Annotated in this window: 57 protein-coding genes and 1 pseudogene (2 of these 58 cut by a window edge); 33 read left to right on the top strand and 25 right to left on the bottom strand. The window is 61.2% G+C overall.

Annotated elements, in window-relative coordinates:
• Positions 1–938 carry the 3' portion of an ABC transporter ATP-binding protein gene (locus tag AC3YOG_RS16010; protein WP_489935777.1) on the top strand. 76 nt of this gene lie to the left of the window's left edge, so only the last 938 of its 1,014 coding nucleotides appear in the window; its start codon lies off the left edge, out of view; it ends in the stop codon at positions 936–938.
• Between the two features lie 3 nt (positions 939–941).
• On the opposite strand, the gene AC3YOG_RS16015 is transcribed toward AC3YOG_RS16010, so the two are convergent.
• The 5 genes from AC3YOG_RS16015 to AC3YOG_RS16035 all read right to left on the bottom strand — a co-directional run bounded on the left by AC3YOG_RS16015 (position 942) and on the right by AC3YOG_RS16035 (position 6,237).
• Positions 942–2,450, bottom strand: coding sequence for a tripartite tricarboxylate transporter permease (locus AC3YOG_RS16015; protein ID WP_489935778.1), 1,509 nt, complete (start codon positions 2,448–2,450; stop codon positions 942–944).
• Positions 2,451–2,459: 9 nt separating this feature from the next.
• Positions 2,460–2,987 carry a tripartite tricarboxylate transporter TctB family protein gene (locus AC3YOG_RS16020; RefSeq protein ID WP_489935779.1) on the bottom strand — a complete coding sequence of 176 codons (528 nt, stop codon included), beginning with the start codon at positions 2,985–2,987 and terminating at the stop codon, positions 2,460–2,462.
• Between the two features lie 66 nt (positions 2,988–3,053).
• Positions 3,054–4,091 carry a Bug family tripartite tricarboxylate transporter substrate binding protein gene (locus AC3YOG_RS16025; protein WP_489935780.1) on the bottom strand — a complete coding sequence of 346 codons (1,038 nt, stop codon included), beginning with the start codon at positions 4,089–4,091 and terminating at the stop codon, positions 3,054–3,056.
• A 155-nt stretch (positions 4,092–4,246) separates the two neighbouring features.
• On the bottom strand, positions 4,247–5,461 hold the full coding sequence (coaBC, locus tag AC3YOG_RS16030; RefSeq protein WP_489935781.1) for a bifunctional phosphopantothenoylcysteine decarboxylase/phosphopantothenate--cysteine ligase CoaBC: 1,215 nt from the start codon (positions 5,459–5,461) through the stop codon (positions 4,247–4,249).
• Positions 5,458–6,237 carry a carbon-nitrogen hydrolase family protein gene (locus tag AC3YOG_RS16035; protein WP_489935782.1) on the bottom strand — a complete coding sequence of 260 codons (780 nt, stop codon included), beginning with the start codon at positions 6,235–6,237 and terminating at the stop codon, positions 5,458–5,460. The genes coaBC and AC3YOG_RS16035 overlap by 4 nt, the downstream gene beginning before the upstream one ends.
• Positions 6,238–6,690: 453 nt before the next feature.
• Here AC3YOG_RS16035 and AC3YOG_RS16040 point away from each other — a divergent pair, with 453 nt between their 5' ends.
• From AC3YOG_RS16040 to AC3YOG_RS16075, 8 genes are all read left to right on the top strand, one after another.
• Positions 6,691–7,845: a Gfo/Idh/MocA family protein gene (locus AC3YOG_RS16040; protein ID WP_489935783.1), complete on the top strand. Its 1,155-nt coding sequence runs from the start codon at positions 6,691–6,693 to the stop codon at positions 7,843–7,845.
• A gap of 12 nt (positions 7,846–7,857) precedes the next feature.
• Positions 7,858–8,745 carry a carbohydrate ABC transporter permease gene (locus AC3YOG_RS16045; protein ID WP_489935784.1) on the top strand — a complete coding sequence of 296 codons (888 nt, stop codon included), beginning with the start codon at positions 7,858–7,860 and terminating at the stop codon, positions 8,743–8,745.
• A 92-nt stretch (positions 8,746–8,837) separates the two neighbouring features.
• Positions 8,838–9,680, top strand: coding sequence for a carbohydrate ABC transporter permease (locus AC3YOG_RS16050; protein WP_489935929.1), 843 nt, complete (start codon positions 8,838–8,840; stop codon positions 9,678–9,680).
• A gap of 94 nt (positions 9,681–9,774) precedes the next feature.
• Positions 9,775–10,998, top strand: coding sequence for an extracellular solute-binding protein (locus AC3YOG_RS16055; protein ID WP_489935785.1), 1,224 nt, complete (start codon positions 9,775–9,777; stop codon positions 10,996–10,998).
• A gap of 64 nt (positions 10,999–11,062) precedes the next feature.
• The gene (locus tag AC3YOG_RS16060) at positions 11,063–12,139 is read left to right on the top strand and encodes an ABC transporter ATP-binding protein (RefSeq protein WP_489935786.1); all 1,077 of its coding nucleotides are present in this window, start codon (positions 11,063–11,065) and stop codon (positions 12,137–12,139) included.
• Positions 12,140–12,164: 25 nt separating this feature from the next.
• Positions 12,165–13,031: a MurR/RpiR family transcriptional regulator gene (locus tag AC3YOG_RS16065; protein ID WP_489888475.1), complete on the top strand. Its 867-nt coding sequence runs from the start codon at positions 12,165–12,167 to the stop codon at positions 13,029–13,031.
• A gap of 124 nt (positions 13,032–13,155) precedes the next feature.
• Positions 13,156–15,168 (top strand): beta-N-acetylhexosaminidase, encoded by a 2,013-nt coding sequence (locus AC3YOG_RS16070; RefSeq protein WP_489935787.1) that lies wholly within the window; start codon positions 13,156–13,158, stop codon positions 15,166–15,168.
• A 129-nt stretch (positions 15,169–15,297) separates the two neighbouring features.
• Positions 15,298–16,191 carry a LysR family transcriptional regulator gene (locus tag AC3YOG_RS16075; protein WP_489935788.1) on the top strand — a complete coding sequence of 298 codons (894 nt, stop codon included), beginning with the start codon at positions 15,298–15,300 and terminating at the stop codon, positions 16,189–16,191.
• 12 nt (positions 16,192–16,203) lie between these two features.
• Here the strand turns inward: AC3YOG_RS16075 and AC3YOG_RS16080 are convergent, their stop codons facing one another.
• On the bottom strand, positions 16,204–16,746 hold the full coding sequence (locus AC3YOG_RS16080; protein ID WP_489935789.1) for a cupin domain-containing protein: 543 nt from the start codon (positions 16,744–16,746) through the stop codon (positions 16,204–16,206).
• Between the two features lie 159 nt (positions 16,747–16,905).
• Between AC3YOG_RS16080 and AC3YOG_RS16085 the strand changes: the two are divergent.
• A pseudogene (locus AC3YOG_RS16085) lies at positions 16,906–17,301 on the top strand (3-keto-5-aminohexanoate cleavage protein); the annotation flags it as partial.
• A 193-nt stretch (positions 17,302–17,494) separates the two neighbouring features.
• Here the strand turns inward: AC3YOG_RS16085 and AC3YOG_RS16090 are convergent.
• The 7 genes from AC3YOG_RS16090 to AC3YOG_RS16120 all read right to left on the bottom strand — a co-directional run bounded on the left by AC3YOG_RS16090 (position 17,495) and on the right by AC3YOG_RS16120 (position 24,347).
• On the bottom strand, positions 17,495–18,472 hold the full coding sequence (locus AC3YOG_RS16090; RefSeq protein WP_489935790.1) for a Bug family tripartite tricarboxylate transporter substrate binding protein: 978 nt from the start codon (positions 18,470–18,472) through the stop codon (positions 17,495–17,497).
• Between the two features lie 101 nt (positions 18,473–18,573).
• Positions 18,574–19,206: a nuclear transport factor 2 family protein gene (locus tag AC3YOG_RS16095; protein WP_172124617.1), complete on the bottom strand. Its 633-nt coding sequence runs from the start codon at positions 19,204–19,206 to the stop codon at positions 18,574–18,576.
• A 37-nt stretch (positions 19,207–19,243) separates the two neighbouring features.
• Positions 19,244–20,749 carry a tripartite tricarboxylate transporter permease gene (locus tag AC3YOG_RS16100; protein WP_489935791.1) on the bottom strand — a complete coding sequence of 502 codons (1,506 nt, stop codon included), beginning with the start codon at positions 20,747–20,749 and terminating at the stop codon, positions 19,244–19,246.
• Positions 20,750–20,758: 9 nt separating this feature from the next.
• On the bottom strand, positions 20,759–21,229 hold the full coding sequence (locus AC3YOG_RS16105) for a tripartite tricarboxylate transporter TctB family protein (protein ID WP_489935792.1): 471 nt from the start codon (positions 21,227–21,229) through the stop codon (positions 20,759–20,761).
• Between the two features lie 36 nt (positions 21,230–21,265).
• Complete coding sequence (locus AC3YOG_RS16110) at positions 21,266–22,690, bottom strand: aldehyde dehydrogenase family protein (RefSeq protein ID WP_489935793.1); 1,425 nt, start codon at positions 22,688–22,690, stop codon at positions 21,266–21,268.
• Positions 22,691–22,795: 105 nt separating this feature from the next.
• Positions 22,796–23,557, bottom strand: a complete 762-nt coding sequence (locus tag AC3YOG_RS16115; protein ID WP_489935794.1) for an SDR family NAD(P)-dependent oxidoreductase — start codon at positions 23,555–23,557, stop codon at positions 22,796–22,798.
• Between the two features lie 16 nt (positions 23,558–23,573).
• A complete protein-coding gene (locus AC3YOG_RS16120; protein WP_172124627.1) occupies positions 23,574–24,347 on the bottom strand; it encodes an HpcH/HpaI aldolase family protein in 774 nt (257 codons plus the stop codon).
• Between the two features lie 202 nt (positions 24,348–24,549).
• Between AC3YOG_RS16120 and AC3YOG_RS16125 the strand changes: the two genes are divergently transcribed.
• Both AC3YOG_RS16125 and AC3YOG_RS16130 read left to right on the top strand, forming a co-directional pair.
• Positions 24,550–25,443: a beta-keto acid cleavage family enzyme gene (locus AC3YOG_RS16125; protein ID WP_489935795.1), complete on the top strand. Its 894-nt coding sequence runs from the start codon at positions 24,550–24,552 to the stop codon at positions 25,441–25,443.
• A 31-nt stretch (positions 25,444–25,474) separates the two neighbouring features.
• Complete coding sequence (locus AC3YOG_RS16130) at positions 25,475–26,389, top strand: cupin domain-containing protein (RefSeq protein WP_489935796.1); 915 nt, start codon at positions 25,475–25,477, stop codon at positions 26,387–26,389.
• Positions 26,390–26,465: 76 nt separating this feature from the next.
• Here AC3YOG_RS16130 and AC3YOG_RS16135 read toward each other — a convergent pair whose 3' ends face one another.
• Complete coding sequence (locus AC3YOG_RS16135; protein WP_489935797.1) at positions 26,466–27,404, bottom strand: DUF6282 family protein; 939 nt, start codon at positions 27,402–27,404, stop codon at positions 26,466–26,468.
• A gap of 118 nt (positions 27,405–27,522) precedes the next feature.
• Between AC3YOG_RS16135 and AC3YOG_RS16140 the strand changes: the two genes are divergently transcribed.
• Positions 27,523–28,329, top strand: a complete 807-nt coding sequence (locus AC3YOG_RS16140) for a helix-turn-helix domain-containing protein (protein ID WP_489935798.1) — start codon at positions 27,523–27,525, stop codon at positions 28,327–28,329.
• Between the two features lie 263 nt (positions 28,330–28,592).
• On the opposite strand, the gene AC3YOG_RS16145 is transcribed toward AC3YOG_RS16140, so the two are convergent.
• Entirely contained in the window at positions 28,593–29,402 is an 810-nt protein-coding gene (locus tag AC3YOG_RS16145) for an SDR family NAD(P)-dependent oxidoreductase (protein ID WP_489935799.1), read from the bottom strand.
• A 46-nt stretch (positions 29,403–29,448) separates the two neighbouring features.
• Between AC3YOG_RS16145 and AC3YOG_RS16150 the strand changes: the two genes are divergently transcribed.
• On the top strand, positions 29,449–29,826 hold the full coding sequence (locus AC3YOG_RS16150) for a winged helix-turn-helix transcriptional regulator (protein WP_489935800.1): 378 nt from the start codon (positions 29,449–29,451) through the stop codon (positions 29,824–29,826).
• A gap of 323 nt (positions 29,827–30,149) precedes the next feature.
• On the opposite strand, the gene AC3YOG_RS16155 is transcribed toward AC3YOG_RS16150, so the two are convergent.
• From AC3YOG_RS16155 to AC3YOG_RS16165, 3 genes are all read right to left on the bottom strand, one after another.
• Positions 30,150–30,272 (bottom strand): hypothetical protein, encoded by a 123-nt coding sequence (locus AC3YOG_RS16155; RefSeq protein WP_489935801.1) that lies wholly within the window; start codon positions 30,270–30,272, stop codon positions 30,150–30,152.
• Positions 30,273–30,546: 274 nt separating this feature from the next.
• Positions 30,547–30,870, bottom strand: coding sequence for a hypothetical protein (locus AC3YOG_RS16160; RefSeq protein ID WP_489935802.1), 324 nt, complete (start codon positions 30,868–30,870; stop codon positions 30,547–30,549).
• A gap of 287 nt (positions 30,871–31,157) precedes the next feature.
• Positions 31,158–32,048, bottom strand: a complete 891-nt coding sequence (locus AC3YOG_RS16165; RefSeq protein WP_172124641.1) for a LysR family transcriptional regulator — start codon at positions 32,046–32,048, stop codon at positions 31,158–31,160.
• A gap of 98 nt (positions 32,049–32,146) precedes the next feature.
• On the opposite strand from AC3YOG_RS16165, the gene AC3YOG_RS16170 reads away from it, so the two are divergent.
• Positions 32,147–32,515, top strand: a complete 369-nt coding sequence (locus AC3YOG_RS16170) for a hypothetical protein (RefSeq protein ID WP_489935803.1) — start codon at positions 32,147–32,149, stop codon at positions 32,513–32,515.
• A 90-nt stretch (positions 32,516–32,605) separates the two neighbouring features.
• Here AC3YOG_RS16170 and AC3YOG_RS16175 read toward each other — a convergent pair whose 3' ends face one another.
• The gene (locus AC3YOG_RS16175) at positions 32,606–33,193 is read right to left on the bottom strand and encodes a TetR/AcrR family transcriptional regulator (RefSeq protein WP_489935804.1); all 588 of its coding nucleotides are present in this window, start codon (positions 33,191–33,193) and stop codon (positions 32,606–32,608) included.
• A gap of 156 nt (positions 33,194–33,349) precedes the next feature.
• Here AC3YOG_RS16175 and AC3YOG_RS16180 point away from each other — a divergent pair, with 156 nt between their 5' ends.
• The 4 genes from AC3YOG_RS16180 (at position 33,350) to AC3YOG_RS16195 (ending at position 37,088) form a co-directional block, all read left to right on the top strand.
• Positions 33,350–34,111 (top strand): SDR family NAD(P)-dependent oxidoreductase, encoded by a 762-nt coding sequence (locus AC3YOG_RS16180; protein WP_489935805.1) that lies wholly within the window; start codon positions 33,350–33,352, stop codon positions 34,109–34,111.
• Between the two features lie 33 nt (positions 34,112–34,144).
• Positions 34,145–34,795 carry an NADPH-dependent F420 reductase gene (locus AC3YOG_RS16185; RefSeq protein WP_127754283.1) on the top strand — a complete coding sequence of 217 codons (651 nt, stop codon included), beginning with the start codon at positions 34,145–34,147 and terminating at the stop codon, positions 34,793–34,795.
• 28 nt (positions 34,796–34,823) lie between these two features.
• On the top strand, positions 34,824–35,996 hold the full coding sequence (locus AC3YOG_RS16190) for an MFS transporter (RefSeq protein WP_489935806.1): 1,173 nt from the start codon (positions 34,824–34,826) through the stop codon (positions 35,994–35,996).
• A 255-nt stretch (positions 35,997–36,251) separates the two neighbouring features.
• Positions 36,252–37,088, top strand: coding sequence for an SDR family NAD(P)-dependent oxidoreductase (locus AC3YOG_RS16195; protein ID WP_489935807.1), 837 nt, complete (start codon positions 36,252–36,254; stop codon positions 37,086–37,088).
• A gap of 249 nt (positions 37,089–37,337) precedes the next feature.
• Here the strand turns inward: AC3YOG_RS16195 and AC3YOG_RS16200 are convergent, their stop codons facing one another.
• The 3 genes from AC3YOG_RS16200 to AC3YOG_RS16210 form a co-directional block, all read right to left on the bottom strand.
• The gene (locus AC3YOG_RS16200) at positions 37,338–38,135 is read right to left on the bottom strand and encodes a class I SAM-dependent methyltransferase (protein ID WP_489935808.1); all 798 of its coding nucleotides are present in this window, start codon (positions 38,133–38,135) and stop codon (positions 37,338–37,340) included.
• Between the two features lie 67 nt (positions 38,136–38,202).
• Positions 38,203–38,508, bottom strand: coding sequence for a putative quinol monooxygenase (locus tag AC3YOG_RS16205; protein WP_489935809.1), 306 nt, complete (start codon positions 38,506–38,508; stop codon positions 38,203–38,205).
• A gap of 67 nt (positions 38,509–38,575) precedes the next feature.
• Positions 38,576–39,589, bottom strand: a complete 1,014-nt coding sequence (locus AC3YOG_RS16210) for an NADP-dependent oxidoreductase (RefSeq protein ID WP_489935810.1) — start codon at positions 39,587–39,589, stop codon at positions 38,576–38,578.
• 89 nt (positions 39,590–39,678) lie between these two features.
• Between AC3YOG_RS16210 and AC3YOG_RS16215 the strand changes: the two genes are divergently transcribed.
• On the top strand, positions 39,679–40,611 hold the full coding sequence (locus AC3YOG_RS16215; RefSeq protein WP_489935811.1) for a LysR family transcriptional regulator: 933 nt from the start codon (positions 39,679–39,681) through the stop codon (positions 40,609–40,611).
• Between the two features lie 137 nt (positions 40,612–40,748).
• On the opposite strand, the gene AC3YOG_RS16220 is transcribed toward AC3YOG_RS16215, so the two are convergent.
• Positions 40,749–41,147 (bottom strand): ester cyclase, encoded by a 399-nt coding sequence (locus AC3YOG_RS16220; protein WP_489935812.1) that lies wholly within the window; start codon positions 41,145–41,147, stop codon positions 40,749–40,751.
• 67 nt (positions 41,148–41,214) lie between these two features.
• Positions 41,215–42,135 (bottom strand): alpha/beta fold hydrolase, encoded by a 921-nt coding sequence (locus AC3YOG_RS16225; protein ID WP_489935813.1) that lies wholly within the window; start codon positions 42,133–42,135, stop codon positions 41,215–41,217.
• Here AC3YOG_RS16225 and AC3YOG_RS16230 point away from each other — a divergent pair.
• Both AC3YOG_RS16230 and AC3YOG_RS16235 read left to right on the top strand, forming a co-directional pair.
• On the top strand, positions 42,134–42,499 hold the full coding sequence (locus AC3YOG_RS16230; RefSeq protein WP_489935814.1) for an ATP-binding cassette domain-containing protein: 366 nt from the start codon (positions 42,134–42,136) through the stop codon (positions 42,497–42,499). The genes AC3YOG_RS16225 and AC3YOG_RS16230 overlap by 2 nt on opposite strands.
• Positions 42,496–44,493, top strand: a complete 1,998-nt coding sequence (locus tag AC3YOG_RS16235) for an ABC transporter ATP-binding protein (protein ID WP_489935815.1) — start codon at positions 42,496–42,498, stop codon at positions 44,491–44,493. Before AC3YOG_RS16230 ends, AC3YOG_RS16235 begins: the two co-directional genes overlap by 4 nt.
• A 282-nt stretch (positions 44,494–44,775) precedes the next feature.
• Here AC3YOG_RS16235 and AC3YOG_RS16240 read toward each other — a convergent pair whose 3' ends face one another.
• Positions 44,776–45,498 (bottom strand): SDR family NAD(P)-dependent oxidoreductase, encoded by a 723-nt coding sequence (locus tag AC3YOG_RS16240; RefSeq protein ID WP_489935816.1) that lies wholly within the window; start codon positions 45,496–45,498, stop codon positions 44,776–44,778.
• A 109-nt stretch (positions 45,499–45,607) separates the two neighbouring features.
• Here AC3YOG_RS16240 and AC3YOG_RS16245 point away from each other — a divergent pair, with 109 nt between their 5' ends.
• The 11 genes in view from AC3YOG_RS16245 to AC3YOG_RS16295 are tightly spaced (at most 46 nt apart) and all read left to right on the top strand, a layout consistent with a single transcriptional unit that may run on beyond the window.
• Positions 45,608–46,402 (top strand): IclR family transcriptional regulator, encoded by a 795-nt coding sequence (locus AC3YOG_RS16245; protein ID WP_489935817.1) that lies wholly within the window; start codon positions 45,608–45,610, stop codon positions 46,400–46,402.
• Positions 46,403–46,404: 2 nt separating this feature from the next.
• A complete protein-coding gene (locus tag AC3YOG_RS16250) occupies positions 46,405–47,613 on the top strand; it encodes a M20 family metallopeptidase (RefSeq protein ID WP_489935818.1) in 1,209 nt (402 codons plus the stop codon).
• Entirely contained in the window at positions 47,613–48,926 is a 1,314-nt protein-coding gene (locus AC3YOG_RS16255) for an ABC transporter substrate-binding protein (protein ID WP_489935819.1), read from the top strand. The genes AC3YOG_RS16250 and AC3YOG_RS16255 overlap by 1 nt, the downstream gene beginning before the upstream one ends.
• Positions 48,927–48,972: 46 nt before the next feature.
• Positions 48,973–49,725: an ABC transporter ATP-binding protein gene (locus AC3YOG_RS16260; protein WP_489935820.1), complete on the top strand. Its 753-nt coding sequence runs from the start codon at positions 48,973–48,975 to the stop codon at positions 49,723–49,725.
• A 41-nt stretch (positions 49,726–49,766) separates the two neighbouring features.
• A complete protein-coding gene (locus tag AC3YOG_RS16265) occupies positions 49,767–50,438 on the top strand; it encodes an ABC transporter ATP-binding protein (RefSeq protein ID WP_489935821.1) in 672 nt (223 codons plus the stop codon).
• On the top strand, positions 50,438–51,301 hold the full coding sequence (locus AC3YOG_RS16270) for a branched-chain amino acid ABC transporter permease (protein WP_489935822.1): 864 nt from the start codon (positions 50,438–50,440) through the stop codon (positions 51,299–51,301). Before AC3YOG_RS16265 ends, AC3YOG_RS16270 begins: the two co-directional genes overlap by 1 nt.
• Positions 51,298–52,284: a branched-chain amino acid ABC transporter permease gene (locus tag AC3YOG_RS16275; RefSeq protein ID WP_489935823.1), complete on the top strand. Its 987-nt coding sequence runs from the start codon at positions 51,298–51,300 to the stop codon at positions 52,282–52,284. Before AC3YOG_RS16270 ends, AC3YOG_RS16275 begins: the two co-directional genes overlap by 4 nt.
• Positions 52,281–53,126 carry a polysaccharide deacetylase family protein gene (locus AC3YOG_RS16280; protein WP_489935824.1) on the top strand — a complete coding sequence of 282 codons (846 nt, stop codon included), beginning with the start codon at positions 52,281–52,283 and terminating at the stop codon, positions 53,124–53,126. The genes AC3YOG_RS16275 and AC3YOG_RS16280 overlap by 4 nt, the downstream gene beginning before the upstream one ends.
• Positions 53,123–53,884, top strand: coding sequence for an SDR family NAD(P)-dependent oxidoreductase (locus tag AC3YOG_RS16285; protein WP_489935825.1), 762 nt, complete (start codon positions 53,123–53,125; stop codon positions 53,882–53,884). Before AC3YOG_RS16280 ends, AC3YOG_RS16285 begins: the two co-directional genes overlap by 4 nt.
• A complete protein-coding gene (locus tag AC3YOG_RS16290) occupies positions 53,877–54,836 on the top strand; it encodes a serine hydrolase (protein ID WP_489935826.1) in 960 nt (319 codons plus the stop codon). The genes AC3YOG_RS16285 and AC3YOG_RS16290 overlap by 8 nt, the downstream gene beginning before the upstream one ends.
• Before the next feature lie 16 nt (positions 54,837–54,852).
• Positions 54,853–55,460, top strand: partial view of a DUF1028 domain-containing protein gene (locus AC3YOG_RS16295; protein WP_489935827.1) — the 5' portion only. Its footprint extends 184 nt past the window's final position; the window shows 608 of its 792 coding nt (coding positions 1–608); the start codon lies at positions 54,853–54,855; its stop codon lies off the right edge, out of view.

Here is a 55,460-nt window from a genome sequence, read left to right on the forward strand (position 1 = left end):
TCGATCTCGAAGTGGGCGATGGGGAATTCGTGGTTTTTGTCGGCCCCTCTGGCTGCGGCAAGTCCACCCTGTTGCGCATGATCGCGGGGCTCGAGGACGCCAGTTCGGGCAGCATCGAAATCGACGGCAAAGTGGTCAACAACCTGCCGCCCGCCAAGCGCGGGATCGCCATGGTGTTCCAGACCTATGCCCTCTATCCGCACCTGACCGTGCGCAACAACATGGCGCTAGCGATGAAGCAGGCGGGCGAGCCGGCGGCCGACATCGAAGCACGGGTGGCGGAAGCCAGCCGCATGCTGTCGCTCGAGCCCTATCTCGAGCGGCGGCCCGCCGAGCTTTCGGGTGGCCAGCGCCAGCGTGTCGCCATTGGGCGCGCCCTGACGCGCAAGCCCAAGCTCTTTTTATTCGACGAGCCGCTCTCCAATCTCGATGCCGCGCTGCGCGTCAATACGCGGCTCGAGATCGCCCGGCTGCACCGGCAACTCAAGGCCACGATGATCTATGTCACCCATGACCAGGTCGAGGCCATGACCTTGGCCGACCGGATCGTCGTGCTCAACGCCGGCAGGATCGAGCAGGTCGGCTCGCCCATGGAGCTTTACAACAAGCCCGCCAGTACCTTTGTCGCCGGCTTTATCGGTTCGCCGCAGATGAACTTCATTCCGGCTGAAAAGCTGGGTGTTGCCGGCGCTGCCACCATCGGTATCCGGCCCGAGCACCTGACGGTCAGCACCACCGAGGGGCAGCTTGCAACCCGCGTGATGCATGTGGAGCATCTGGGCGCCGACACCAATCTTTATCTCGAAAGCGAAGCGGCGGGACTGATCACCGTCCGCTTGTTTGGCGAACAAGCCTTCATGCCCGACACCACGGTATTTGTTACCCCCAACCCGCTTTACCTGCACCGCTTCGATGTACAAGGCCGGGCCGTAGCCTGACCATCAGGACATTTGCCGTTTCAACACCGCTCGCGCCCGCCTCGACACAGCCGGCACCGACATGATGATCGTGATCACGATCACGAGGCAAAGGACGGCACTGATGGGGCGGGTGAAAAATGGCGAGGGATCGCCATTGGTCAATTGCAGGCCGCGGCGCAAATTGAGGTCGAGCAAGTCACCCAGGATGATGCCGAGCACCAGCGGGGCCATGGGGTATTTCATCTCTCGCAAAACGAACCCGACAATGCCAAAGCACAGCATCACATAGACGTCGAACATGCGTTGCGTGATGGCGAACGAGCCAACCACGCAGAGAACATAGATCACCGCCATCAGCCGTTCCCGCGGCACCATCAGGACCTTGATGAACAGCTTGGTGAGCGATAGCCCGAAGATGAAATTGGCCAAGGTGGCCAATAGCAGCATGGCGACCACCTGGTAAAGGAAGGCCGGGTTCTCCACCATCAGCATCGGGCCGGGTCTGATGTCGTGGATATACATGGCCGCGATCAGCACCGCTGCCGCGGCAGAGCCGGGCAATGCCAGGGTCAGGGTCGGGATCATGGCAGCCGAAACCACGGCATTGTCCCCGGTTTCGGCGGCGATCAGGCCCTCCTGACTGCCTTTACCGAATTGCTCTGGATGCTTGGAGGCGCGCTTGGCGGCGGCATAGGAGGTCCAGGAGCCAACGTCTTCGCCAACGCCTGGGATGATGCCGACAAAGGTGCCGATCAAGCCCGAGCGAATGATCGTGCGCCAATAGCGAAAGACTTCCCCGAGGGTAGGAACGACGCGGTCATTGACCGCGGCAATCTGGGCCACCGCGCGCCGCTTCATCGCTGAAAGAATTTCGGCAAAGCCGAAGGCACCGACCATGGCGGGGATAAGGTCGATGCCGCCACCGAGCGCCTGGATACCGAAGGTAAAGCGCTGATGGGCATGCAGGGTTTCCATTCCGATCATGGCAATGAGCAAGCCCAATATGCCGGCGATATAGCCCTTGAGCGGCGTGTCGCTACCCGACATTTGGCCCGAAATCACCACCCCGAACAGCGCCAGCCAGAAATACTCGTAGGAGCCAAACTTCAGCGCGGCCTCGGACAGGAGCGGGGCGATGATGGCGAGAAAGAAGATGCCGACCAGGGTGCCCAGCGTCGAGGAGGTTGTCGCGAGCCCCATCGCCAGCCCCGCCTTCCCTTGCAGAGCCAATGGGTGACCATCCAGCGCTGCGGCAGCATTGGCGGGCGTGCCCGGAATATTGAGCAGGATGGCGGTGCGGCTGCCGCCATAGATGGCACCCAGATAAACGCACATCAGCGTCAGGATCGCTTGATCGGGTGCCATTTTGTAGGTGAGCGTGACGAGGAGGGCAACGCCCATGGTCGCGGTCAGACCCGGCAGGATGCCAATCACCAGGCCGAGGAGCGTAGCCCACACGACATTGAACAAGGACTGGGGATTGAGGAAGTGACCAATCCCCTGCCCCAGCAGCAGCAATCCATCGAACATGAACAAATCCTAGGGCAAGCGCACCAGAAAAACGCGGGCAAAGACGAGGTAGATTCCGGTGCCGCCCGCAACCGCGATGCCGAGCGCCCAGACCGCACTTTGCAGTGGGGGCATTGGCGCATCGGTCAGAACGACCTCGAACAGCACGATAAAGCTGAAGATGAAGAGCATGGACGCCGCCCAAAACGGCAACCAACCCACGAGGATAAGGGTGTAAAACAGGGCGAGGGCCATCACCGCGAGTACGCGCCGCGCTTCGGGGGTCACCAGTAGTGCCGCAAGTCCCTGCCACGCACCAGGCGCCTTGATGCGCCAGGAGCGCACCGCGAGCAGAGCGCTACACAGTGTCAGCAAGACGCCCAAGACAAAGGGAACCAGTCCCGGGATCGTCGCAGGATTGATCCGGCGCGCTTCGAGCCGCGGCATGGTCCAGGATAGGTAGATCACGGCCAACCCCAATGCGAGCAGCACCAGGGCGGTCAGGAGATCGGCGCGAGAGCGAATTGCTTCGTCCCCGGGGGTGTTCGTAGTGTCCATCGCGGTACTCTTGAGACGGCCTGACGAAGAGGGAGGAGGTGGCGGGCTCCCGCCCGCCACGATGCTCTAGGGCGTGCCAACTTCGGTGCGGGTTGCGCAATCAATGCCGATGGTCGAGGGATCGTTGACAGCCTCCCCCCGGTCCACTGAAGAACAAGCCTCAAGAATAACAACAGGCATGGCCAGTTCACGCGCCTTGGGGCCGTAAGAAGGGGCGAACACGGCGCCGAAGGTTTCCGCATAGGACTTAAGTTCGGGCGAAGTCATCACCTTCTCCTCCCAAATCCGGTCCAGCGTCGCCAGCACTTCGGGTGGCGAATCGGCAGGAAGGAAGATGCCGAAGTAATCGGGTGCCAGTTCCATTTCCGGCAGCCAGTTGGTGATCGGCGGAATGGGCTCAACACCCTCCAGCACCAGCGGCTGGTCGGACAACACGGCCAGAGCCTTGAGGCGACCGCCGCGGATCAACTCGGTCTGCTCCACGGCCAATTGCGTGGTCACCATGGCTTCGCCCGATGCTGTCGCAATGGCGGCGGGGCCACCGCCATCATAGGTGATCATGTTGTATTCAAAATCGGCCGCGTCGCTGAGCGCGGCAACAGCGGTTCCGCCCGAGGAGGTTATGCCGGCAGTGGCAACCGTAATCTCCGGGCCCCGGGTCCTAAGCGCTTCGAGCAGCTGGCCGAAATCGGTGAATTCGCTATCAGCGGGAACGCTGACCACCGGCACATTGGCGACGGAAAGGTAGATATGCCAGTCGTCGATGTCGGTATCTTCGAGCAGTCCCGAAACCGAGTAGGTCGCGTTGTTGGCAATCGCGTTTGCCGTCCAGGTATAGCCATCATGGGGGGCGTTCAGCACCTCCTGGGTACCGATCGCACCAGAAGCGCCCGGCTGATTGACGACCACAACTTCAACGCCCAGGGCCTCAGCCAAGATGGGAGCTGTAACCCGGGTAACCTGATCAGTGGAGCCGCCAGCCCCCCAGGGCACGATCAGATTGATTGGACGATCGGGCTTCCACTCCTGCGCGGCCGTCAAGGACGTGCCCAGCATCAGCGCTGACGCGCCGCTCGCCAAGACAAACAGCATTCGTCTGTTCATCGAATTTCCTCCCAATGTGCACGTGATCCGGATATTTCCGTGATCACCTCGCCAGATTGCTGTTCCTCCGCAGCCTCTGTCAACCACTAAGTAACCGCCTGGTTACAGAGTGAAGGCTTCTAGACCGACGTCTGCCTATCCCGGCAAGCGGACCGTCAAGCGCGACCAAAAAATTGGGCGACACGCTCGATTATGCGATCGGCCAGATCCTGTTTGGTTCCGGCGCCAAGATCGGTGACCCCGTCGGCGGCAACAAGATGAATGTGATTCAGCTCGCCGCCAAACACACCAGCGGCGGATGACACGTCATTGGCTAGGATCCAGTCGGCGCCCTTGGAGCCCAGCTTTGCCTGGGCATTGCTGATAAGGTCATCGGTTTCAGCAGCGAACCCAACAACTAATTGTGGCCTCTGGTGATGGTGGCCGATGGTCGCGAGGATGTCAGGGTTGCGCACGAGCTGAATAGAGAGTTGTTCGTCGTCGCCGCCCTGCTTCTTGAGCTTGCTGGAAGCAATTGTTGCCGCCCGCCAGTCGGCCACCGCGGCGACAAAGATTGCGCCGTCTACCGGCAGAGCGCCGGTGGCGGCCTCCAGCATTTCCGCTGCCGTCTTGACGTTGATAACCGTTACGCCCTTGGGGTCCTGCATGGTGGTCGGGCCGGAGACCAGCGTGACCGCAGCGCCTTCGCGCGCCAGGGCGGCCGCGATGGCATGGCCCTGCTTGCCCGAGGACCGGTTGGAGATAAAGCGCACTGGATCGATCGGTTCTTCGGTTGGGCCCGAGGTCACGAGAAAGGAAAACCCGGCGAGCCTTTGCTGTTTTGGCGCGAGGGCTTGTCGGGCAGCCTCGAGTATTTTCATTGGTTCTGCCATTCGGCCAAGCCCGGCTTCCCCAGACTCCGCCATTTCCCCGCTCTCCGGCCCAACAAACAACACGCCGTCGGCCTTGAGTGTCGCGACATTGCGCCGGGTGGCGGGGTTGTCCCACATCTTTGGGTTCATGGCTGGGGCAACGAGGACCGGACTGTCGCGCGCCAACAAAATTGCCGTTGCAAGGTCGTTGGCGAGGCCAAGCGCCATCCGGGCCATGAAATCGGCGGTGGCGGGCGCGACAACAATGAGATCGGCCTCGCGTGCAATTCGGATATGGCCGACATCGGCTCCGGCGACCGGCTCGAAGAGGTCGGAAGCAACCGGCTGGCCGCTTACCGCCGCAAGGGTAGTCGGGGCGATGAAATTGTGCGCGCCCTCCGTCATCACACAGCGCACCTTGGCGCCCTGTTCTCTCAGTCGGCGCACAAGATCGGGTGCCTTGTAGGCGGCAATGCCGCCCGAAACGATAACCAGGATCTGCTTGTCGCTAATGCTCATGGTTGCTCCTGTCGCAGCCGGGCAATCTCAAAGCCCCGGGACCTTTGGTCGGCTCGCAACAAGCGGCCAGCTTCGAGATCGATGTCGAAAACGCGCACCTGACTGCGGCCAAGCAAGCTCAGGAGGTCTGCGGTGGTTTGGGGGTCGGGATGGGCGAGGCCGGCCACGCCCGAACTTGGGTGCTCGCCCCCACCGACGCGCACCGGATAGGCCCAGTCGCTGACGGCGACATATGCGGCCTGTTCGAAGGCGCGCGCAATCATGGCATGTCTCCAGCGCGCCCGGGCCATGTGGGGAGTGCTTTTTCGGCTAACCGACAGCGCTGGAACAAAGATGATTTCCGGCGGGGTCTCAAGATGGCGGTAAGTCTCGACATGAAAGAAATCGGCACAAACCAGGACGAAACACTGCACCCCACCAATGTTGAAGCTGGCTCCCGCGCGTTCCCCCGCTTGGGAGATGTTCCGCTCCCGGCCGTAGGGATTAGCCTTCTGGTACCGTGCAACGACGGCGCCGCCGGGGTCGACAACAATGCCTTGGTTCACGGGGAGCGCGCTGAGGTTGTCGAACTGGCTGCCACCAACAACATGGCAGCCGAACTCTCGCGCCATCTCGGCAACGGCCGTGTGGTAGTCCGCTGGTGAGTAGCCCTCCCCAACCAGCTCGGGCAAGAGAATGACGTCATCCTGATCACCCTTGAAGGCGCGTCTTTTAATGCTCTTTGCGATCCTGCCGATATCGTCTCCATCGAGCATTCGGACCTTGGGCTGTGTCAACACGACCTTCAACGGCGCGCTCCAATACGGTTCGAAAGGCACATGGCCGGTGCAAGCAAGAAAATCAACCGCTGCCCAGGGATCAACCAAGGTTAACATAAGAGCGGCGACAGACGCGGCTGCGCCATCGGAAGCCCTGTTGGGGATTTTCAGGGTCAGCGTTGAACGCTGCCCTCTCCCGGAGCTTGCACAAGTGCTTCCAGCAGGCAGGCTGTGCCTTGCTGCACCAAGATGGAGCGCTCACATCGCCGGAGCGTGAACCGGATTTTTGCCTGAACATACGGCAACTTGCTGCCGCTTTGAGCAGAATAATCGCTGTGCTGTTTGCTGTTGTGCGAGCCACACAATCAATGTTGACACGCCCTTTGAAAGCCGCCTAGCTTGAAAATACTTTACAAGAAAGTACTCGCCCCACCTGGGGCCGGCACAAGAAGAACGCGGGGTAGCGAATTCATGCGGGTCGGCATAATCGGTCTCGGATTTCGTTTGGGCTATCTAGCGCGGGTGTTTTCCGCAGCCCGGGACGACTTCGAGATTGTGGGCTATGTGGATCCCGCTCCCGCCGGCCTGTCCTATGCGCAGGAACACGGTGTTTCCGTCGGTTATGCCTTCCAAAGCCTTGAGGCGCTGATCGAAGAGGGCCAACTCGATCTGCTGATGGTCGGCTCACCCAATCACCTGCATCTCGAGCACATCCGCATCGGGCTTGAGCGCGGCATGAAGATCTTTGCCGAAAAGCCCGTCGTTACCTCAGTCGATGACACCATGGCGCTGGCCGAACTGCTCGGGCAATACGGCTCGGATCGGGTTATGGTCGGCCTCGTGCTGCGCTATGCGCCGCTATACCAGGATTTGCGCCGGGCGCAGGCGGAAGGCCAGTTGGGCGATATCGCGGCCATCGAGGCTTCCGAGACCATCCCGCCTTATCACGGCGCTTTTTTCATGCGTGATTGGCGCCGTTATGAGCGCTATGCCGGCAGCTTCATGCTCGAAAAATGCTGCCACGACCTTGATCTTTATAATGGGGTAATGGGATGCCGGCCGCTGCATGTGGCGAGCTTCGGCGGTCGCCGCAGCTTCACGCCAGACAATTCACCACAGGGCGCCGGCGCCAACGATCTCGAAGTTTATCATCGCAAGCCCTCGGGCTGGGAAGGCTCCGACAAGGTCTTTGATAGCGATGGCGACATCATCGATTTCCAGACTGCGATCGTGCAGTACGAAACTGGCGCTGCGCTAACCTTCCACACCAATCTCAACGTGCCCGACGATTACCGGCGCTTTGCGGTGATTGGCGCCAGGGGCATGGCCGAAGGCGACTTCGTGCGCAATTACTTCAAGGTCACCGATAGTCGCACCTCCGAGCGGCTCGAAGACAAGACCTACAAGGCAAGCGACCTCTCGGTACATTACGGCGCCGATGAGCAGATGGCCGAGGACATTTTGCGGCACCTAACCGAGGGGGTGCCCCTGCCGGTATCGGTCACCGATGCGCTTGAGGCAGGCTTGCTGGCGCTGGCCATGGACCAAGCGATGAAAACGCGATCGGTGGTCGACATGACCCCGATCTGGCAGCGCTTCGACACTGCACTCGGCCGAAGCCAGTAAGGGGGACCGCCGATGACCAGCACCAGAAGCGCAACAGTTTTCGCTCTCGCCCTGCTGGCTCCGGCCCTGATCTACATCCTGACCATTGTCGCCTATCCGCTGGTCGACACGGTCATTCTCTCCTTCACCAATGCCGCCCTGCGCCCTGGCTATGATTTCGTGGGCTGGGCCAATTACGAGCGCATCTTTGGCGCCGGCAATTTCACCGAAATCATCATCCGCACCATCATTTGGACCTTCTTTTCGGTCTCCATAAAGATGATCATCGGCATGTGCGGGGCCGTGCTGCTCAATGCGGCTGTCCCCGGCCAGACGCTGTTTCGCATCCTCACCATGCCGCCCTGGATCGTGCCCATCGCGATCGGCATCTTCATGTGGGGCTGGATGTATAATGGCCAATTCGGGATGATCTCGGGCCTGCTGCAGAATTTCGGTCTGATCAACGGTCCCGTCGCGTGGCTCGCCTATGGCCACACCGCCTTTTGGGCCACCATCGTCACCGATGTGTGGATCGGCGTGCCCATGGTCACGATCTATTTCCTCGCGGCCATGCAGTCGATCCCCAAGGATCTCTACGAGGCCGCCTGGACCGATGGTGCCGGGCGCTTTTATCGCTGGCGCCGCATCACCCTGCCGCTGATGGTGCCGGCCATCGTCACCATGAGCCTGCTCTCGCTTATCGCCACATTCAATTCCTTCGACATCATCTGGATCCTGACCCAGGGCGGCCCCTCGGGCTCGACCACGACGATGATCATCGACACCTACAAGACCGCAATGGGCAGCCGCAAATATGGCGAGGGCGCTGCGCGGGCCGTGGTGATCTGCATCTTCGTGTCGATATTCTGCCTCGTTTATTTCCGCGCCGTGCGCCGCCTCGGGCAAGGAGAACCCAAGTGACCGATGTGCCCCATTCCCAGGAAGTTGCGGCCGTCGATGAGGCGGCGCTGGTGCGCCCGGGGCGCAAGGCCAGGGCACGCTCCACAAGGGCGATGATCGACCGCTACCAGTGGTACGAAGTGGTCGCGATCTATTCGGGGATCGCGCTATTCCTGTTCTTCGTGCTCGCGCCCTTTATCGAGGGCTTCATGGTCTCGCTGAAGCCGCTCGCCCAGTTGTTCTCGACGCCCTACAGCTTCATTCCGAAAAACGGCTCCTTCAACGCCTATATCGATATGTGGTCCAGCGTCCCCATGCTGGGCCTGCACATCTTCAACTCGTTTTTCATCTCCAGCGTGGTGACGCTGATCGTCCTCGTCGTGGTGGTGCCGGCGGCCTATGCCTTTGCCCGCTTCCGCTTCGCCGGGGCCGGCATGCTGCTGGGTATGTTCCTGGCCGTGAACATGTTTTCCGGCGCGGTGCTCTTGATCCCGCTGTTTCGCCTGATGCGGGCCATGGGCCTGCTCAACACCTATTTCGCCATGATCGTGCCGGGCGCGGCTTTCCTGATCCCCTCGTCTATCTGGCTGTTGCGCACCTATATGCTGCGCATTCCGCGCGAACTGGACGAGGCCGCCTGGGTCGATGGTGCCTCACGCCTTTATACCCTGCGCCGGGTGATCCTGCCGCTGGCCATGCCCGGCATCGTTGTCGTGGCCATCATGACCTTTATCGGGGCGTATGCGCAGCAATTCATCTTTGCGCTGACCTTTAATTCCAAGACGGAGTTCATGCCGCTGCCGATCGGGCTTTATGCCTTTTTCGGCAAGCAGGAGGTGCTCTGGAACGAGCTGATGGCGGCCTCCTTCGTGGGCATCCTGCCCGTCATGATCGTGATCGTTTTTCTGCAACGCTATCTCGTAGCCGGCCTCACCGCCGGGGCAATCAAGCAATAAAGCAACCAAGGGTTTCGGACGCCGGGACCCTGCTCCCGGCCAAGGAAAAAAGCGGCTCTGGAAGGGACCGCGTATCACAAAGGGAGACTAACGCATGAAAATACCCAAGCGCTTCGTCCTGGCCTCACTTGCCGCCCTGTCCGGCTCCACCGGACTGGCGGGAATGGCCGCCGCCGAGGAGATCAACATCATCTTGTGCGGTGATGTGGTGACCCCGGTCTACACCAAACTCTTCGAAGAATGGAACGCCGCCAATCCCGAGTACCCCGTTGCGCCCGAACTCGTCGGCTGGGGTCAGTGCCAGGACAAGGTGACGACCCTCGCCGTCGCCGGCACCCCCGTCGACATCGCCTATGTCGGCTCGCGCACCCTCAAGCAATTCGCCCAGAACGACTTGATCGTTCCCGTCCCGATGTCGGACGAGGAGAAGGCCGCCTACTACAATTTCGTACCCGAGACCGTGACCTTCGAAGGCGCGCAGTGGGGCATCCCGGTGGCGTTCTCCACCAAGGCCTTTTTCTGGAACAAGGATTTGTTCGAACAGGCCGGGCTCGATCCCGAAACTCCGCCCAAGACCTGGGAAGAGCAGCAGGCTTTTGCCAAGCAGATCACCGAGAACACTGACGCCGCGGGCTTTGGCATGATCGCCAAGACCTTTGATGGCACCGTGCACTGGTTCTTGCACTGGATCTACACCAACAACGGGCAGGTCATCGATGCCGATGGAAATATCGTCCTCAACAGCCCGCAGAACCTTGCGGCCCTGACGGCCTTCAAGGACATCGTTCCCTATTCCGAAGAAGGCCCCACGGCCTATGAGCAGAACGAAGTGCGCGCCATCTGGCTCGACGGTGGCCTTGCCATGATGCACTGCTCGGTCAGCTGCGCCAATCGCGGCACGGAAGCCGGCATCAATTGGGGCGTTGCTCCCCTACCAGTTGGTCCTGACGCACAGGGTCCGGGCACGCTGCTGATCACCGACTCCCTGGCCGTGTTCAAGGGCACCGGCCAAGAAGACAAGGTTATCGAATTTGGCAAGTTCCTGACGTCGCCGGCAAACCAGCTGGCCTACGAGCTGTCCGAAGGCGGTCTTACTCCGCTGCGGCCTTCTCCTGAAGTGGACGCCATGATCGCCGAAAAACCGCACTGGAAGCCCTTCGTTGATGGCATCGAGTTTGGCGGTCCCGAACCGCTCCTCACTGACTATGTCGGCTTCCAGAACGTGATGATCGAGATGGTCCAGTCCGTGGTGACTGACCAGGCCGAGCCGCAGGCTGCGCTGGAAAACGCCGCCGCCGAAATCCAGCAGTACAAGTAAGAAACTACAGCGATCTCGCCGCCGCCCACGGGCGGCGGTTTTCCCCATCGGAGACAGCAGATCCATGTCGCAGCTCAGCCTCAAAAGCGTTGAAAAGAGCTTCAATGAAGCCCGCGTCATCAAGGGAATCGATCTGAACGTGGCCGATGGCGAGTTCGTGGTGTTTGTGGGGCCTTCGGGCTGCGGCAAGTCCACCCTCTTGCGCATGATCGCGGGGCTCGAGAATGTGAGCGCCGGCGAGATCGTCATCTCGGGCAAGACCGTCAATGAGCTGCCGCCGGTGCAACGCGGCATTGCCATGGTGTTCCAATCCTATGCGCTTTATCCGCATATGACCGTGTTCGAGAACATCGCTTTTCCCCTGCGGGTGGAAAGGCTGCCCCAGGCCGAGGTGGACAAGCGCGTCCATGCCGCGGCCAAGGTACTGCAGCTGGAGCCGCGCCTGCAGCATCGGCCGGGCCAGCTTTCGGGCGGGCAGCGGCAACGCGTGGCCATCGGGCGGGCGATCGTGCGTCAGCCCAAGATCTTTCTCTTTGACGAGCCGCTTTCCAATCTGGATGCGGCGCTACGCTCGGAGATGCGCATCGAGTTGATGGAGCTCCATAAGCGGCTGGGCTCGACCATGATCTATGTGACCCACGACCAGGTGGAGGCCATGACCATGGCCGACAAGATCGTGGTGCTCGACGCCGGCCAGATCTCGCAGGTCGGCTCCCCGCTCGATCTGTACCACAGGCCCGATAATCTGTTCGTGGCGGGCTTTATCGGCTCGCCCAAGATGAACTTCATCAACGGCACGGTGGCCGCCTTCGATGGCGCGATGGTGAGCCTTGATTTGGGCGTGCTTGGGACTCTTTCCCTGCCCCGTCGGTCGGCGCCCGCTATCGGTGAGCCCGTGACGCTGGGCGTCCGTCCCGAGCATCTCAATCTCGGGCCCGGCGCCTTCACGCTCACCATCATGCCGCGCATTGTCGAGCATCTGGGCATCCACACAGTGATTTATTCCGGGCTGCCGGGCGGCGAGAACTTCATCGGGCTCTTTGAAGGGGATCCCAGGATCACCGAAGGCGCTCCGATCGAGGTTAGCTTCGAGCCCGACCAGGTGCATGTGTTTGATAGCCGGGGGCTCGCCATCTACTAGGCGGGCGCGCGTTCGGGGAGGGCCCATGCTGGACATTGTCGGGCTGCTGCAGAGCGAGAAGACGGTTTTTACCCGCTCGGAGCAGGCCCTTACCGGAATCGTGCTGGCCGATGTGGAAGGCGTGCTCAAGATGAGCATTGTCGATCTTGCCGCCCAGGCCGAGGTGTCACCGCCCACGGTGACACGGTTTTGCCGCCGGCTGGGCTGCGACTCCTATGCCGATTTCAAGGTGAGGCTGGCGCAGTCGCGCTTTGTGGGCCAGCGCTATATCGCCCCAAGTTCGGGGCCAACGAGCGTGCATGACATCGCCCAGGAGGTGGTGAACGGCATCCAGTCCACGCTTTACGACAGCTTCGAGGCGCTGGATTTTGACGCCATCGAGCGCGCGGCCGAGGCACTGGCGGCTTCGAGCTTTGTGCTGTGCTTTGGCTCGGGGGGTTCCTCCTCCATGGTCGCGAGCGAAGCGGAGGCCCGTTTGTTTCGTCTGGGGCTCAAGGTGACCTCATCCACCGACCATCAGGTGCAGCTGATGCGCGCCGCTTCCGCGCCAGTAGGGAGTGTCGTGCTCGCGTTTTCGCTTTCGGGCAATAACCTGCCGCTGGCGCGGGCGCTGGCAGCGGCAGGGGAATATGGCACGACGCGACTGGTGGTCTCGCGCGCGGGTTCGGCCATGGCTGAGCAGGCCGATGTGCTGGTGCCCGTCTTTTGGCGCGAAAACCAGGACATTGTTCGCCCCACTCCCGGGCGCTACGCCTTTCTGGCCACGCTCGACATCCTCGCCCAGACCGTGGCCGTGCGCCTGGGCTCCCGTGCCATTGGCAGCATGCGCCGCATCAAGCACCAACTGGTCGTTAACCGCGACGGTGACGACGCCCAGCCGCTGGGGGACTAGGGCTTTGCGTGGTGCTTTCTTCGGTTGTCCCCACCGACGCCTTGTTTCCCCGTCCATTTCACTCGTCCCAGGGCGGGTGCTGCCACGCCGTCCCTTCTTCCAGCCTGTAGAGTGAATTTTGCCCATGACCATCGCCTTTGCCCTCCGAACCTCCTGGTCCCCTGCCGCTGACGGGGAGCCGCTCGGCTATGGTCTGGAGCTGACCAATACCGGCACCAGCCCGGTTGCCAACTTCCAGCTTGGCTTTTCAGGGCCGGCACGGATCGATCCGACGGCAACGCTGGAAAATGGCACGCTGCTCAAGCGCCTTTCCAACCACACGCTGATCGGGCCGCCCGAGGGGCTGGTGCTGCAGCCTGGCGAAACCTGGGTGGCGACCGCCCGCGGCCTGTCTTATGGCCTGCGGCACTGGAGCGACGGGGCCAATGCGGCCTATGTGGTGCTGGAGGACGGGACGGCGGTGGCGGTAACGACCGCGCCCACCCAGGGCAAGGGGCACAATTCCCCACTCCTGAAAGGCGCAGCCCGGTTTGCGGTGCCGGCCCGATCACCCGCGCGCCATGCGATCATTCCCTGGCCGCGCCAGGTGGCGACCACGGGCAGCCGCATTGCACCCACGGGTTTTGACCTTAAACCGCAGGGCGAAGCGGCAAACCGCGCGGCGGCGGCCTTTGCCGGGCTAGTGCATGATCTGTTCCCCGTGGAGGCCATTGTGCGCCCGGCGTCCGAAGCGGGCCTGCCGGTAAGGCTGGTGGAGCAGCCGGGTATGGCGGCGGAAGCCTACCGGATCGAGTTTGCCGAGGCTGGCGCCATCGTGGCGGCGACCACGCGGCAGGGGCTGTTTTATGGGCTTGTGACCTTGGGGCAGATGCTGCGGGGAGCGCGGCTCCATCCAGACACGTTCAGCTTCCCGACGGGGGGCACCATTACCGACGAGCCCGGATTTGCGTTTCGGGGCAGTCACCTCGATGTCGCGCGCCAGTTCTACACCGGCGCCGAGGTCAGCCAGTTTCTCAAGATCCTGGCCTGGAACAAGATGAACAAGTTCCACTGGCACCTGACCGAGGACGAAGCCTGGCGCATCGAGATCGATGCTTATCCCGCGCTCACCGAGGTTGCGGCCTGGCGTGGCCATGGTCTTGCGATGCCGCCGCTGTTGGGCTCGGGGCCGCAGCCCACAGGGGGGTATTACTCCAAGCCGGTTATCCGCCAGATCGTGGCCTTGGCCGATAGTCTAGGGATCGCGGTGATCCCCGAAGTGGATATGCCAGGGCACTTCTATGCGGCGCTGCAAGCACTGCCCGAATTGCGCGATCCCAGTGAGACCGGCCAATACCAAAGCGTGCAAGGCTTTCCCAACAACAGCCTCAACCCGGCCCATGAGCCGGTCTACCGGTTCGTCGAGGCCGTGGTGGATGAAGTGCTGGAGCTGTTTCCGGCCGGCATCTTCCATATCGGCGCCGACGAGGTGCCGCTGGCGGCCTGGTCAGGCTCGCCGCTGGCGCTGGACATGCTGGAACAGCTCGCAGGGCCCGAGATGCGTCAAAAGCACGAGGCACAGTTCAACCAGCTGGGCAACCATCATGGCGCCGACGAGATCGAAGGCTCCCCCACCGCGATCCTGCAGGCCGAGTTCATCAAGCGCGTCCACGCCTATATCACCAAGAAAGGCGCCCTGACCGGCGGCTGGGAAGAGGCGGCGCATGGCGATGCCGTGACCAAGGAGCATTCCTATGTGATCGGCTGGCGTAATGTGGAGGTCAATGCCGAGCTGGCCGAGCGCGGGTTCGACATCGTGGTTTCCCCGGGCCAGCGCTATTATCTCGACATGGCCAATGGCGTCTCCTGGGCCGAGCCGGGCGCCGGCTGGGCGGGATGGTCCGGCCCGCGCGAAACCTATGAGTTCGAGGCACGGGAGGGTTTTTCGCCAGAGGCGCTCAAGCACCTGTTGGGTATCCAGAGCTGCATCTGGTCGGAATCGATGACTGACCGCGCGATCTTTGATCGCTTGGTTTTCCCCCGCCTTTCCGCCGTCGCCGAAGCGGGCTGGACCCTGCCCGAGCATAAGAGCTGGGAGCGCTTCGCCTCCATGGTCGGGCTGATGCCCATCATGTATGGCCACTGGGCCAGCGAGTGACAGCTTAACCGGGTTCACGGCAATAGCCGTGTCATCATCGTTCAAGACACAAGGGGAGCCAAGGCTCCCTTTTCGCTTGGTCACCCCATAGGCGATATGTCTGGGCCCAATGTCTTAGAGGTGAAACACATGGATTTGCTCGCTCTCGCTGACTTCAACCTGGTTGCCCGCCATGGCGGGTTCGGCAAGGCGGCAAGACAAGCCGGGCGCCCCAAGGCAACATTGTCCCGCCGGGTGAGCGAACTGGAAGCGAGCCTGCAACTGCGCTTGTTTGAGCGGGGTGGGCGCGCCCTGAAGCTTACGCAGGAAGGCCGCGCTTTGTTCGAGCGAACTGGCGTTCTGCTCACTGAACTCGAGGAGGCTGCGGCAGCTATTGCATCCGGTGGCGAGAATCCACGCGGCACGCTCCGGATCAGCGCGCCATTGTTGTTCTCCCAGATGGCGATGGGAAAACTCGCCGCCGAGTTTGCGATGAAATACCCCCAGGTCCGGCTCGAGGTGACGGGTGAGGACCGCAATGTCGACATGGTTGAGGAGGCCTATGATCTGGTGATCCGGGTCAACCCAAAGCCCGATGAAAGTCTGGTCGGACGCGCCTTCCTGCATGATCGGCTCGTTGTGGTTGGGAGCCCCGCCTTGGCGCGTCCGGACAAGGACGAGCCGGTGCCAGCGGTTGTCCGGGTGTCAGGCGAGCGCGCCGTGACCTGGAGCCTGCGCTCGCCGACCGGACCCAAGAGCATGGCCATTGATCCAATTCTTAAACTTTCATCGCTGCCCATGATCCGCGATGCTGTCCGTGCAGGGGTTGGCGCCGGGCAACTGCCGATCTCGTTGGTCAGCCATGACCTGGCCGCCGGCCGGTTGGTGCATTTGGGCGACATCGATGCTCCCGACACCACTCTTTGGGCGCTTTATCCGTCTCGGCGCCTGCTAAGTGCGCGGGTATCGGCCTTTCTCGAGCATTTGCGGCTGGCCTTTCCTAAAGGCACGCCGGACGAGTTGGCGGCCTATGTCGCGTGGTGACGAAAGGATGGTTCATCCACGAGGAGGCAGAAACTCACTATGAAAACGGGCGGCATTGGCCATCAGGATTTCGCGGCGCTCCGCCAGGATTTCGGGAGTTGGCGGGGTCGGTGGCGCGGTGCGGCTCGGGAGCACTTCACCGACGAGTTTGAAGAATTCTTCCTGCCCCGCCGGCAGGCAGATGCAGAGGAAGCGGGCCGGAGCCGCCGACACCACGCGAAAGCCATGCGGCGCATTGGCCGGGATGTTGATGGATTGGCCGGGGCCGACGTGATGGACCTCGTCACGGAAGGCAATTTCTAGCTCGCCTTCGAGAATGTGGAAAATCTCCTCGAAATCATGACGATGGGGCGGTGGACCCCCAGCCGGCACCAGCATGTCGATCATTGTATAGCGACCGCCGGTCTGCTCGCCCGAGATCAGGATGGTGTAGGTGCCAGCTCCGATGCCCAAATGGGTAAGTCCTGCATCCTCTGGGTGGACGATGGTCGCGGTGCGGCTGGGATCATCGGGTGGAAGTTGGGTGGATTGTTCGATAATTTGGCTGTTGCTCATGTCGTTTCTCCTAAGAACATGAACAAGATATGCCGGTGCGTTGGCGAGCGGCAGATCGCAGATTTGGACGAACAGTCTCACCCATGGAACACTGGCCCGCGATCCTTCCGCTGCCACGCACTGCCTATGGCGCCAGTTGACGCTCTATCGCCGCGTTCGGGCTTACTGCGGCTGACGCTGAACGGCGCGGAAAGTCGGCGAACGCTAGCCGGCCGCTTCATTGCCGAAACTTTTGGTCCAGCATCCAGCACCTGGCCTTTGCCACATCGGACATCTTCGCTGCCGCCTCCGCCCTGCGCGCCAATGGCATGGCCACGCTGCAGACCTCGCCTAATTACTACGAGGATCTGCGGGCACGGCCGGGGATTGGCGAAGCCATGCTCGATCGGCTGCGCGCTGCCAATATTTTTTATGACCGCATGCCGACGGGGAGTTCTTCCAGCTATATTCGCGCAATATCGGGGAAGGCTTCTTTTTCGAGATTGCGCAACGCCGGGCCAGCTATGCCGGCTACGCCGCTCTCAACGCGCCTTCCGTATCGCCGCGCAGAAGCGAGCGCTGGCAATGGTGGCTGGCCTTGAGGAAGGCGGACCTTGGAGCTCAAGGTACAGAGCAACGAAATTGCTGAAGTGCAGAAACCGCCCCGACATTCGAGAGCCCGCGGACATGGTCAGCGGATCGATACTCGTGGCGGGCATTACCGCCCCTGAGTGAGGGGCGGTAATAGACATGCGTTGAGAACGTGTCCTTAGGTCGGCCGCACAAGCCCGGCGTCGACGAGCGGCCGGATCGCCTCGATTTCGCGGGCAACGGTTTCGCGCATTTCGTCCGGTGTGTTCAGGACAGGCGCCACGCCGAGCGAAACCAGCAGCGCCTGCGATTCCGCCAATTTGCTCCAGGTTTTGAGCGTATCGTTGATCTTGCTGATGATCTCGGCCGGCATGCCCTTGGGGCCAACAATACCAAACCATAGGGTTTGCTGATAACCGTCAAACCCCTGCTCGGCAACGGTTGGCACATCCGGAAGCTCGCCCATGCGCTGGGCCGAGGTGACCGCAAGGGCCTGCAGCTTGCCGGCCTTAATATGCGCAAGGTAGTTGGCCGGGGCGTCGGCGGAAAAATCTATGTGCCCGCCAAGCAGGTCGGCGGCTAGAGGCGGCGAGCCCTTGTAGGGCACGTGGTTGATTTCCACTCCCGCCTGTTGGCCAATGATGGCAGCACAAATGTGACCCTTGGTGCCGGCGCCGGGATTGCCGATATTGACCTGCCCCGGATTGGCTTTGGCATAGGCGATCAACTCCGGCAGCGTCTTGGCTGGGGCGTTCATGCTGGCAGTCAGCAGCGCCGGGCTTTCGGCAAAAACCGTAATGGGCTCAAAATCAGCTTCTGGGTCATAGGCGAGGTTGGTTTGCACCACCTTGTTCGCCGCCAAGGGTGCGCTGCCGCTGACCAGGATAGTGTAACCATCCGGCGCGGACCGCGCGAGCTTGCCACCGGCCAGCGCGCCAGCGGCACCAGCAATATTCTCCAGCACGAATTGCTGGCCGTATTCTTTGGTCAGGATATCGGCAACCAGACGCGCAAGGATGTCGCTGGTGCCGCCCGGCGGATAAGCTGAAAGAACTGTAACCGGCTTGCTGGGCCAGCTATCTTGCGCGAACGAAATTCCTGTTGAGGCCAATAGTCCTGCGGTACCGCCAAGGACGATAAATTCGCGTCTTTTCATGTTTCCCTCCTGCACGCCCTTTTCGATTGCTTGGGCTTGGCTGGAGCGATACTTAGCGCATAGCTACAGCAGCAGGTATTCAACAAGCCGCCCATTCCACCTCACGAAACAGGTCCCTCGCCTGCCAACCACTGCTCTTCGTTGGCATGAAAGTCCGCGAGTTCCTCCGGTCGGTCATCACCAAGCAGGTCCTGGTTGACCATCACGCCACGGCTGCGCTGGATATAGGTGAGAAACTTGTAGGAGGGCCGCATGGTGTCGAGCAAGGCGCGGTCGATCGGTAGCGGGTCAGACGCGAGCGTGGGCGCCATCACGTCACGCTCGAAAAAGACGTGGAAGCTAGCCAACTTCCAGTCGCCACTCTCGCATATAGCGCGGGAGAAGAACCGGCAGAATACCTGGAAGTCGACTTCCACCCCTTCGAGCTTGGCCCGGTTGAAGATCATGGCCGGGCTTTCGATTGTGGCGCGGTTCCCAATGATCTGAGCAAAAGCGGGAAACACCCAATGCTTGCTGTTGCCGGTGTTGCTCATCCACTTGCGCGTTGCCGCGACATAGGCGTCGCCCCCTCTGCCGTCATACCAGCTGGTGCGGACATAGGCGTCACGATGAAAGCACGCAGCCATCACATCGAACCGGCGCTGGTCGCGCGCAAAGCGTTCGCGGCGTACTAGGTCGAACAGCACCGCACGGTTGAGATAGTCGCCCTCACCTTGGCCGACGTTGATTTGCATGACTGGTCCTCGTGTTTAGTGAACGGGCGGGTTGAGGTCAGTCTACTTCCTGGAGCCCATCCTGCCGCACCTTTCGGAAGGCAGGCAGGAGGATCGAGACTAGGAGGGCCGCTGCGATCAGCAGGGTTGCGACACTGACAGGGCTCGTGACGAAAACCGTCGCGTCTCCGTGCGAGATCAGCAGCGCACGCCGCAGATATTCTTCCGCCATGGGACCCAGGATCAATGCCAGGATCAGAGGGGCTGGCTCGGCGCCGGCCTTCCGGAAGAAATATCCAAGCACGCCGAACAGGGCCATGAGGTAGACATCGAAAGCGCTGTTACGGATGCTGTAGACGCCAATGGCGGTGAATACGCAAATCAGCGGGAATAGATATTTATAGGGCACCGAGATCAGCTTGGCCCACATGCCGACAAGCGGCAGGTTGAGGATAAGCAGCAGCAGATTGCCGATCCACATCGACACGACGAGTCCCCAGAAAAGGGCGGGTTGCTCGGTCAGGATATTGGGGCCCGGCTGCACGCCCTGGACCACCAGCGCTCCTATCATCAGAGCCATGGTCGCGGTGCCTGGCAGGCCCAGCGTCAGCATGGGGATAAAGGCGGTTTGGGCGGCAGCATTGTTGGCAGCTTCGGGCGCAGCCACGCCCTCAATGGCACCTTTACCAAACTCTTGCGGATGCTTGGAGATTTTCTTTTCTAGCGCATAAGCTGAGAATGAAGATAGCAGCAGGCCAGCGCCCGGAAGGACCCCCAGCAGCACGCCGATGCCGGTACCGCGCATGATGGGCATTGTCATGCGCTTCCAGTCGTCACGGGTGGGAAATAGCGAGCTCACCTTTGCGATGGTTGCGGCCCGCGTATCCTCATTTTCCAAATTGGCTAGGACGTCCCCCAGACCGAAGATGCCAGTGGCAATGATGACGAAGTTCAGCCCGTCCATCAGGTCCGGTGAGCCGAAGGTATAGCGCGCGGCCCCTGAATTAACGTCGGTGCCGATGAGGCCCAGCAGCATGCCCAGCAGCACCATGCCAAAGCCAGTGAGCAAAGAGCCGGATGTCAGTACCATTGAGGTAACGAGACCGAGTACGATCAGCGAGAAATATTCGGTGGGACCAAAGCTGAGAGCCATGCCGGCAAGAATGGGTGCGGCGATGACGATGAAAAGGGTGCCGACCGTCCCGGCAAAGAAACTTCCGATGGCGGCTGCGGCGAGCGCCCGACCCGCCTTGCCCTGCTTGGCCATCTCGTGGCCATCGAGCGTGGTCACCACCGAGGAGGCCTCGCCGGGCAGGTTCATCAGGATCGCGGTGGTGGAGCCACCATATTGTGAGCCGTAAAAGATGCCGGCCAGCATGATCAGGGCGGTGTCGACTGGTAGCCCGAAGGTGAAGGGCAGGAGCATGGAAATGGTGGCAATAGGACCGAGGCCCGGCAACACGCCGACGGCGGTGCCCAGCAGCACGCCCGCAAAGCAATATGCGAAATTTGTAAACGTGCTGGCAGTTTGTAGGCCGAGCAGCAGCCCGCTGAAGATGTCCATGTCGACCTCTTAGATACTGGGAGCGCCCAGAGCCTGCAGCCAAGTCCCGACCAGCGGGATGGGCAGACCCAACAGCGAAACGAACAGGACGCCGCAGACAACCGAAAAGGCTGCGGCTCCACCAACGGCCTTCCAGTTCAGTTCGAACCGGATGCTGGCCATGCCAGCTCCAAGACACAGCAGGAGCACCGCAAGAGGCAATCCCAACTTGTCGAGCAGGAAGCCGAACACGCAGATCGCACCCGAGACAATGGCGATAGGCAACCAGCGCGTCAGTCCGATTGCCTCGGAGGTACCAAGGCGGGCTCGCGCCAGGATGACGAATCCGGTCAGAGTCAGCAGAGCTGAGATGACGACCGGGAAAAAACCTGGGCCCATTCGGCCCGGCGTGCCCAGCGGATAACCGAGCGCCATTAGCAGGGCGATGATGCCGATGGCGGTGAAAAGTCCGCCCTGAACAACATCTTGCGTAATCTTCACGTGCACACTCCTGGAGCTGATGCTGGTGTTCAGGCGCTAGCCTGGATAGCCCAGCACAGCCTTGACTTCGAGATACTCACGGAAGCCGTAGACCCCGAACTCCCGGCCGTTTCCGGACTGTTTGTAGCCGCCGAACGGCAGACTGCGATCGAATGGTGCGCCATTAAGATAAACGCGCCCTGCCCTGATGCGTTTGGCCAGTTTGAGCGCGCGCTCAGGGTCGCTGGACTGGATGAAGCCTGCCAGACCAAAGGGCGTGTCATTGGCGATCTCGATCGCCTCCTCTTCGGTTTCGTAATTGAGGATTGAAAGAACCGGGCCGAAGATCTCTTCGCGGGCTATGGTCATCTGCCTGGTGACATCGCCGAACACCGTCGGGTGAACGTAGTAGCCCCGGTTCATCTCGGCTGGACGGCCAGTCCCGCCGGCGACCAGGGTGGCGCCCTCGTCGATGCCGCTCTGGATAAGCTTTTGCACCTTGTCGAACTGGCTCTGGCTGACCAGCGGTCCCAGAGTGGTCTCCGGCAGGAGCGGGTCGCCGAGGCGGATCGAGGCTACGGCGGTTCTTGCCGCATCGAAGGCGGCGTCGCGCTGCGAGACGTGGACAAGCATGCGGGTTGGAGACTGGCAGTTCTGGCCAGCATTAGTGTAGCAAGCGTGGACGCCCGCGATCACCGAGGCGCGAATATCAGCATCGCGCAGGATGATGTTGGCGGACTTGCCACCCAATTCCTGCGCCACCCGCTTAACAGTTGGGGCCGCCAGCATGGCCACGCGAATGCCGGCATTGGTCGAGCCGGTGAAAGAAACGAGGTCGATCTCGGGGTGTGAGGCAAGCGCCTCCCCCACCGTGGGCCCGTCGCCATTGACCAGATTGAAGACGCCGGGCGGCAGACCTGAATCATGGATGATCTCGGCAAGGATCATGGCGCTGAGCGGAGCGATTTCGCTCGGCTTCAGCACCACGGTGCAGCCGGTCGCAATGGCCGGCGCAACCTTGGAGGCCACCTGGTTGAGCGGCCAGTTCCATGGCGTTATCAGCCCACACACGCCGATGGGCTCGTGGCGCACGATGCCAGGGCCCATGCGTTCCTCGAAAGCAAAGTCGGCGAGCACACGAGCGGCTTCCTCGAAGTGGAACAGCGCGACGGTGGCCTGGCGTTCGGTGGAAAAGGTGATCGGCGAACCCATTTCCAATGTCATGGTCCGCGCCAGTTCGGGCAGCCGCGCGCGGAAGCCCAAAATAATGCCGCCGAGCCAGATCAAGCGCTGCTCGACGCTGGTCTCGGAATAGGATGCGAAAGCGCGACGGGCTGCGCTCACGGCGCGATCCACATCGGCAGACGAGCCCAGGCTGATCCGGCCGATGGTTTCCTCCGTTGCCGGATTGACTACGCCCAAAGTCGGGGCACCGACGGGCTCGACCCACCGGCCATTGATATAGAAGTTCAGCTTATCCATGCCTGCCACCTAAGCCCGTAAGGCCGATCGCTTTCATCACTAGTGCATCATCCTCTGGTCGCAAGGCACCGGCAGCAGGCGTTCCGCCTGGCGAGGCGAACTGTCTCAGAGGTGCCGTCCCTCATCCACCGGCACGACGATGCCGGTGGAGCTGGTCAAATTGACGATACAGGCCACTACGGCGCGAGCCACATCGTCAGGTGTGGTGACATGGCCAAGCGGCAGCCGTTCGGCCGTCTTTTCCAGTTGCTCGCGCGAGCGTCCCGGCACAAAGCCAGTATCCACGCCAGCGGGCGAGACCGAAAACACCCGGACCTTGGGTGCTAACACCTTGGCCAGAGCGATGGTGAGCGCATCGACACCCGCCTTGGCCGCTACATAGGCCAGGCTGCTGCCGATTCCGGTTCTTGCGGCAATTGACGAGACATTGACGATCGCTGCGCCGGTGCCGCGCTCCAGCAGGGGGCGAAAGGCTCGCATGACTGCAAATGGCCCCCGCAGATTGATCAGAACCGTTTGATCAAAAATGTCGTCGCTCAGAGCGGCGAGGTCGGCCACTGGCACAGGTGTCGTGGATCCGCCGGAGTTGACCAACGCGCCGAGGCTGCCGAAGCGTTGGTCGATGGCAGCGGCCGCCTCGGCGATGGTCCCGCCATCCTCCATGGAGATCCGCATGGCAAGGTGGCCGCTGCCCTTTAAACCAGCAACAACTTTATTGGCAGTTTCAGCTTGGCTGTTGTAGCCAACGATGACGGTTGACCCTAAGGCGGCAAGTCGCGCGGCGGTCGCCCGGCCGATGCCACTGCTGCCGCCAGTCACCAAAACGGTGCGTGGGACGGCGAGCGGCGGAACATCAATCAAATCCATGCCAGATCTCCGATTGTTACGCCGAGAAATCCTTGAGCGCCGCCGTGGCGGCGTTGCGGATGAAGCCGTGATCGCTTGAGAGCACGATGGCTGTGGCGCCCAGGGCGGTGACGAACTCCATATCCGGCTTGGTCGTCGGCAGCATCATGAGGGGGGTATTGGCGTCCTTGGCGGCATCAGCCACACGGCGGGCAATGTCCGCGACATTGAGCGCGGCCTCGGGGTTGTCACGGAACGAGGCCGTCAGGTCGCCCCGCCCGACAAAGAGGGCGTCGATGCCCTCAAGTTTAGCGATGTCGCCGGCCTGATCAATGGCGTCCTGATCCTCGATCATGGGGATCACGGCGATCTGACTATCCTGCAATTCCATATGCTGGACTGAACCCACGCTGCCCCAGTTGCTCGCCCGCGACAGCCCGACAAAACCTCGGCTGCCAGGAGTGTAGTGGGCAGCGCGAGCGATTGCCCGAGCTTTTTCGACGGAAGCAACATGGGGGACCATGATGCCCATCGCCCCAGAGTCGAGACAAGACAGAACATTGGCTTCGGTAAATTCAGGAATTCGAACGATTGGCGCGAGGTTTGCGGCGCGGGCAGCGAAAATCATCAGGTCGGTGATGGAGCGATCCAGCGGCGCATGCTCCTGATCGATGATAATGAAGTCGTAGCCAATCTGCCCCAGCATTTCGATGACTTGGGTAGTTGGCAGCTTAACGAAGGTGCCAAAAAGACGCTCGCGCGCCAAAAGGCGGGCACGAAAGGTGGAGAAGTGGGGGCGCTGCTCAGACATGGATCGTTCCCTTTTGCGCACCTTCTATACGTAGACGGCAGCAGCGCGAGACGTTGAACCGGCGCCATTTCCCTGTGCGAAATGGCCCCGACACGGCGTTTCCTTGAGCGAAACGGTGCCGGAATCCGGTTGCTGGTGGCAGACAGCAAGTGGGACTTAGCCCTCACCAAGCCGCCTATGCGGCCGTTCGAAGGACCTGACCGTGGCCGATCCCACCATCCTCACCTGCGCGGTGACGGGCAATATCACGACCTTGGCGCAAACGCCTTATCTGCCCGTAACGCCCGAGCAGATCGCCAATGCTGGGCTTGAGGCTCTCCGAGCAGGCGCTGCAATCATCCATGTGCATGTGCGCCATGACGATGGGCGTCCTAGCATGGAACTCAAACATTACCGCGAAGTGGTCGAGCGCCTTCGCGCGGCCGACGAAGATGTGGTCATCAACCTGACTACCGGGCCGGGGCAGCGGTTCATTCCAAGCGAGGAAAATCCCAGCATTGCCGCACCCGGCACAACGCTGATGCGGCCTGAACCACGCGTGTCGCATGTGGAAGTGCTTCGCCCCGAACTCTGCAGCCTCGATTTCAATACGATGTATTCGGGCACGTCGGTGGTTATCAATACGCCGACAAACCTTTCCATCATGGCTGAGCACATTCAGGCGGCAGGCGTACGTCCCGAAGTCGAGGTGTTCGACAGCGGCGACATTCAACTGCTCAACGACATGGTGCGTCAGGGCAAGCTGGAGGCGCCGGTATTCTGTCAGATCGTGCTGGGGGTACGCTACGGCGCCGTCGCCACGCCAGAAACGATGGCTTATCTCAAGAGCCTGCTGCCGGCAGGCTCAAACTGGGGTGGGTGCGGCATTGGCCGCTTTGAATATCCGATGCTGGCCCAAGCCTGGCTGCTGGGCGGCCACATCCGCGTCGGGCTCGAGGACAACATTTTCCTTGAAAAGGGCGTGCTAGCCCAAAGCAACACGCAACTGGTTGAGAAAGCGGTTCGGCTCGTGCGGGAGTTGGGCGGCCAAGTGGCTACGCCTGGCGAGGCGCGGGAAATCCTCGGACTCAAGAAGCAGGCGCCGCTTTCCGAATAGTGCCTGCACAATAATCTTAGGGACAACTAAAATGTATAATTCCAGCGATCCGCGATCCACCCTGTCCGGCGATAAGCCGAAGCCCGAAGCGAGCTGGGTGCACAACTCGTTCTTCGGCTCGCAACTCGCGCTGTTCTATGGCACCCCGCCCCAGATCAAGGACGCCAGTGGCGAGACCTGGATCAGCCGGGGGCAGAACTTCGTCGTCGCCTACAGCAAGGCCTTGGAAGGCGGCGCGTTCGAGCGTACCGCGCAGGCCGACGAATACGCTGTTGTCATCCCCGATGCAAAAACGCGGGTCGAGATCACAACCGAAGCTGGCACCGAGCTGGTACCAGGATATTCGGTAGTATTCGTGCCCCCCGGCAAGAGCACTATTCGCATGCTGACGCCGGGTACAATCGTGCGGCTGCTGACGCCGAAATCGGCGGATATGGCCAATGCCGCTTCAAATGCCGACGCCTTCGCTGACCCGCACCCCAATGTGCCGCCGTTCCAGGCCTGGCCCGAGCCTGCTGATGGGTTGAAACTGCGGTGGTACACGCTGGACGTGCCCGAGGATCCGTCGCGCTTTGGCCGCATCTTCCGCTGCACCACCTTCATGGTGAACTTCCTCACCCCCCGCGTTGGTCCGCGGGCCCGCGACAACGTCTCGCCGCATCATCACGAAGATTTCGAGCAGTGCTCGCTGGCGCTCAGTGGCGCCTTTACACACCATCTGCGCTGGCCGTGGACCACGAACATGAATGTATGGCGTGAGGACGAGCACCTTTATTGCGAGTCCCCCTCGATCTGCGTGATTCCGCCGCCTTCGATCCATACCACGACGGCCGAAGGGCCAGAGGTGAACCAACTGGTGGACATTTTCGCGCCGCCGCGGCTGGATTTCTCGCTCAAGCCCGGCTGGGTGCTAAATGCAGACGACTACCCGCTGCCCAACGGATAGCGAGGGCCGAGCCGTAGACACGAAAAAGCCGGGGCATGAGCACCCCGGCTTTTTCTATTAGGTATTGGCTCCCGCCTCAGGTCGCCAGGCCCACGAGGCGCGCAGGATTGTGGGTGACCATGGTGCGAACATCGGCCTCGCTGTAGCCCAGCGCCAGGCAGAGCTTGATTGCCTGTCGCATGCCTTCGACCGGGGTGGGATTGTCCACCTGGCCAAGGTCAGATCCGATCGACGAATTGGCGACACCCGCCGCATCAATGTGGTCCTTGAGTTCCTGGGGCGAATAAACATTGAAGCGCGAGTCGACATACATGGCGGCGGACTGCTCTACGATCACGCCAAGATTGGCGAAGTCGCGCACGTCTTCAGGGGTGAAGTGCAATCCGTACATCGGGTGGTTGATCAACAGGCGCTTGACGCCACGGCTGCGTGCCTCGTCGAACAGCTTCCAAATTTCCCAAACATGCAGGTGGCCTGACGACAGGATAACGTCGAACTCGGCGATCTGATCAAGGATTTGCTTAACAACGTCGAGGACATTGCCCAACTCATCGACGACCGTCAAAGCCGGCGAATTCATCAGTTGCACATTGGAGACGAGCCGCGACTTGCGGTGCGAGCTGCGGATGTGGTTGGCGGACTGCGCTGTGGGCATCCAGATCAGCTTGGCGCCCATCTTGAGTTGGGCATCGACCACATAGGGGTTCAGACCGCCCGTGGAGTTGTTGAGCACCAGCCCGCTGAACATGGAGAATTCGCTGTTATCGATCAGCCGCTCCATCAGCGGGATGAACGGGGCGGAAGAATAGTGATGATCCTTGAACAGCACGGCCCGCATACCAGCGGCTATGGCCTCTTCGGCGGCCTGCATATGGTCAAGCTGGCGCGGCATGGTCGAGGGGCCGGAATGCACATGCAGGTCCAATGCACCCCGCAGCAGACCCGCCGCGACGTCTTCATCGACGCCGGCCATAAGCTGCCGCGCCTGTTCCCGATTTTGTGCACTCGTGCCCATAAAACTCTCCCGCCTGATACCCAGTCGGCATAGAGGTTGACGCCGGCGCGGCTCAACCTATAGTCCCCCCTGTTTCGTGCTGCGGAACAACAATGCGCCATGGAATAAGGGGCAAACGGTGGGCATACGGTCGATCGAACGGTGTCTAAATGTGCTGCTGGAACTCAACCAACAGCCCATCAACACGATCGCGCAATTGCATGCCCGCACAGGACTGCCCAAGCCCACGCTCGTTCGCATCCTCAAGACCCTGGAAGAAGCGGGGTATGTGGAGAACGATACGCGACAAGGCGGCTATCAGGTGAGCGGGCTGGTGACCTCGCTTAGTTCGGGCTACCACAAGAGCCCGCTCGTAGTTGAAGCGGGCCGTGCCTGGGCGCTGGCCATTACCCGCAAGCACAAGTGGCCCATAGCCATCGCCCTGCCAGACTATACCAGCATGGTTGTGCGCTTCAGCACGGTGCCCGACAGCCCGGTGTCGCCATTCCACAGCACGGTCAACCGACGCTTGCAGATGCTGACACGAGGCTTGGGCTTGGCCTATGTCGCGTTTATCGAGAGCGAAGAGTTTGCGCTTATCCTGGACGCGCTGACCAAGTCGGAAGATCCCGAGGATGGCCTCAGCCATCATCCACAGGAGGTCCACCGTTTGCTGGCACAGGTGCGCAAGGCGGGCTATGCGACGCGGGCCTCATTTGTCGAGCCGCGCAATTCGAACACCATTGCCGTGCCGATCATTAGCCTTGAGGGACGCGTGCTGGCGAGCCTGGGGCTGACCTATTTCAAATCCGCCTTCACATCTGAACTCGAGGCCTGCGAGCGCTTTGTTCCAATCCTCCAGTCAGCAGCCGTCGCCATCGCGGATGACCTTGGCCGCCTTTCCAACAAAATGGCGGTGGACGTGTCGGAATTCGGCGCTATCTAAAGGCGCTCGCCAGACCTCGCCTCGAAAGCGGCGCGATAATTTGCGCTATGGCGCGGCCGTACCGCAGCCACGTTGTCGGAACCACCCGGGGTCAGCACTCTGCTGTGGTCAACGTCCAAACGGTCGATCGGCCGCAAAGAGCGCCAGGCCGATCACGCCATCCGCCCGCATCTCGCCTACGGCTAGAATGCGTCTGACCGCTCAAAGTCGCTAACGTGAATCCTTACGTGTCCTAGAATGCTCATCGAGCGTTCCGCATCACTTTAAGTGGTAGGTAGCATGCCGCCATCCAATCGCAGGTTGGACCCAGTGATATAGCCGGCTCTAGGGCTGACCAGGAAGGCGATGGCGTCCGCAATTTCCTCCAATGTGCCAACGCGGCCGACTGGGACTTGCGCAAACATCGGCAACACGGTCTGTTCAACCTGCTCCCAAGCCGCGCCCGCGGGAATGCCGTTGGCAATGCCGACAGCTCGGAACCCGGTCTCGAGGCTGATGCTGCGAATAGTGCCAGGCGACACGATGTTCACGGTAATGCCGTCGAGCGCCACCGCCTTTGCCAATGACGCCGTCATCGCGATCATGGCGGCTTTCGCCGCCGAATAGTCCGGCCGCGTCGCGGGCGGCATCATGCCAGCCAAGCTCGCGATGTTGATGACCCGCCCCCACTTGGCCGCCCGCATATGCGGCAGCAACAAAGCCGTTACCCTGACCGCGGCCACCACGTTGCGACCAAAGGCGGAAGCCCAGGTGGCCGCCCGCGTATTGGTCCAGTCCTCGGTGCCGCCGGAGCCACCGGCATTATTGACCACGATGTTGATCGGGCCAGCAAGGTCCCGTGCTTCGGTAACGAGGCGCTGCACGTCCCCATCAAGTGTCAGGTCCCCGACCACCGCATGGGCACGCCCTCCATCGGCGACGATCTCTTTTGCAACCTGCTCGGTTTTGCCACGATCGCGACCATGGACAATGACGGTCGCCTTCTCGCGAGCGAGCCCACGCGCAATCGCCTCGCCGATCCCTTTGCTGCTCCCGGTAACGAGTGCGACTTTGCCGTCCAGTTCCAAATCCATGCCATAGCGCCTATCGTGAAGTCGTTTTGCATAGATAGATCGGTCCATGACCCTGACAATTACGCACTTAAAAGTGCCTGCACCCAATCCGGATCGGTCTGTTTGCCTCGGGCCGGAGGGATCGGCGGCCCATGTCACGAGAGTGTTGGCCATGGTCAGCGGTCGCTGGAAACTTCCGATCCTGTTCCGTCTTTTCGAGCGACCGAGACTGCGAAACTCAGAACTCAGACGGGACATGCCGGAGGTTTCCCAGAAGATGCTGACGCAGCATCTGCGGGAGTTGGAGAATGACGGGTTGTTGATCCGACAGGATTTTGGCGAGCAACCACCGCGCGTCGAGTACAGCCTCAGCGATGCCGGCCGCGGTTTGATCCCGGTGCTGGCAGCCGCAAAGCGGTTCTCGGAAAGCCACCCAGGCGGTTAGGTCCGGAGCCCGAAGCCGACGTGCCAAGACATCAATGGTCCTGTCGGTCAGCCGCTGTCTGTTGGCGCGGTCGGAGCGTCAAGGTCCCGGGGCGATGAGAGTGCGGATCAGCCCGGTCGCAATGGCGTTCACATTGGTGCGCAAGTCGGCGACTTCTAATGCCACGCTGCGGGTGAAGGTGAGTAGGCCCCCTTTGCAGCGCCATGGAATGAAGCCCCGGGCTCGGGATCGCCTTCATGCACGCAGGTGATATTGATGATCTTGCCGGCTCCCTCAGCGTCGCGGCGGCGCCTAATGAACGCCCGGCTACAATAGAACGCACCTTAGAGATCGCTCTTGATGACCTTGTCGAACTCGGCCGTTTCCACATCGGCCACCGATGTGCCGCTCGTGCCCTTGCCGGCATTGTCGACAAGAAGTGCCGGGACACCCAGTTCCCGCTCCACGCGGCGGAAGAGCGCACCAGCCGTGGCTCTTCCTGTCCCAGGTCAGCGATGCGGCGGCCTTCGCATCCTTGGATCGGGACCTGTCCTGGTCTATCTGGCGCGATGCGTTGGCGCCAGACTCGGATCCGAGTTCGGCCCGATAGCTGCCGGTACGCCAAGTGAGCAGCAAGGTCCCAATTGGGGTGTATGCAGACTGGCAGGTTTCGGTTGTGATGGCATTCGTACCGGAAGTGGGAATGCTGCTCCGGAACCTAGGACGGTGCCAACCCGAGTGTCATGGCTTGCGGGCGCCAGTCGCTTTCCAGAATTTCGTCTTCTCTATCACGTAGCCTGACGGAAAAATCGCCACCCAGAAGTAGAAGGCGTTGATGTAAGACGCGATATTGCTCGGACCATCTGCGCTCCTGCCCAGTACAGCAGGTAGTAGAAAGGCCGTAACGAGTGGCACAAACGGCAGAAAACTCGCCACCAGACCTAGCACAATGCGACGCCTGTCCGATCTTTCTGCACGACGAAAAAATGACGTAAGAAGCACGCAGTAACCTACTACGCCCACCGAAATCCCGATGTAAGTTTCCGCAATCAACTGCTCCGTCATAGCGCAGGGTAGCTCCCATCCGCACATACTTTCGCCGGAGCTGGTCTCAGCAGGATCGACGTACCCAGATGATGAGTGCGGACGGTGCTGATGTCCACCTATGTGATTTGAACTTCGATGCTGACAATGCGCATCTCACCTATCTCAAGCGGCCGCTGAGGTTCCAATGGGTGCCCGATGCAATCGGCTAGGCTGCTTTCAGGAGTAAGCTCGATACCTTCAACCGTCCGGAATGGGGTAGGTTCCGTCCGGACGGTCGTCTGCGGAGGCATTGCCCGCCTGCGTGCCTATGGTGCCTTCATGGCATCGATAAAGGCGCGGAGGGCTGGAGGTTGGTTGAGCCGGCCAGCATAGTACAAATGATTGGGCGGCACGTGGTAGTGCCAGTCCTCCAGCACCCGAACCAGCTCTCCCGAGGCTAGATAAGGCGCAACATGTCGCTGCAGCACGATGGTAACGCCCACGCCTTCGCGGGCGCAGGCGAGCAGCAAATCATTGTCGCTCGTCACGAACGTGCCGGGAGCGTCTAAAGCCAGCGTCTGGCCATCGCGCTCAAAGGTCCAGCGGTGGATGAAGCGGGCCGAAGGGTAGCGAAAGTTGAGGCAGTTGTGCCCTGTTAAATCCTGAGGGTGCTGCGGCGTCCCGAATCGGGCGATATAGGACGGCGCGGCGACCACATAGAGCGTATCACCTTCATCAAGCCGAATGGACACCATGTCCTTTTCCAGCGAGGGCGCTCGCCTGATACCAGCATCGAACCCTGCGGCCACGATGTCCACCAAGCCATCATCGATCACCAGCTCCACGACGATTTCGGGGTAATCGGTCGAGAAGCGGCGCAGCTTGGGCAGCACTAGCTCAAACGCTGCTGAGCGATGCGTTGTAACCCTGACCCGCCCGGAGGGGCGGCCGCGATCAGCGTCAAGATCGGCGATGGCCAGATCGATTTCAGCGATGGCGGGCCGCAAGCGGGCGAGAAGACGTTCGCCGGCCTCGGTCGGCGCAACGCTGCGAGTGGTGCGATTGAGCAGGCGCACGCCCAGTCGGTTCTCCAATGCCTTGACCCGGTGGCTCAATGCGGATGCGGAAACACCTAGCAGAGGGGCAGCCCGGCTAAAGCCGCCCGCCTCCACTATTGCGGCCAGAACAGCCATGTCGCCCCAGGTGTCACGATCCATTGCTGAGCTCCATTCACAAGCCTTGCAAGTTCTTCCCAGCTAGTCCTCAGGGATCACAGGATACATCTTTGGTCCTGTCAACACGAAAGGACACTTCCATGTTTGTGAAAACCAGCTTTGTCGCCCTTGCCCTACTCGCCGCTTCTCCCGTTGCCATGGCAGCAGAAAGCTTGGTGTCGGATCGCGAGATCAACGGTCATTCGATCAGCGAGATCGAGGCAAATCTTAAAGCCAAAGGCATCGACGTCACGGGCATCGAGAAATGGGGTGACGCATTGCGTGCTCACGCCCAGAGCGCAAGTGGCGCCTTCTACTGGGTATTCGTCGATCAGCATACATTTCGGCCGCTCGAGGCCGCCCATGCGGTAGCCACCAGCCTTGACGTAGGCACGACCTCGGACGCCGTCCGCACCGCGCCTTCCTCATCTCAGGCGCCACTCTCACTGTCTCAGAACAGTGACGAGTAACCGACCTGACTCGAGGCTGTCACCAGCCTCGAGTCCTATTGGCTTGTGCCGGGAAGATCCCGAGCAAAGGGTGTTCCGCTTCCCACCCGATCAAGGTTTCGCAGGCCAGGCCGAAAGCGCCTGCTCGGCCACGGCGTCTAGCATTGCACGGCTAAAGCCAGCTTTGGCCTGCAAGGCCATGCCGTGCAGGACTGCCATCAGGAAAGCCGCAAGGGCCGCGGGCTTGGCGTTCGGGGGCAAGTCACCCTCGGCTACTGCCCGCTCGAAGCGCTCGCGGAACTGGATTTCACCTGCTGCCCGGACATCTATCAGCGCCTGTCGGATCGGCTCGGCATCATCCGATGCAGCCACAGCCCCATTGATGTTCAAACAGCCCGTATGCGCGGGATAGCGGGTGTTCAGGTCGGCTGAGCTGAACAGCATATGGACAGCGACATCCCGTGCTGTCGGCAGAGCGAGAGCTTCGGGAATGAAGGTCAGGTAGTGCTCGTTGTAGCGCGCCAGGGCCAGGCGAAACAGCGCTTCCTTATTGCCAAAAGCGGAGTAAAGCGCCGGCCTTTCCACGCCAGCGGCCTTGGTGAGGTCGGCATACGAAGCCCCCTCATAGCCCTTGTCCCAAAACACCCCCAGCGCCGCATCAAGTACTTTATCAGGGTCAAACTCGCGATGACGTCCCATCAGCTCAACTCAACACATTCCATAACGGCTATTATTAAACCGCTTGACACGCCACGTCAAGGTTTCGTAACGGTCATTAGTGTAACCGACGTTATGCAATAGATTTCGCCGCATTATACGCCCGGCCGGTAGCTGGTCGTCCATGAAAGACTTCTCATGTCAAATATCTTAACAGGCAAGATTGCCCTGGTGACTGGTGGCTCGCGCGGTTTGGGTGCCGCCACAGCTGAGGCGCTGGCTGACCAAGGCGCAGATGTCGCCATCAGCTATGTTGCCTCCGCCGGGAAAGCCGAAGCACTGGTCGACAAGCTCAAGGCGAAGGGTGTGCGCGCCCTGGCGATCCAAAGTGATCAGGCTGACACCGCCGCGGCAAAACCCTTGATTGAAAAGGTCCTGGCCCATTTTGGCAAGCTCGACATCCTCGTCAACAACGCGGCGATCGTCGCCAAGGGGCAGATGGTCGACGATCTCGCCCTGGATACGGCCGCTCTCGACCGGCAGTGGCAAGTCAACGTCATGGGCGTCGTGGCGACCACGCGGGCGGCAGCGTCGGTGCTCTCCGATGGTGGCCGCATCATCTTCATCGGCTCGCTGAACGGCACCCATGCTCTGGTTACCGGTGTTGCCGACTATGCGGGAGCCAAAGCCGCCATCAACGGCTACGCCAGGGGTGTCGCCCGAGATCTGGGTGGACGCAACATCACGGTCAACGTCGTCCAGCCCGGCGCGATGCCCACCGACATGATGGCGAACGTCTTCGGCGGCACTGTTGCTCCCGAGGCTTTCCTGGATCTGCACCCTATCCGCCGGATCGCCACACTCGAGGAAGTGTCAGAGGTGATCTGTTTCCTGGCAGGCCCGCATGCCGGCTACATGACGGGCGGCATTATCGATGTGGCTGGCGGCCTTGGCATCTGAAAAGCTCCTGGCCCAGTCCGTCTAGGAGCTGTCATGACCACGATCGGCATCATCGGTGCAGGCGAAGTCGGCACGCAATTCGCGCGCGCAGCCATCGCGAATGGCTACCACGTCGTGCTGGCCAATTCACGAGGCCCTGAAACGCTGCGCGACCTCGTTCAAGAACTGGGGCCATCAGCTCAAGCCGCAACTGCGGCACAAGCTGGAGCCGCAGCCGATTTCGTGGTCGTGGCAGTGCCGCTCAAGTTGATCAACGACATGCCCGTCGACGAACTCGCGGGCAAGGTCGTGCTCGACACCAACAACTACATGATCTGGCGTGACGGCCATTTCCCCCTCGTCGATTCCGGCGAAAAGACTGTGCACGAACTGCGCCAGGAGCAGCTTCCCACATCGAAAGTGGTCAAGGCCTTCACCCATATCCAGGCGCCCCGGATCAATAGCTGGGGTCGACCGGCCGGAGCCCCCGACCGGCTAGCGCTGTCAACTTCAAGCAATTTCTCCGAAGCCGTAGACCTCGTCACCCGGCTTTACGACCAGTTCGGTTTCGACACCGTGGACCATAGTCCGCTCAGCCAATCCTGGCGCAGCGCTCCCGGGCAACCGGCGTGGAAGCAGGAGCGCCAAACCCGGCCAGAGCTGATGGCCAATTTGGCCCGGGCACGCCCCATCGTCCGGTCCTAGTCCAGCCCATATTCAAGGAATATCCGCCATGACATCGACCGCCTATGCGCCCTCCTTGCCGTTATGGGGAGCCGTGCTTGCTATGAGCCTTGGCATATTCGGCATCGTTGGAGCCGAGCTTCTGCCGGCAAGCCTGCTCACTTCCATGGCCCACGACCTTCAGGTCACCGAAGGCATGGCCGGCCAGGCTGTGACCGTGACTGCCGGCGTGGCCGTCCTTGCCAGCCTGCTCGTTGCCGCCGCGAGCGGTCGCGTGGATCGCCGCAAGGTGCTGATTTTTCTCACCTCTCTGCTGGTCGCATCCAATCTCCTTGTGGCCGTGGCCCCTTCGCTGAACCTGTTGCTGCTCGCCCGCACGCTGCTCGGGATCTCGCTTGGCGGCTTCTGGGCATTGTCCGCGGCGACAATGATGCGGCTGGTCCCGGAAAAAGACATCGCCAAGGCATTGGCAATCCTGTTCGGGGGCGTTTCTGCGGCTACCGTGTTTGCCGCGCCGCTTGGCAGCTTGTTGGGCGATCTCTGGGGATGGCGGGCCGTTTTTGTGGCAGCGGCATGCTTGGGCGCCCTTGCTCTTCTCGCGCAATTGGTGCTGCTGCCGCCCATGCGTTCCGAGCAAGCTGCACGTTTGAGTACCGTGTTTGGCCTCTTGCGCCGGCCGGGCCTGGGCTTGGGAATGTTGGCTTTCCTGCTGGTGTTCAGTGGCCACTTTGGCTTCTTCACCTATCTTCGCCCGTTTCTTGAAACGGTGACGCGGGCGGGCGCGATGGGTGTCACCTCCATCCTGCTCATCTTCGGCATCGGCACCTTTGTGGGCAATTCAGTGAGCAGCCGGCTGATCGAGCGCTCGATGTTCGGGACGCTGGCAAAAATGCCCCTTCTGCTTGCGGTTCTGGCCATCCTGCTGGCGACCCTTGGTGGCAACGCGTTTGCCGACGCGGCACTCACCGCCATCTGGGGTTTCGCCTTCGGCATTATTCCGGTTTCCTGGTCGACATGGGCCACCCGCGTCGCACCCGATGAAGCGGAGTCCGGCGGCGGCTTGTTGGTGGCAACGGCCAATCTCGCCATCACCATTGGCGCGGCAGCAGGCGGCTGGATCTTCGACCACAGTGGTTCGCGGATGGTATTCTTTGCCTGCGCGGCGGTTCTGGCCTTGAGCTTCGTGTCGACCCTCATGCTGAAGGTCCACCCAAGCCGATGACTCATTTCCTCGGCGCAGGTACCCGTTACCTCACCTGCCCCAGGGTCTGGTTCGTATCACCAGCGGCTCACGAGACCGTAGCGGGCACCGCGCCTTGTTCGTGAGACCGGATGGTCACTGTCTCGCCCTGCCATGTCACCCCAAGTGTCACGATGCATTGCTGAGCCCCATTCACAAGGCTTGCAAGTTCATCCCAGCTAGTCCGCAGGGATCACAGGAGACATCTTTGGTCCTGTCGAAACGAACACCAGTTCCATGTTTCTGAAAACACGAAAGGGCATCACAATGGCTGAAAAAGTTTGGTTTCTCACCGGCGGATCACGCGGCTTCGGTCGGATCTGGACGGAGGCGGCACTCAAGCGCGGGGACAAGGTTGCGGTCACCGCGCGCGACCCAGCCTCTCTTGTCGAACTGACCGAAAGGTTCGGCGATCAGGTGCTTCCGCTGACGCTCGACGTCACCGACTCCGATGCCGCGATCAAGGCCGTTCACATGGCCCACGATCATTTCGGCCGGCTCGACATCGTCGTGTGCAACGCGGGCTTCGGGATGGTCGGCGCGGTAGAGGAGGTCAGCATTGAACAAGCGCGCCTCGTCATGGACACCGACTTCTTTGGCATGCTGGCAGTCGTAAAAGCTGCGTTGCCGATCATGCGCGCCCAAGGGTCTGGTCACATCCTGACTGTGGCCAGCACCGCGGGCATCATGGCAACACCATGCGGTGGGCTCTATAATGCGGCCAAGTTCGCGGTCGTAGGCTTGGGTGAAGCCCTTGCCGGCGAAGTCGCGCGGCTGGGCATCAACGTCACGATCATCGAGCCAGGCCCGCACGCTACGGACTTCACGAGCGCGTCCTCGATGGTCGTTGCCCAGCCGATCGACGCCTACGGGCCCCTTCGAGACGAACTTGCGGCGGCGTATCCGGCCGGGGGCGCCAGTGATCCCCGTACAACAGCTGCCGCAATATTGGCAGTTGTGGATGCCCCCCACCCGCCCTTGCACCTGCTGCTTGGCAGCGGCCGGGCACAGATCGATCAAGTCTATGCCAGCCGGACCGCCGACTGGGATGCCTGGTCTGACGGTCCGCACTGAGCCTCGCGGGAGCAAGAGGGACCGCGCGGTGCGGTCCCGTCTCAGCCGCGGGCGCAATGGGCGAGGACCGTCGATAAAACAGCGGGTCGGCTGGCTTGAAGCCCGGTTGGTGGTTTCCTCCGTCCTGATCGGCGCAAGCGGCCGAGCAAGTGCTGGACGATGTTAGTTCACTTTCATTGGCCTGCAGTCCAGAACAAGTCGCCCGGCTGGGCTAGGCCCCACCGCCGCAAGGCGCCGAGGCCGAGATGATCAGCCACTCGTTGCCACAATCATGAAGGCGCGAGTGGGCAGCCGGATAATACCTTGTGCATCGGCATAGCCATTGAAGGCCTGCTGCAACGCCTCACGTAAGTTTTCACCCTCATCGGGGCTCAAGGCAGCATACCCCGGAAAACCGCGGAACATCGGGTCGCACTCGCTGACCACGTCGGGTGAGGAGTAAGGACTCCAGTCTGCCTGAGCGACGTGAATATTGGCAGTGGAGCAACTAGCCTCCAACAGGCTCTCCCTCAGCTCGTCTTGCGAGAAGGTAGGGAACATCCCTGCCGGCCATAGTTCGCGATCCGGATGAAGCTGCGCGAACACACGCCGCATCAGATGTGCCGGTGAGCAATCGTCTTCCTGGGTCCACATTGTCAGCCCAACACGACCCTGGCGGCGGGTGACCCGCAGCAACTCGTTCAGCCCCACCCGCCATGTCGGAAAAGCAAGAATGCCAAAATGCGAGATGGCGACATCGTAGCTTGCACCGGCTGTGCCGAGCGATGTGAAATCCACCTCAGTGCGGGCATTCTTGAAGGATCGGAGCCGCTCCGCGCTGCGCGCCACCATGTCCGGACTGATATCCGTCGCCGTTACCCATGCGCCGCGCTCTGCCGCAGCGACCGCGAGTCCACCAGTACCGGCTGCGACGTCAATCACCGCCAAGCCATCGAGCGGCATCAACTGGTCGAGCAACTGGATCGCGAAGGGCTGCGTCGCGCGCTCGCCCATACGCTCGTAAAGTCCAATTGGGCCGGCGCCTGCATCGATGGGGCTGTTTGTCAAAGCTAGGCCTCCTATAATCTTCTCGTAACGTGCAAAGTGTGGGGGCGGCGCTGATTGGCGTACTTTGTTACTCGTCCATCAAGCCACGTTCACGCCGGGCGTCGTATTTGAGAATTTCACCTCTCATGGCGTCACCCCACCGGCCAACGAACGCGACCGTGTCGCGAGAGTGGAGATGAGCAGTGAGTGCGGCCTGGTCTCTCCACCGCTCGGCAATCAGGAGGCGGCCAGCATGCGGATCGTCCACAGCCGCGTCATAGGACAGATTTCCGTCCCGCTGCCGCGCAGTGATGGCGAGTTTCTGGAGATCCTCGACAAACTCGGTAATCAAGGAGGGCTCGACATACATATAGCCGGTAACAATCAGCATCATGGCTTACCTTGGTGGATCGCGCTCGACCGTCTGCACTTCCCACGATCGGGCGGCTGACAGCAACAAATCAGACGGACAGCACGATCTTGCCTTGAATACTGCCGTGGGCGGCGCGCTCATGTGCGCGCGATGCCTCGGCCAGCGCGAATGTGCTGTCGATGACGACACGCACAATGCCGTCCTCGAGCAGTTGGGCGGCTTTTGCCAGTTGCGCGCCATTGGATCGAACCTGTGTGGATGAGACCGTAATCCCCAGCTTCTTCGGCTCCGCGTGACCAGAAAAACCCAGCGGGTTAACCAGGAACAGCGCGCCGCCCGGCTTCAGAACATGTAAGAAGCGCTCCATGTCCGCGCCGCCTACTGCGTCGAGGACAAGGTCCACGTTTCGGACGACTTCTTCCGTCGCGATCGTCTTGTAGTCGATGAACTGATCGACGCCGAGATCTCGCATCAGCGCCTCGTTCTTGGCCGATGCCACCGCGATGACGCGAGCGCCCTGCCATTTCGCCAACTGGACAGCCAGGTGCCCGACACCGCCCCCGGCGCCGTTGATCAGCACCGTCTTGCCATCAAGGAGCACCGGCTCATGCCGGAAGGCTTGGAACGGATTGGGCTCGTCATGACCAAGCTCGATCAGGAACTGCCATGCCGTTAAAAGCGACATCGGTGCGCCAGCCGCATGAATATGGTCAATACCGGTTGGTTTGGATGCAAGATGCGATGCCGGCACACTGATGTACTGCGCGTAGGCGCCGCTTCCCGTCATTAGGTCGTCAGGGAAGCGAACCATCGCGTAGACCTCGTCGCCGATGCTGAACTCACCGACGTCGGGGTGAACCGCTTCAACGACGCCCGACACATCCGTGCCGAGAATCAGTGGGAAGGATGCGTTGGGTCGCCATTCTGGCGGCAGCGCTCGATAGCCGTCCCGCAGATACCAGTCGGGCGGATTAAGCCCTGCCGCGTGGACCCGAACAAGCACCTCGCCGGGCTGCACATCCGGCCTGGGCGCGTCTTCGTACATCAGCACCTCTGGACCACCAAATGCGTGCAGACGAACTGCCTTCATCTCGTCGCTCATGGTCAAATCTCCGCTTCTCATTGTCATTGGCGGATTTAGCGGCAGCACTGCTGGTTGATAATCGGTGCAGAAGGAGATTAAGTAATGCCATGGTGGAACATATCACTCTGGACCGGCTCACTGGCATTATCGCCTTCGCGCGTGCGGGATCGCTGGGCAGCTACACGGCAGCGGCGCGCGCGCTGTCGATTTCCCCCTCGGCAGTCAGCAAGAGTGTCCAGCGACTTGAGCGGCATTTGGGGGTGTCGCTGTTTACCCGTACGACACGCTCGCTGGCCTTCACGCCCGAAGGACGCGACCTGCATGAGCGCGCGCTGCGTCTGCTCCGCGCGGCGGAGGAGATCGAGCAGATGGCAATGACCGCCCGTTCGGAGCCATCGGGGACGTTGCGCGTGGCGGCGTCACTGCCGATCGGACTCCACCTGATCGCTCCCGCTTTACCGGCTTTCCGCCGGCTCCACCCGAACCTGGTCGTCGATCTCAGGCTAGGTGACCAGATGGTGGAAATGATCGAGGAAGGGATCGACGTCGCCATACGCATCGGTGATCTGGCTGACACCCGACTTCTATCACGCAAACTCGCGCCCCATCGGCTTTGCTGCTTCGCCTCGCCAACCTATCTCGAGGAACGCGGCACCCCAACCCACCCCGATGACCTCGGAGGGCACGACACCGTCAATCTTCGGTATCAGAGCACGGGCCAGGCATTTCGCTGGCCCTTCCGGATTGGCGATCGTGAAATCGAGATCGTGCCCAATGCCGGTGTGCTCGCCGATGCCAGCGAGGCCGTGCTCATCATGCTGGCAGCCGGTGGTGGGATAGGGGTAGGCGCCTCCTTCATGGCAGCTCCCTACGTGCAGCGGGGCGAATTGATCCCAGTGCTGTCCAGGTTCGCCGTTGAGCGAAATAACGTCACCGTGCTTTGGCCGGCAAGCCGACGCGCCAACCCCGCCGTGCGCGCCTTTCTAACCATGCTCGACGCCACTTTCACCCAGCGAATGGCGGCTTCAAGTATCGGCTAATCTTGCGCGGAGGGGCGGCCTAGGGGGTCGGTTCCTGCCGACAGACTGCGCCCCGTTCCAGCCGTTCGGTCCGCGTTTTCGTGCTGACGAGGGTCACTCGTGCATCAGCATCGGATGGCTGAGATCACGTAAAATTATCAAGGCAGCACACCGAGCTGGCGGGCAATGGCCTGGTAGTCCATTGAGAACCACATCTCGGCGAAGCGACTGTCTCGGATCCGGTAGCTGGCGAACTCGGTGAAATCGACGCGGCAGCCAGTTGGCTCTAGGCCTAGCCAGGTTTGCCCGGGGGTTCCGGTATCGCGAAGCCGGGCGGCGATACGATCATCATCTACGAACAATTCTTCGACCTCCCAGGTGAAATCCGGCACAGCCTGGACTATGCTCTTGAGGGAATCCACCACGTCATCCCGCCTGTAGGATCGGCCATTTATGGTGACATCAGGGCTGATCAAATCCGCGATGGCACTGAAATCCCGCGCGTTCGCTGCTTGGATGTAATGAAGATAGAACTGCTTCAACAATTCGTCCGTCATGGAGCATCCCTCCATGTTGCTGTCTGAGCGATGGGAATGGCGTCGGGGTGATCGACACCATTGAAGCTTACTGGCCTTCGCTATTGCCAATGAAGTCCAGGATCAGGTCAGTGACCGATTCGGGGGCCTCCTCGGCGACGTAATGACCGACATCGAGCTGAACGATCTTGGGATTGGCGATCCGATTTTCCATGAAATCAGCCAGCAAACCGTAGCCCAAGCCACCGATGCCCAGCGAGGGCACATCGATTTTCTCGGGAAAGGAAGCGTTGTCGATCAGATCCTGCGGATAGGCTTGGTACCATCCGTCTCCGGCGCGGATCGCGTCAGGCGTGTTGTACGCGTGAGCGTAAACGGCTCGATCGAACTCGGTGATCGCGTCCTGATCGTAGAGGAGCGAGTCCCAAAACCAGTCCAGGTAGATATGTGCCCGTCCCTCGATCAGCTGCTCGGGCATGCCATGCACCTGATGGAAGGCGAACCACCAGATGAAGAAGTCCTTCCTGAATTCTCCCGACAGAACCTGGGGCGGCAGGAGCGTCATCTGGGAAGTTGATGCGGGAAGTCCGCCGACGTCGAGATAGGTCGTCGACAGGGTTGCTTCGGGGTAGAGAACAGAGAACGGATACGCGATGTGCCCGCCGATATCGTGGCCGACGATATGGACTTTCTCTAATCCGAGGCTCTTGATCAGCTCGTATATGTCCCGCGCCATATTCTTCTTATCATAGCCACCCTCGGGCTTGTCCGATGCCCCCATGCCGCGGATATCGACCGCGATGACGCGGTGGCTTTCCGCCAGCTTCGGCATAATCTCGTGGAACGCCCACCAGGTCTGGGGACACCCCGCCATGAGGAGGATCGGCGTTCCTTCCCCGCCCTGCACATAGTGCAGCCGCGTCCCATTCACCTCGGCAAACCCGCGGCGAAAGCCGTCGAGTTGAGCGACCAGGGCGTTCGCCCAGGCGCTCGACTTCGTCAGGGCCATGCCCGAGCAGCTCGATGCGCCCATCGCCCAGGGCGGCACCAATGTCAGTGGCGACCAGCGCCAGCGCCTGTCCATCGCGCGGGCCCTGATCCGCAAGCCGCAGATCTATCTGTTCGATGACTCTTTCAGCGCCTTGGACCTAGCCACCGATGCGCGTTTGCGGGCCGCCCTGCATCCAGTCACCCGGGACGCGACCGTGGTGCTGGTCGCCCAGCGCGTGTCCACCATCCGTGACGCCGACCTGATCCTCGTGATCGACAATGGCTCGATCGTGGGCCGGGGCCGCCACGACGAACTGCTGGAAGGCTGCGCGACCTATCGCGAGATCGTGGCTTCGCAATTGCGCGCAGAGGAGGCGGCATGACCGCGCCAGACAGGAGCAATTCGCCGCCCGCCGAGGCAACCGGCGACGGGCGGCTGAAGGAAACCGAGCGCATTCCGCCGAGCGCCGGGGGCCATTTCGGCGGCGGCATGGTCGGCCAGAAAGCCATGTCCTTTGGACCCTCGGCGCGTCGGCTGTTGGCGCGCCTGGCGCCCGAAAGCTCCAAAGCCCTCGCCGTGGTGGCGCTGGCGGTTGTGAGTGTGGCGCTCACCGCCCTTGGGCCGAGGATCCTGGGCCGCGCCACCGACCTGATCTTTTCCGGACTGATGGGGGGACAGCTGCCGGCGGGCCTGAGCAAGGCGGAGGCCGTAGCCACGCTGCGCGCGCGGGGGGATGACCAGTTCGCCGACATGGTCGCCTCGATGAGCCTCGTTCCCGGCCAGGGCATCGACTTCACCGCCGTGGGCGAAGTGCTGCTCTGGGCACTGGGGGTTTATATGGCTGCCTCGCTCCTGGCCTGGCTGCAGGGCTTTTTGCTCAACGATGTCGTGCAGGGCACCGTGCTGCGCATGCGCGCCGAGGTCGAAGACAAGGTCAACCGCCTGCCCCTGAGCTATTTCGACCGGCAGCCGCGGGGCGAACTGCTCAGTCGAGTCACCAATGACATCGACAATGTCAGCCAAACGCTGCAGCAAACCATGAGTCAGCTGCTCACTTCCCTGCTAACCGTTGTGGCCGTCCTGGGGATGATGTTCCTGATCTCCCCCCTCCTGGCGCTGGTGGCGCTGGTCTCGATCCCATTATCCCTGGCGGTCACCCGGGTGGTGATGCGCCCATCCCAAGGCTTGTTCGTCGAGCAATGGCGGCGAACCGGCCGGCTCAATTCCCATATCGAGGAAACATTTTCCGGACACGCGCTGGTCAAGGTGTTCGGGCGCCAGCGCGAAGTCGAAACAGTGTTCGCTCGCGAGAACGAGGCGCTTTACCGCGCCAGTTTCGGGGCCCAATTTATCAGCGGCCTCATCATGCCGCTGATGATGTTCATCGGCAATCTCAACTATGTCGTCATTGCCGTTTTGGGCGGAGTGCGGGTGGCGAACGGCACCATGTCGCTGGGCGATGTGCAGGCCTTCATCCAGTATTCCCGGCAGTTCACCCAGCCGGTGACGCAGGTGGCCTCCATGGCCAACCTGATGCAATCGGGCGTTGCTTCGGCCGAGCGGGTCTTCGAGCTGCTCGATGCCAAGGAGGAAAGGCCGGACCGCCCCGGCCCCGTGACCGCGCTGGACGCACGCCGCGGCGAGGTGCGCTTCCAGAACGTGTCGTTCTACTACCAGCCCGACACGCCGCTCATCGAAAACCTTTCGCTGGTCGTCGCACCGGGCCAGACGGTAGCCATCGTCGGCCCCACCGGCGCGGGCAAGACCACCCTCGTCAATCTGCTGATGCGGTTCTACGAGGTGACCGGCGGCCGGATCACGCTGGATGGCGTCGACATCTCCTCCATCCCGCGGCGCACGCTACGCAGCCAGATCGGCATGGTGCTGCAGGACACCTGGCTCTTTCAGGGGACCATCCGCGACAACATCGCCTATGGGCTCCCCGGCGCCACTGACGAGCAAATCCTCAAGGCCGCCCGCGCGACCTTTGTGGATCGCTTCGTGCATTCCCTGCCGGCGGGCTACGACACGATGATCGACGAGGAAGGCTCCAACCTTTCGGGGGGCGAGCGGCAGCTGGTGACGATTGCCCGCGCCTTCGTGTCCGACCCCGCGCTGCTTATTCTCGACGAGGCGACCTCCGCGGTGGATACCCGCACCGAATTGCTGCTGCAACAGGCCATGTCGGCCTTGCGCAGCGACCGCACCTCGTTCGTGATCGCCCATCGCCTGTCCACCATCCGCAATGCCGACCTGATACTCGTGATGGAGCGCGGCACCATCGTTGAGCAGGGCACACATGATGAGCTGCTGGCTAAGGAAGCCGCCTACGCCGAGCTCTACAACGACCAGTTCCCGGCGCAACCTATAAATTAGTCGATAGTTCGCCACTGGCCCGCCCGATTAGCGTAACAAGGCGGCGTTCGCCTGCTGGGAACGTCTTACGGAACCGTACCGAAAGGGACCACGTAAGCTTTGCCATAACCCTTGCAGTCGAGCTGGCTTAGCAGCCTGTCTGCTGTGGCCCATTCCCTGCCTTTGTGCCTCACGGCCTGCATCGGCAGGAACGGGGTGGATTGCCGACGGTCGCTTCTAAGCGGTTTGCCGGGGAAGCGGACCTTGCAGCTTGGCGAGCTATTTAGGATCTCTCGCAGGCGATCAACGCGCTAAGAATCCGCCATCGACAGGCAGAGTTACGCCTGTAATGTAGCTGGCGCTATCGCTGGCGAGAAAGGCAATTGCCTGCCCAACTTCCTGCGGTCGGCCAATCCTTTTCATGGGCGTGTTGTTGAGCGTTTCAGCGCGCATTGCTGGGTCTTGGTCGCGGACCATCTCCGTTTCGATCAGTCCGGGAAGGACGGCATTGGCGCGGATGTTGCGATCGGCATAGGTCACCGCAGCATTGAGCGTCATAACGGTCACCGCCCCCTTGCTTGCGTGGTAGGCAACTTGCCCCGCGCCACCCGCGTAGCCCCAGATCGAGGATACATTCACGATCGACAGCGGCCAGCGGTCGAGCGAGGCGGCAATGACGGCCCGCATCCCCAACATGACGCCGGTCTGGTTGACGGCGATGATGTTGTGCCACTCGTCCAGGTCGGCATCGTGGATGCCAGAGCGGCTCTGGGTAACTCCGGCGGCGTTCACCAGAACATCGAGCCGGCCATGCGTGGCGATAATCTGACCCACTAAGGTCTGCCATCGATCGGGCTCGCGAACGTCGAGATAGCGTTGATGCTGGGCGCCCGATTCAAACTTCGCCGGATCAAGAATATCGGCCGCGTAGACCGTAGCGCCGCTCCGAGCCAGTTCAGTTGCTGCGGCGCCGCCAATGCCGCGCGCGCCGCCACTCACCAAGGCAATTTTACCGCTTAATTCCATTTGGATCCCCTATTGAGATCATCATCCTGCAAGATTTCCGCTTGCGTAGCAATGCGGTGTATCTTAATATGATTTAACGTATCGCATATCAATACAGCTAGGGGTTGTCTTGGACGATAGTTCTTCCTTGTTCGTGCGCTCTCTTGCCAAGGGACTGAAGGTTCTGGAGGTGTTTGCGAACGCTGATCAGGGGCTGAGCCTTGGCGATGTCGCGAAGCTGACGGGACTCGATAAATCGGCAGCGCAACGCAGCGTCCACACGCTTGTAGCCGCGGGATATCTTGAAAAGGATTCCCGCTCGGGACGGCTGGGTCTGGGCACCAAAGTGCTCGATCTCAGCTTCTATTTCCTGCGAACAAACCAGCTCGTCACGGAGGCCACGCCGGTATTGCTGCAATTGCGCAAGGATTGCGGCGAGCGCACGAACTTAAGCTTGTTTGACGGCGAGAGCATCATCTACGCCATCCGTCTACAGGGCCGCACGGAATACCCGCAATACTCGACACTGGTGGGCCGCCGGATGCCCAGCTATTGCTCGGCTGGGGGCCGGGCCGCACTTGCGCGCCTATCCGATGTGCAAGCACAAGACATCATCGCACGGTCGGACCGCCGTCAGCTGACGCCGCACACTTTGATTGAAGCCGACGCCGTCTTCGAGAAGGTGCTAGAGGCGAGGGCCAAGGGCTATGCCTTGGCGGTGGAAGAGAGTTCGCCAAACGAGCTCGTGGTTGCAGCAGCTGTTCTCGACGCCACGGGCCAGCCGGTAGCCTCCATCCATATCGCCGGAAGCATGAGCAACTGGAAAGTGGATGAATTCGAAGCCCGGTTCGGGCGTCGCGTAGTGGAGGCTGCAGCGCTGTTGAGCCGCTCGCGCGGGACACTGCACGGATCGGCCGAGGCGTGAGCATGGGTCAGATGACAGCTCCTGGCGGCATCGAGTCGCGTATTCATGCCTGGCTTGACGCGCGGGCCGAAGCGTTGCCCCGTCTGCTCGAAACATTGGTCAACATCGACAGCGGCTCCGAAAATCACGAAGGGATTTCTGCGGTCGCAGATGAAATCGAGGCGTTCCTGCGTTCCAATGACGCCCAAACTACCAAAATTGCTCCCCGTGCTGGCCCGAGCCTACTCAGCGCTTCGGTTCCCCACAAAGTAAGCCCAGGTGGTGCGCTGTTGCTGGGACATATGGATACGGTGTTTCCTGCCAATACAGCCCAGAGCCGGCCGTTCTCCAAAGGATTGGGCCGGTTTTTTGGTCCCGGCGTCGCCGACATGAAGGGCGGGCTGGTGATGAACGCCGCCGTATTGTCGGCATTCGCTGCATGCGCCGATAGTGCCCCTGCCGTGTCCGCCTTGTTCACTGTCGATGAAGAGGTCGCCTCCTCTATTTCCCGACCCCATATCGAGGCCATAGCGCGCGAGCACGACCTGGTGCTCAACTCAGAACCGGGCCGGGCCAATGGCGACATCGTCACCCAGCGCAAGGGCGGCATATTCATCCGCGTCGATGTGGATGGGGTGTCCGCCCACTCGGGCGTGGACTTCTACTCCGGCGCCAGTGCCATTGCCGAGTTGGTCGAAAAGGCACGCGAACTCTACGCTCTTGCCGAGATCGACGAGAGTATCACCGTCAATATCGGCAAGGTGGGCGGCGGCTCCGCAATCAACACTGTCCCCGACCAGGCGTTTCTGCTCGCAGACATTCGCTTTACCAAGGCAGCATTGGCTGAACCAATTCTGGCCGCCATCGAAGCCTCGGTAGGGCAGACAACGGTGCCACGCACCCTGTCTCGCCTGAAGGCCATGGGGCGCTTTAACCCCATGGAATATAACGAGCAGAACGCGGCATTGGCTCAGACCTATATCGGAGCGGCTCGTGACCTGGGCGTGAATATCAACACCCAGATGACTGGCGGCTGCTCGGACGCGGGCTTCCCCTCCTCGCTGGGGATCCCGACGCTTTGTGGCGTCGGTCCTGTGGGCGGAGCAGCCCACACTTCAGAAGAATACATCATTGCTGACAGCCTTCTCACCCGGGCCAAGATCGCGGCGTCCACCATCCTGAGAAGCGCTGCCGGCCAGCCCGTTCTAAACCTCGACCCAGGGAAAGCATGATGACCAAATCTGACAGACTTTCGGCCTATCACACACTCCTTTGTACGACGACACTTCTCGCAGCCAGCCTTGCTGCCAACGCAGCGCACGCCGAGATGCGGGCAGCCCCTACCGTGGAAGAGCTGACCACTTGCGACGCTACCGAAAGCAGCGTTGTGCGCATCGGCATCCTGGCCCCCATGACCGGCCCAACGGCTGCCGACGCCAGCGACTATTCCCGCGCCGCAGGCCTTGCCGCCGAAGAACTGAATAAGGCGGGCGGCGTCTGCGCGGGGGACCAGCGCTATACGTTCGAGCTCGTTGAGGCCGACGCTACGGAAATGCGCAACGACGCCGTCGTGACCGCATTCCGCCGCCTCAATAGCACCGAGGGGCTCAACATCGTCCTCGGCCCTTACGCCAGCACGTCGAACTTTGAGATCGACCTGATGGCACAGGCCCAGATGCCCTACATCATCTCTGGTGGCGCTGAGTCGACCGAAGCGATCATTGCTGCAAACCCGGACAACTACCCCACCGTCTGGTCGCGTGTGCCGAACTATGACGGCTATTTCACCGACCTGCCCCCGCTGCTGAATCGCCTGACGGAAGAAGGCAAGCTCAAGCTGGCAGACAAAACCGTGTTCGTCATCGGCTCGGATGACCCTTATGGCAGCACGATCGCCAATGGCCTCGTTGAAACGTTCAAGTCACTGGGCTGGAATGTGGTTGGGCAGGATACCGTACCCTTCCAGTCGGTAAACGACTGGCGCACACAGCTTGCGCGCATCCGCGATGTCAATCCAGCCGTGATCGTCAACACCGAATGGTCGGCCTCGGGCTCGGCGACCTTCTTCAACCAGTTCTACGAACAGCCCACCAATTCATTGCTGTTCCTGCAATATGCACCCTCAATCCCCGAGTTCCAGACCATCACCCGCAACCAGGCGGTTGGCGTGATGTATTCGATGCTTGGCGGCGCTATTGATACCCGTTCGGATACCAAGGAAATAGCGGCCAAGTTCGCCGAGCGGTTTGGGCCGGGCGGCTACTTCTCGATTGCTGGCTATAATGCAGTGCAACTCTACGCGCTGTGCCTGAACCAGGGGATCGACCCGACCGACCGCCTGGCCGTCGGTCAGTGCATAGGTAAGCTGGACGTGGACACCCCCTCTGGCCGCCTCGCATTCGATCCAGCGACGCACCTGGCAATTCAGGGTGACGATTACATGCCAACCCTATTCTACCAGGTTCAGGAAGACGGCAGCACGGCCCTGATCGCACCTGCGGCAGTGGCTGAGACCGACTACATCACCTCCCCCTGGATGCAATAAGCAACGTCCCCACCGCTCCGCGGTGGGGCCTTGAGGCATATTCCCAATGGTCAATCCTTCGTCTAGCCCGGTTCTCGAAGTACGTGATATCGGCAAGTCTTTCGGATCGCTCGTCGCGGTCGATCGCGTGTCCTTTGTTGTACAACCGGGCGAGATCGTCGGCATTGCCGGCCCGAATGGCGCCGGCAAGACCACCCTGTTCAATCTCATAACCAAAATCCCGTTTAGCCCCGATACCGGCACGGTGAAGTTTGATGGTCATGATGTCACCGGTCTGTCAGCCCATAGATTGGCCCGCGCGGGACTGGCGCGGACATTCCAGAAGGAAACTGCTTTCCCTTCCCTTTCGGTGAGGCAAAACCTGCAGGTTGCAGCCCGCTATGGCGCCGGTCTCTCGGGAGCAGAGGCGTTACGGCAGATCGAACGCGTTGCAGAGCGGCTTTCGCTTGGTTCGCAGCTGGAAACCTCGGCGGCTACGCTGACAGTGTTTGAAACCAAACGGCTGATGATCGCGACGGCGATGCTGCTGCAGCCCAAGCTGATCCTGCTTGATGAACCCGCCTCCGGATTGACGCCCCAGGAGGTCGAGGACGCCCGCAACCTGATCGTCGGCCTCGGGCAGGACGGTATTGCCGTGCTGCTGATCGAACACATTCTGCCCTTGCTGTTCGGCGTGTCCAGCCGCGTGCTGGTGATGGATTTCGGCCGCAAGCTTATGGAGGGCACACCCGAAGAGGTGGCCAATGATCCGCGAGTGGTCGAAGCCTATCTCGGCGGCCAGAACGAAGGAGCGGAATAATGGCTCTCACGGTTGACCAGGTAACTGGTGGCTATGGACGCGTGCAGATCCTCAAGGGGATTTCTTTTTCGACCGGTTCGGAAGGCGCGCTGGGGATGTTCGGCCCAAACGGGCACGGCAAGAGCACGCTGCTCAAGACACTTTCGGGCCTGCTTCGTCCCACCGGCGGAAAGATGGATTTCGACGGGCTCGATCTGACGCGGGCCGCTCCCCACAAGATCGTCGAAGCAGGGCTGATCCACGTGCCACAGGGCAATGTACTTTTTCCCCGCATGTCGGTGGCCGAAGCGTTGACCCTTGGTGCCTATTCGCGCCGGGCGTGGAGCAAACGACACGCGACGCTTGAGCAGGTGTTTGCCCTCTTTCCTCGACTGGCGGAACGGCGAAACCAAAGCTGCCAGACGCTTTCGGGCGGCGAGCGGCAGATGGCGTCCATTGGCGTTGGCTTGATGGGTCAACCGAGCCTTCTGATCCTTGACGAACCTACACTGGGCCTTGCCCCTAAAATCCGCAAGGAGCTCGCGACCAAGATCAAGGACATATCGCGTACTGGCGTCAAACTCATCGTTATAGATCAAGACGTGGACCTGCTGCTCGGCATTTGCGACCGCCTGCTGCTGATAGAAAGCGGCAGGGTTGAGCTGGATATTACCGACAAGAGCACCCTGGACCACCAGCAGGTCGTGGAACGCTATTTCGGAGGAACGCACTGATGGGCGCGGTCATTGTTGCAGGTTTGGTTTCAGGGTCGATCTACGCTCTGATGGCGAGCGGATTGTCGTTGGTCTGGGGCGCGCTTGGCGTCTTCAATTTCGCCCACGGCACGCTGCTGATGATGGGCGCATTCGTTGCCTGGTACGTCTCCGCACCCGATGGTCTGGGGCTTGGCCTGCTCGCCGGCTTGCTCAGTTCCGTGGTGTTCATGGCCCTCTTCGGGGCCCTGCTATACGCCGTGCTTGTCCGGCCCTGGCTGGCGTCGCCAAACGCAGAACTGACGGTCATCATGACCACAATTGCGGGCGCAATGTTTCTCGAGAACGGTGCGTTGATGCTGTTCGGCGGGCGGCTCAAGGTGCTCGATCAGTTCGCCCAGGGCAGTTTTGTTGTTCTTGGTGCGGGGATGAGCGCACAGAACCTCGTCGTCATCGTGCTGGCGCCGCTGATCCTGATTGCCTTGGCGGTGTTCCTCAAAACCAGCAAACATGGCTTGGCCATCCGGGCAATCGCCCAGAACCGAGAGTCCGCGCGCCTTCTCGGCATTCGTGTCGAGCGCATGTATCTGATGACCTTTGCCTTGAGCGCAGTGCTCGCGGGACTGGCGGGCATCATGATCGGCGGGCTGTTCAACGTCAGCCCGGCGATGGGCACCGCCCCCCTGTTGCGGGCGTTCCTCGTTGTCGTCTTCGGCGGCCTGGGGAGCCTTCCTGGCACCATTCTGGCGGCATATCTCATCGGGCTGATCGAAGCCCTTAGTTCGTACTATGTAGGCATCTATTGGACGCCCGTCGTCCTGTTCAGTGTCCTTATTCTGACACTGCTGTTCCGCCCACAGGGCCTCATGGGAAAACCATCATGACCATTTCCAGCCGACGCTCGTCCATCGCGTGGACCATCGTGGCAGCGCTTTTCTTGGCGGTCGTGCCCGCCTTGGTCGGAGATGCCGTTCTGCGAAATCTGCTGGTGCTGGGAGCATTGTTTGCCGTCGTCGCATCCAACTGGGACCTGACGATCGGTTATGCAGGCGTTTTCAACTTTGCCCATGTCGCCTTTTTCGGCATCGCCGGCTATGTCAGCGCCATCTTGACCATTCACTACGGCATCAACAGCTGGATCGCCCTGGTGGGGGCAGTTGTAGCGGTGTGCGTGCTGGCCGGTGTGATCGGCTTTCTCGCGCTGCGTCTGCGGGGCATCTATGTTGCGCTGGTCACCTTCGCGTTCATGCAACTGTGCGTCGCCCTCATCATCAGCCAGCGCTGGCTGACTGGCGGGGCGGTCGGTCTGGTGGGGGTGCCGAGCCTTTCGGTGGGCGGGATTGATCTCACGGGCGATCCGCGCAATTCCCTTTACCTGGTCCTGGCCTTGCTGCTGGTCTCGACCCTGGTGTTGCGTGCCATCGTTGGCTCGAGCTTTGGGCTGAGCCTTGTCGCACTCCGGGACAATGAAAATTATGCAGTCAGCCGTGGCATTTCCGTGCGGCGCCAGCACATCTTGGCCCTGATCGTCAGCTCGATCTTTCCCGCCATAGCTGGATCGATCTACGCCCACTACATGATCGTTGCCTCTCCGGACGTCTTCTCGTTCTCCCTGACGACCCTGATCCTGTCGATGACCATCCTCGGCGGCACCGGCACGATTTTCGGGCCGATACTGGGAGCGTTCATCATCACCTGGGGCACCGAACAAATGGCTGACCTCGGCAGCACGCGTTTCATGGTGGTTGCCGTACTGATCGTGCTCACCCTGCGTTTTCTTCCAGGAGGCCTCGCTTCCCTGGGCGAACGCGTGACCCAGATGGTGCGCCCCTCAACAAACCGAGCAAGCAAGGAGCAAGCACAATGAGGTCCCCCGTTACCTGGCCTCAGGGCAAATCCGCTGCAGCATCTCTCTCGTTCGACTTCGATGCCGAGACCGTCTGGGTTGGCTTCGACCCGGACAACGCCCGTCGACCAGGTGTACTCTCCATCGGCCACTATGGTGCCCGGGTGGGCTTGCCCCTGGTCCTCGACGTGCTCCACCGCCAAGAGGTGAAGGCAACCTTCTTTGTGGTTGGCCAGAATGTCGAACGATATCCTGAGCTCATCCAGCGCCTCGTCGATGAGGGCCATGAAATCGGTGTGCACGGCTACACCCATACCGCGCCCCAGTCACTTGATCGCGCCGGGGAAGAAGCGGAACTGGTCCGCACGATCGAGTTGTTAGGCAAAATCGGAGTCCGCCCCACGGGTTATCGCTCTCCTTCCTGGGATGTATCGCCCCACACGCTGGACCTGCTGGTAGCCCATGGGCTGAGCTATTCCAGCCAGTTCATGGCCGATTTTCAACCCTATTGGCACAAGGGCCATGACTTGCTGGAACTGCCTATTCAATGGCTGCTCGACGACTGGCCCTTCTTTGCCTTCGGGCGAGGCGAAATGGCGCGTCCGATGATGGATCCCACAGCGGTTCAGTCCATCTGGATGCAGGAATATGAAGGTATTCGGGCGTTGGGCGGCCACTGCATTATTACCATGCATCCGCAGGTGATCGGCCGGCCAAGCCGGGTGGCAATGCTGGAACGCATGATCGAGGAGATGCGGCAGCACACTGGTGTGTGGCTGGCCCCATGCGGTGAAATCGCCGCCCATTGCCGAACACATCTGGACCGTTCGCAGTCTGTTACTTTGCAAGGATTCACCCCATGAGCCGATTTGCCAAACAGACCGCCATCGTCACCGGCGCTGCGGGAGGCATTGGCGTTGCCGTGGTCGACCGGCTGATTGCCGATGGCGCAATGGTCATCGGTCTCGACAACGACGCGGCAGGCCTTGAGGCGCTGGTCAGCCGTCACACCGGGCGCTTCCGGGCGCAGCAATGCGATCTGGCAAGCGTCAGCATCATCCGTGACGCCATGGCGAGCGCGCTTGCGTCGGCCAACACGATCCCGACCGTGCTGGTCAATGCTGTGGGCGTTTATGCCCTCAATCCTGCCCTCGAGGTGGACGCCCTTGACTGGGACTTCAACCAGCACGTTAATCTGCGTTCCGGCTTTTTTGTCGCCCAAGCCCTGATCGCCCGGCGGAAGGCCGCCGCTTCCACCTCACCACTGGCAATCGTCAATGTTTCCTCCACCGGTGCGATGCGGATGGGAACGGGGGATGCGGCGCTGTCCTACAGCGCGAGCAAAGCCGGGCTTTTGGGCCTGACCGTCGGCATGGCGGCAGAATGGGCCCGCGATGGCGTACGCGTCAACACCGTCATCCCTGGGGTGATCGATACCAAAATGCTCCGCATCATGGATGATCCGGTTGCGGGCCAGCAATGGCTGGATGCGCGCGTTCCCATGCAGCGCCTGGGCACGCCAAGCGAAGTGGCTGGCGTGATCTGCTTTCTGGCTTCGGCCGAAGCCAGCTATGTCACGGGGGCCTCGCTCGTAGTCGATGGGGGCTATCTCTGTGTCTGACCGGAGCCCCTTTGCCGATCTTCAATGGGCCATCGAACGGGACGCCGCCGGGATTGCCGCGCAATGGTCGATCTGCGTCGATTTCGTGACCCTGGGTCAGAGCATCGGGATCAACGCGGAGCGGAAACAGGACACGATGAGCCTGATCAAGCTGGCGATCCTTGTCAGCGTGGTGCGCGCAGCCGAACGCGGCGACGTCGACCTGGATACCCGCTGGACCCTGCAGGAGGACGATCGCCGGCTCGGAACCAGCCTGATCAGCCTGCTTGATGCCGGATTAACGCTGACGCTGAGCGACGCAGTCAAGCTCATGATCGTCGTCAGTGACAATGCGGCTACCGACATTTGCCTTCGTGCGATCGGTGGGCCGGACGCCGTTACGCGGGAAATGGCCGCGCTCGCCATTCAGGGCGTCGAAATAACAGGAGACGCACTCGCCTGGTTCTCCGCGCTCGTGAGTTCGATCAATCCGCAGGCCAAAGACTTCAGCCCATCCGACCTTTATCATCGCGGCTACCCGCCACTCGACCACATCACCTATTTCGATCAGCGAAAGGCGTACCATTTCGAAGGTGGGCAACCATTCAGCCTCGCATCGGCTCGCGGCCTGGTCGATCTGCTTGGGACAATCTACCGCAACGGGGCGGCGTCCGCGCAAGGGTGTGCATTCATGCGGGGCGTTTTGCGTGCTCAGCAGATGCAGACTATGCTGCCTCGATATGCCTCCGGGATGGTTTGCGAACACAAGACCGCAAACTTCTTCCCGTTTATCGCCTCAGACGCTGGCATATTCACGGCAGCAAATGGACATGTGGCCATCATGGCGGTCATGACGCAGCGCTATAGCGGGCACCGTGACCAGATCGAGGATGTGATCGCACAGATCGGCCAGCGCGTGTTTACAGTTCTTCAAACCCAAGCCGCTACGGCGCCCTCCCCCAAGCCTGCGTAAGCGTGGGAGATAGTTGATGACGTATTCCATTGTCGCTCGCGACCCACAGACCGGCTTTTTTGGCATTGCCGTTGCCAGCCGCTTCTTTGCGGTGGGTGCGTTAGTCCCTCACATCAAGGCGGGTGTCGGCGCCGTTGCTACACAGGCCACTGTGAACCCGCTCTATGGCATTGACGGCTTGCGTTTGCTGGAAGCCGGCAACTCTGCCGATGCCGTGACCGAATTGCTGGTGGCCCCCGATATCCGCCGTGATCAACGTCAGTTCCATATTATCGATGCGCAGGGACGCAACTCGGCCTACACAGGGGCAAGCTGCATCGGCTGGGCCGGGCACCTAGTTGCAAGGAACGTCTCGGTGGCCGGAAACATGCTGACCGGGCCGCAAGTAGTTGCCGAAGCGCTCACAACTTATGAGGCCAGCGCCGGTCAGCCGATGATTGTCCGACTGCTCGGGGCGTTGCAGGCTGGGGAAGATGCGGGTGGCGACAAGCGCGGCAAGCAGTCAGCGGCCCTCCTGGTGTTTCGGGACCAGGAGTACCCTTACCTCGATATCAGGGTGGACGATCACGCAGACCCCATACGCGAGCTGCGCCGCCTCTATGCCGTAGCGCAGGAACGCTATCT

This window comes from Devosia sp. Z6_126, from assembly GCF_058133495.1.

Coding starts and splice junctions, on each gene's coding strand:
- AC3YOG_RS16225 (WP_489935813.1), bottom strand. CDS start 42,135: ATGGCCCTGACGAAGTCGAGCGCCTGGGCGAACGCCCTGGTCGCTCAA.
- AC3YOG_RS16205 (WP_489935809.1), bottom strand. CDS start 38,508: ATGATGCTGATTGTTACCGGCTATATGTATGTCGAGCCCTCCTTGATT.
- coaBC (WP_489935781.1), bottom strand. CDS start 5,461: ATGAGCATTAGCGACAAGCAGATCCTGGTTATCGTTTCGGGCGGCATT.
- AC3YOG_RS16260 (WP_489935820.1), top strand. CDS start 48,973: ATGGTCAATCCTTCGTCTAGCCCGGTTCTCGAAGTACGTGATATCGGC.
- AC3YOG_RS16280 (WP_489935824.1), top strand. CDS start 52,281: ATGAGGTCCCCCGTTACCTGGCCTCAGGGCAAATCCGCTGCAGCATCT.
- AC3YOG_RS16015 (WP_489935778.1), bottom strand. CDS start 2,450: ATGTTCGATGGATTGCTGCTGCTGGGGCAGGGGATTGGTCACTTCCTC.
- AC3YOG_RS16145 (WP_489935799.1), bottom strand. CDS start 29,402: ATGGATTTGGAACTGGACGGCAAAGTCGCACTCGTTACCGGGAGCAGC.
- AC3YOG_RS16165 (WP_172124641.1), bottom strand. CDS start 32,048: ATGGATCGTGACACCTGGGGCGACATGGCTGTTCTGGCCGCAATAGTG.
- AC3YOG_RS16215 (WP_489935811.1), top strand. CDS start 39,679: ATGGTGGAACATATCACTCTGGACCGGCTCACTGGCATTATCGCCTTC.
- AC3YOG_RS16235 (WP_489935815.1), top strand. CDS start 42,496: ATGACCGCGCCAGACAGGAGCAATTCGCCGCCCGCCGAGGCAACCGGC.
- AC3YOG_RS16130 (WP_489935796.1), top strand. CDS start 25,475: ATGTATAATTCCAGCGATCCGCGATCCACCCTGTCCGGCGATAAGCCG.
- AC3YOG_RS16060 (WP_489935786.1), top strand. CDS start 11,063: ATGTCGCAGCTCAGCCTCAAAAGCGTTGAAAAGAGCTTCAATGAAGCC.
- AC3YOG_RS16240 (WP_489935816.1), bottom strand. CDS start 45,498: ATGGAATTAAGCGGTAAAATTGCCTTGGTGAGTGGCGGCGCGCGCGGC.
- AC3YOG_RS16160 (WP_489935802.1), bottom strand. CDS start 30,870: ATGACGGAGCAGTTGATTGCGGAAACTTACATCGGGATTTCGGTGGGC.
- AC3YOG_RS16150 (WP_489935800.1), top strand. CDS start 29,449: ATGACCCTGACAATTACGCACTTAAAAGTGCCTGCACCCAATCCGGAT.
- AC3YOG_RS16075 (WP_489935788.1), top strand. CDS start 15,298: ATGGATTTGCTCGCTCTCGCTGACTTCAACCTGGTTGCCCGCCATGGC.
- AC3YOG_RS16040 (WP_489935783.1), top strand. CDS start 6,691: ATGCGGGTCGGCATAATCGGTCTCGGATTTCGTTTGGGCTATCTAGCG.
- AC3YOG_RS16100 (WP_489935791.1), bottom strand. CDS start 20,749: ATGGACATCTTCAGCGGGCTGCTGCTCGGCCTACAAACTGCCAGCACG.
- AC3YOG_RS16255 (WP_489935819.1), top strand. CDS start 47,613: ATGACCAAATCTGACAGACTTTCGGCCTATCACACACTCCTTTGTACG.
- AC3YOG_RS16095 (WP_172124617.1), bottom strand. CDS start 19,206: ATGCAAATCAACGTCGGCCAAGGTGAGGGCGACTATCTCAACCGTGCG.
- AC3YOG_RS16195 (WP_489935807.1), top strand. CDS start 36,252: ATGTTTCTGAAAACACGAAAGGGCATCACAATGGCTGAAAAAGTTTGG.
- AC3YOG_RS16120 (WP_172124627.1), bottom strand. CDS start 24,347: ATGTCTGAGCAGCGCCCCCACTTCTCCACCTTTCGTGCCCGCCTTTTG.
- AC3YOG_RS16185 (WP_127754283.1), top strand. CDS start 34,145: ATGACCACGATCGGCATCATCGGTGCAGGCGAAGTCGGCACGCAATTC.
- AC3YOG_RS16230 (WP_489935814.1), top strand. CDS start 42,134: ATGCCCGAGCAGCTCGATGCGCCCATCGCCCAGGGCGGCACCAATGTC.
- AC3YOG_RS16190 (WP_489935806.1), top strand. CDS start 34,824: ATGACATCGACCGCCTATGCGCCCTCCTTGCCGTTATGGGGAGCCGTG.
- AC3YOG_RS16170 (WP_489935803.1), top strand. CDS start 32,147: ATGTTTGTGAAAACCAGCTTTGTCGCCCTTGCCCTACTCGCCGCTTCT.
- AC3YOG_RS16220 (WP_489935812.1), bottom strand. CDS start 41,147: ATGACGGACGAATTGTTGAAGCAGTTCTATCTTCATTACATCCAAGCA.
- AC3YOG_RS16065 (WP_489888475.1), top strand. CDS start 12,165: ATGCTGGACATTGTCGGGCTGCTGCAGAGCGAGAAGACGGTTTTTACC.
- AC3YOG_RS16115 (WP_489935794.1), bottom strand. CDS start 23,557: ATGGATTTGATTGATGTTCCGCCGCTCGCCGTCCCACGCACCGTTTTG.
- AC3YOG_RS16090 (WP_489935790.1), bottom strand. CDS start 18,472: ATGAAAAGACGCGAATTTATCGTCCTTGGCGGTACCGCAGGACTATTG.
- AC3YOG_RS16110 (WP_489935793.1), bottom strand. CDS start 22,690: ATGGATAAGCTGAACTTCTATATCAATGGCCGGTGGGTCGAGCCCGTC.
- AC3YOG_RS16055 (WP_489935785.1), top strand. CDS start 9,775: ATGAAAATACCCAAGCGCTTCGTCCTGGCCTCACTTGCCGCCCTGTCC.
- AC3YOG_RS16045 (WP_489935784.1), top strand. CDS start 7,858: ATGACCAGCACCAGAAGCGCAACAGTTTTCGCTCTCGCCCTGCTGGCT.
- AC3YOG_RS16210 (WP_489935810.1), bottom strand. CDS start 39,589: ATGAGCGACGAGATGAAGGCAGTTCGTCTGCACGCATTTGGTGGTCCA.
- AC3YOG_RS16025 (WP_489935780.1), bottom strand. CDS start 4,091: ATGAACAGACGAATGCTGTTTGTCTTGGCGAGCGGCGCGTCAGCGCTG.
- AC3YOG_RS16270 (WP_489935822.1), top strand. CDS start 50,438: ATGGGCGCGGTCATTGTTGCAGGTTTGGTTTCAGGGTCGATCTACGCT.
- AC3YOG_RS16175 (WP_489935804.1), bottom strand. CDS start 33,193: ATGGGACGTCATCGCGAGTTTGACCCTGATAAAGTACTTGATGCGGCG.
- AC3YOG_RS16070 (WP_489935787.1), top strand. CDS start 13,156: ATGACCATCGCCTTTGCCCTCCGAACCTCCTGGTCCCCTGCCGCTGAC.
- AC3YOG_RS16180 (WP_489935805.1), top strand. CDS start 33,350: ATGTCAAATATCTTAACAGGCAAGATTGCCCTGGTGACTGGTGGCTCG.
- AC3YOG_RS16135 (WP_489935797.1), bottom strand. CDS start 27,404: ATGGGCACGAGTGCACAAAATCGGGAACAGGCGCGGCAGCTTATGGCC.
- AC3YOG_RS16080 (WP_489935789.1), bottom strand. CDS start 16,746: ATGAGCAACAGCCAAATTATCGAACAATCCACCCAACTTCCACCCGAT.
- AC3YOG_RS16285 (WP_489935825.1), top strand. CDS start 53,123: ATGAGCCGATTTGCCAAACAGACCGCCATCGTCACCGGCGCTGCGGGA.
- AC3YOG_RS16250 (WP_489935818.1), top strand. CDS start 46,405: ATGGGTCAGATGACAGCTCCTGGCGGCATCGAGTCGCGTATTCATGCC.
- AC3YOG_RS16020 (WP_489935779.1), bottom strand. CDS start 2,987: ATGGACACTACGAACACCCCCGGGGACGAAGCAATTCGCTCTCGCGCC.
- AC3YOG_RS16275 (WP_489935823.1), top strand. CDS start 51,298: ATGACCATTTCCAGCCGACGCTCGTCCATCGCGTGGACCATCGTGGCA.
- AC3YOG_RS16050 (WP_489935929.1), top strand. CDS start 8,838: ATGATCGACCGCTACCAGTGGTACGAAGTGGTCGCGATCTATTCGGGG.